Here is a 50869-nt window from a genome sequence, read left to right as displayed (position 1 = left end):
AGTGGATTGTCCGACATGCGGAGAGATTTCCAGGACACTGGGCGGCGTTTCTCCATCATCCAAAGGGATTTGTCCGACACCTAGCGGAATTTCTCGATAACGGGACACAATTCAAGGGAGGGAGGGACTGATTGGGGGCGCTTCGCTTGTTTTAGTGCAGTGCTGACACGCTGGATGACGGCTTAGCCCGTTGTCCGACAGTACTAGTGGATTGTCCGACATGCGGCGGGATTACCCGGACACTGGGCGGCGTTTCTCCATCATCCAAAGGAATTTGTCCGACACCTGGCGGAATTTCTCGATAACGGGACACAATTCAAGAGAGGGAAGGGACTGATTGGTGGCGCTTCGCTTGTTTGGGGAAGGGCTAACGCGCTGAATGACGGCTTAGCCTGTTGTCCGACAGAACTAGTGGATTGTCCGACACGCGGAGAGATTCCCCGGACACATAGCCGAGTTTCCCCATCACCCAGAGGGATTTCCCCGACACCTGGCGGAATTTCTCGATAACGGGACACAATTCAAGGGAGGGAAGGGACTGATTGGTGGCGCTTCGCTTGTTTTAGGGAGGGCTAACACGCTGAAAGACGACTTAGCCCGTTGTCCGACAGAACTAGTGGATTGTCCGACACGCGGAGAGATTACCCGGACACTGGGCAGCGTTTCTCCATCACCCAGAGAAATTTGTCCGACACCTAGCGAAATTTCTCGATAACGGGACACAATTTAAGGGAGGGAAGGGACTGATTGGTGGCGCTTCGCTTGTTTTAGGGCAGTGCTAACAAGCTGGATGCCCCCTAATCCCGTTGTCCGACAGATCGGATGGATTGTCCGACACGCGGAGAGATTCCCCGGACACATAGCCGAGTTTCCCCATCACCCAGAGGGATTTCCCCGACATCTAGCGAAATTTCTCGATAACGGGACACAATTCAAGAGAGGGAAGGGACTGATTGGTGGCGCTTCGCTTGTTTGGGGAAGGGGTGTAAACCCGTGCCTGGCGTGTCACGAGCTGCTCCCATTTTGCATTGTCGGCAGGTGTGAACCGCCCTCGACGTCGGCGTTGGAACGAAGTCATTTGTATGAAAAATACGATAGACATCCAGACAATCCTGACAATCCGATATAAGGCAAGCTGCTTCATGCGCACGCCACCTTTATAAACTAGTATACTGTGATTGACGAGTAAGCAGAGGATATTGCATTGATCGTACAATGTGGGTTATACGGAGCTACAATGGGGTAGAGCAACATAGTATGACTGTAGAAAAAGAGGTGTAAATATGGCGGAACATGAATTCCATTTAACGGCGGTTTGGCCAGGTGGTCGCAACAGCGCAGGGTATATAGAAGCTGGCAATCTGCAAACCAAAATTTCGATACCTTCTGCGATGGAGGGCCCCAACATCGGGACGAATCCGGATGAAATGCTGCTGGGGGCAGCGGCTACGTGCTATATCATTACATTGGCAGCGATGATTGAACGGGCTCATTTACCTCTGGAGAACATGTCACTCGAATCCATCGGGTTTGTCGATGTGACCAGGGGAGTCTTCACATATAAAAAGATTGTTCATAAGCCGACAGTTTCATTGAAACCCGAAGCAAGTGCAGCTGACTTTGAAAAATTGAATGTACTGATAGTCGAAGCGGAGAGGAACTGTATGATTTCCAAGGCGATCAAAGGAAACGTAGAAGTGGAGCTTGAAGCGACAGTATCTAGTGCGGAGTGAAGTGAAAAGAAAGAGACGAGTTCCTATTATGGAATACGTCTCTTTCTTTGATAGGTGACTGGTTGCCTTAAAGGTCAATCGTTGTTCCGAATTTATCACGGACTGCTTTCTTATAGACACCGTTTCCAACAGCTAAGTCGAAATAAGCTGCTCCTACACATTTGAAAAAGGTGATTTCATCATCATTTTTCCGAGATGAAATTTTTCCGGAGGCAACATCCTTAAGTTCGCCGTGGATTGAGTCAAACGACCATGAATTTTGTTCGTTTGCATGAATCAGTTCTCCTGCTTCCTCACGTATTCCCGCAAAATCGTCGACGACAATTTTGCTGCAACGTTCGATAAAGTTGAAATCGACTTCTCTCATGTGAGGAAGATAGGATCCTACTCCATTAACATGGGTGCCTGGTTGAATATCATCTCCATCGAATACAGGGGTTACAGATCGTGTACTGCAGCAAATAATGTCAGCTAGCTGAATGGCAGTAGATTTTTGTTCAAGCGGTTGAATGGAGATCTCCTGTTCAACGTTCATTGAGCGAAGACGTTCTTTAAATGCTTCAGCCTTTTTGAGTGTGGGGTTTACAAGATATATTTTCTGGATTGCACGGACTTCTAGTATTCCAAGTACTTGTTCAAATGCCATAGCACCTGTACCGATTACAGTGAGAACTTTAGAATTTTTTTTAGAGAGTAAGTCAGTCGCTATGGCAGAAAGAGCGCCTGTCCTCAATCTTGTAAGATAGGACGCGTTCATTAGTGCGAGATGACTACCATCAGATGTATCGGTTAGTAACATGGTTCCTTGAGTAGTGGGCTTCCCCTGTGAAGGGTTTTCCGGGAAAATTGATACGATTTTCACAGAAGCGATTTCTTGAACTTTGTCTGCGCTAGGCATATACAAAACCGAGGCGCTGTTTAAAGGGAACTCAATGACTGTGCGATGAGGATTTTCGACTTTTGCAGCAGTCATTGAAGCGAGTATGTGTCGTACATCTTGTATCGCATCCTTCATCACATAGCAATTTTTTATCTCATGTTCATTAATAATTAACATTATATCCTTCCTTTCAAGCTTCATCTAATTCTTGATTATGTCTATCTTTTACAGCTAATATTGCGATTAACGAGATTACAGCTGTAAATATGATATAAAGTGCAACAGGGATATAAGAGTCGTTAAATTTGGCGAGCAAAGCTGTTGCAACGAGAGGAGCAGTTCCACCAGCAAGGGCGGCTCCTACTTGATAGCCAAGGGAAATTCCTGTGTATCGTACCTCGGCGGAAAAGATTTCTGAAAACATCGTGCCAAGGACGGCGGTGATCGGAGCCCAAATAATGCCTAATCCGATAATTGTAGCGATCACAAGTAAGGTTACTGACCCTTGGTGAATCAACCAAAAGTAAGGGAATGCGAATAGGATCATTCCTACCGATCCATAAATATACAATACTTTCCGCCCTACTTTATCAGAAAGGCTACCCATAATTGGAATCAAAATAGTCGTAATAACGGTTGCTATCATCACGGCATTTAAAGTAGCAGTCCGTGAGTAGTCAAGATTTGTTGTTGCATAGGATACAATGAATGTACTGAATATGTAGAAAGGTGCAGTCTCTACTACTTTTGCTCCTATTGCGATTAGTACTTCACGCCAGTGTGTTTTTAGTGTGGTGGCGATTGGCAACTTAGGAATTTCTCCACGCTCTTGTACGGCTTTAAACGATGGCGTCTCATCGATACCTTTTCGTATCCATAGACCAAATACCACAAGAAGAGCACTTAGTAGAAATGGTATTCTCCAACCCCAGGTCATGAAGGAATCATTAGGTAGTAGAGAAATAATAGATAATGCGAGCGTCCCTAGCATCATACCAATTGTAATCCCCATTTGAGGTATGGAACCAAATAGACCGCGTTTGTCTTTTGGTGCGTATTCAACGGCTAACAGCAATGCCCCGCCCCACTCACCGCCAATTCCTAATCCTTGGATCAAACGTAGCGTGATAAGCAGAATCGGTGCCCAAATCCCAATTGCTTGGTAAGTGGGGAGTAATCCCATTCCAATGGTTGCAATTCCCATAAGGCTTAATGTAATTACAAGAGTTTTCTTTCGTCCGATTCGATCACCGATATGACTGAATATAATTCCACCGAATGGACGGATGAAGAATGCTAACGCAAAGGAAGCGTAAGCTAGAAGAAGGCCTACAGTAGGGTCGTCATTCACAAAAAAGACTTGGTTGAAGACGAGAGCTGCCACTGTTCCGTATAGAAAATAGTCGAACCATTCGATTGAACTTCCTACTAAACTTGCAATTAAAACCTTGTTTAGTTGCTTTTTACTTATCTCCATACCTATTCCCCCTTTGAATAAATTGAAGTGACACTTCAATTCCCTTTGCCAATATGATAGAGTTAAGATATTATTCTGTCAATACAAACTATTGGGAGCGTTTTCAAATGACAACAGAAATTGGACAAGAAATTAAAAAAGTTAGAATTGAAAAGGCCATGACATTAAAAAGTGTTTCTGAATTGACAGGATACTCCATCAGTTTCATATCGCAACTGGAAAGAGGGAAATCCTCTGCCACTTTGGAGTCTATTAAAAAAATTGCGATAGCGTTAAAAGTAAGTCCAAGTCGGTTCTTTGAACAATACGAAGAGGCAGAGGGTATGGAGGTTTCTGCTGTCACTAAAAAGAGAAGTAGAAATAATGGGGTTTTCTATGAAGATTTAGGTGCAAACCTATTAAAAAGAGATTTCGTTCCGATGCTTGTCACCCTTCAACCAGGTGAAACTGACGGAAGTCCGATTGTACATAGCGGTCAAGAATTCATCTACGTTCTTGAGGGAAATCTTACAGTCCAATTGGATGGGAGATACCATGAGTTATTGCCGGGGGAGAAAATCATGTACATCTCTGCAAGGCCACATTATTGGTTTAACTATGGAGCAAAAGAAACCCGGTTTTTGTGTATTAGCTCAGATATCTAGCATGATGTAAGGAAGGTTATGAAGTGAATTTGTAGAACTCTTTTGCTAGAATAGATAAAACCTAACGGAAGGATGATGAATCGTGACGGAAACGTTGTCGTGCCAGGATGTCATTTATACATTCAGTAAAACACATCCACCAGTAAAGAGAATCGATGCGGGAACCACCATTGAAATTGAGACGTATGATTGTTTTAAAAACCAGATCCAGACTGCAGAAACGAAACTTAGTGGTATCGATTGGGATGCTATTAATCCGGCTACGGGTCCCGTTTACGTGAATGGCGCAGCTTCCGGGGATGTGCTGAAAGTGACGATCCAAAAGCTGAATATCGGTAACCAAGGAGTGATGTCCACTGGACCTGAACTTGGTGTGATGGGGCATCGGTTGACAGAACTTGAAACGAAAATCATACCGATTGAAAACGGTATGGCTAAATTCAACGATCGATTGTCCATTCCTTTAAATCCGATGATCGGCGTCATTGGTGTCGCACCCAAAGGGGAGCCGATTTCGTGTGGAACGCCAGGTTCTCATGGCGGCAATATGGATACGAAGCTGATTACGGAAGGCGCAGTGTTGTACTTTCCGGTGCATGCGGAAGGCGCACTTTTCGCGTTAGGTGATTTCCATGCAGCAATGGGAGATGGGGAAGTTGGCGTTTCTGGAATAGAGGTCCCAGGCAGTGCGGTCGTAACGTTGGATGTCATTAAAAACACGCCGCTCCATCATCCTTTACTTGAAAATGAAAAAGGATTCACCTTCCTGGTTTCAGCGAGCACGCTGGACGAAGCAGTGAAAATTGCGGTCGAAGAAACTGCAGACCTATTGGCTGAAAGGACAAAACTCAGTTTGGCGGAAGTCACGATGTTATTGAGTGCAGTTGGGCAAGTGCAAGTGAGCCAAGTCGTGGATCCCCTTGTAACGGTTCGTTTCTTCGTTCCGCGTTATGTACTGGAAACGTATGGAGCCCCATTATTAACTAGTTAAGTGGATTACGGGACCAGCTTCTATTGGTAGGAGCTGGTTTTCCTTTTTGGTTAAACGCAATCCAACTGAAACTTTTGGTAACCACGTCACGTATAGCTACTAAAATGCAGTTGGAGAGTGGAGGGGGATGGTCATGAATGTTTTTGACAAAAATATAACTTTTTGTCATCCGTGGCGTTCCTACCAGGCGCGGATTCTTGCGGAATTGAACGAGCATTTGAAAAACAGGCATCTCCATTTAGTCGCACCGCCAGGCTCAGGAAAAACGGTTCTCGGCCTTGAAGTGATGCTGAGGCTAGATGCACCCACACTCATCGTGGCACCGACACTTGCCATCCGCAATCAGTGGATTGAACGGTTTGTTGAGTCGTTTCTGCAAGAACCTGTGAAGCCGGATTGGATTTCGACCGAGTTGCGTAACCCGGCTACAGTAACGGTGACAACCTACCAAACATTACATAGCGTGTTAAAAGGGGAAAATCTAGAAACGTTCTTCACTGCATTCGATGCTATGAACTTCAAAACGATCATTTTGGACGAAGCCCATCATTTGCGCTCGTCCTGGTGGCAAAGTGCGATTACGTTCAGGGACCGGTTGCACGAACCGAACGTCGTCGCACTAACCGCAACACCGCCTTATGATGCGGAGCAACGGGAATGGAACAACTACATACAGCTTTGCGGTCCGATTGATGAAGAGATCTACGTTCCGGAACTCATTCGTGAGGGGGATCTATGTCCGCACCAGGATTATGTGTATGCATCTGTCCCTTCACCGGAAGAAGCAGGGATGATTGCACAATTCCATCGGTCCGTGGATGCAGTTGCTGAGAAGCTCTTCGCCAATCAGGAATTCCTCGGTCTGTTGGAAGGGCACCCCTGGATTCTGACTCCGGAAGAGTGTATGGATGAGTTGCTTAGCAGTCCAGCCTATTACACAAGCATGATGCTGTTTTTGAGGAAAGCAGGAAGTGGGAATTGGCAGCGTGGACTGGAGATTATCGGTGGAAACGAAAAGAATATCCCCGAATTTTCCCTCATATGGCTGGAGGAACTAGTCAATGGACTTCTTTACAAAGATCCACATTACGACGGCGACCATCCGATATTAAAGCCGGTCCGATTGGAATTATCCAGGATTGGAGCGATTGAACGCCGTACGGTCATGCTCCGTTCGAGCCATGCCATCCAGCAAACCCTCGTGAAAAGTGTGACTAAACTAAAAAGCATCGAAGAGATTGTCTCGTTTGAAACAGAACATTTAGAGCATTCACTGCGACAAGTGATTTTAGCGGATTACATTCATAAAGAGGATCTTCCAACAACCGCGGACGATGAAAAATCGCTTGTTCGTTTAGGGGTCGCCCCTATCTTTGAAAGACTGCGCAGAACATCAGGAGATAATACGAGACTAGGTGTCTTGACGGGCTCCCTCATCATAATTCCAGCCACTGCATGGCCGATGCTTTCTGAACTGGCAATGGCAAGAGGAGTCACGCTTTCTTCCATCCCGCACGCACAGGATGAAGGGTATTTACAACTAGTCGTCGATTCGGATCGGCAACTCGTCACCTCCCTCATGACAGAAGTGTTTTCCAGAGGTGAAATCCATGTGCTGATCGGTACCGCAGCGCTGCTCGGAGAAGGTTGGGATGCGCCTGCCATCAATTCCCTTATCATCGCTTCGACGGTTGGAAGTTATATGTTAAGCAATCAAATGAGGGGACGCGCCATTCGAACTCAAGCAGGCAATCCTGAAAAAACGGCTGCCATCTGGCATTTAGTGTGTGTTCAGCCAGTAATGGATGGAGGAGGGCCGGACCAGATTGCACTTGAGCGGCGATTCCATTCGTTAATCGGGCTGGATGCCGAACTCCCCCTCATCCGATCAGGTATCGAGAGACTGCATTTGGAGAAGAACCCGGATGCAGGTAATGTTGTGGAGCAGCAAAATCAGAAGACGCTTCAACGGGCGGCGAACCGTACATCCTTACAGGAAAGATGGCAACATGCTGTGGGAACTGCTGAACGTGGCGAAAGGAAAGAAGAAGTGGCGGTGGAACGTTCAAAGATTCCGAAACCTTTTGTCTACGCAACCACTGTCAAATCGTTAGTTATTGTAGGAGCAGCAGTGTTTTTTGAAACTGCAAGAGAAGTGATGGGACCCAATCCATTTACTATATCGAAAGAACGCTTGCTGATCGCATTGCTCGTTGGAATCGTAATCGCTTCTCCGTACCTTTGGAAGGCAGGAAAAGCGGGGGTAAGGCATCGATCGTTGGAACGCAGTATGATTCAGGCAGCAACTGCAGTCTATGAGTCACTGTTTCATGCTGGATTGCTATCCATTCCTTTGTCAGAAAACCGCTTCCGTATAGAGGAAGGGGAGTCGGTGTTTTGCAGTTTGGATCAGGGGACGACTCATGAACAGACGATTTTCCTAAGGGCGATGCAAGAGTTGCTTGACCCAATTGAAAATCCGAGATATCTGATCGTGAGAACGTCCAAACTTCTCTTCGTTCAACGACGTGACTTCCATTCAGTTCCTGAGGAGATTGGACGAAAAAAAGAGTATGCAGAGTACTTCCTGAAACAATGGAATCGTCATGTGGATCACGCTACCTTGACGTATACACGAACACCTGATGGAAGAGAAGAATTGCTTGTTGCGAGGCTTGCTGCAATGTCAGCTATATTCCAGGACAAATCCGAGCGATTGAGCGTATGGAGATAGACGGTCACTTGAAAAAACTGGTGAGCAACAGGACTTGAATGACGGAGAGGAGAAACTATGATTGAGTACATACTTGTATTTTTAGGAGCAGCCGTACCCGCACTTGAAATTGCGATTGTCATCCCAGTGGGAATTGTTAGGGGGCTGTCTCCGTTTTGGGTAATTCTCTTAGCATTTGCAGGGAATATGCTGACGGTTCTCTTGCTGATCTTCTTGTACCAGCGCATTGAGGAATGGTACAGAAGCCGCAAAGGTGAAAATTTAAAAGGGGAATCGAAGCGGCAACTCCGTGGAAGAAAGATCATGGACAAATACGGGGTTGCAGGACTCTCACTTGCAGGACCCATCTTGATTGGCACACACATCGCAGCCTTTTTCGCTTTGCTTTTCGGAGCATCCAAACGAAAAACAGTAGTTTGGATGACCATCAGTATTGCACTTTGGTCGCTTGTTTTTGGCGTGGCTACAGCTATGGGCTTTTCTTTTTTTGTTAAAGATTAAACAACTTAGAAAGGAACGTAAGAACCGGAGCGACGATAACGCCATACACAAGGAAAATAGCTCCGAACGTTCCGAGAATGTATTGGATCCTGTGTTTCTGATAGGCGATCGCTTCCGGCGTAGCAATCATATGGAAGTAGCGTTTTTTGCCGCATGCGTCACAATGGAGGCGGTAGGTGATATCCTTCCATATTTCACTTTTGTTGATAATCACTTTCTTCATCCGCTTTTCTTTTCGTTTGAACGAAATCCCGAACGTTTCGGTATAGGGAATCGCTTTTGTATGCGCACAATCCACAGATTCAAACTCCAGCCGAAGGCCTTCAAACCAGCTTTTCTGGCGGAGTGTTTTCTTATACAGGAGGTTGCCGGAAATCCCTACTATGACAATTGTCAGAGGGAATGCAGAAATCATGAGAATCAGTTTCAGCGTACATCCAGCAACTTTCAGAATGATTTGACTTCCATGGTTTACAGTCTACCAACATTCGTTTGTTGAATCCACAACTAACAAAAAGAGTCTTTCCCTGTCGAAAGTGTAGTTCGGATAGATTAATTGTTTGGAGCGGAAAGCGTCCGCCGGAAGCGGAAAACAACGGCGACAAACCATATTTTTATCTAGTCTGTATAAATTCATAACACTATTTAACCATTTTAATTTTCATTCAATTAATTTGCGGAAATATATTGACATGAAAAACACAATCCTATACTATTGTTTTCAGCATGAATAAAGTCATTCTTATTAGTAGCCGCGGAGACGAGGGGTCGACGATGCGGTGGCAAACCCATTCGAAGTAATTATTGAATAGGGCGCCCAACCTGAGCGCAGTTTCGCTATGAAACTGTGAACAATAAGAGGATAAGCAGCTGATGCAGATCGAAGCTTTCCTTAGGTTGTAGGAGAGCTTTTTTTGTGCTCCAAAAAACATTTTTTGTAAGGAGCGGATTTAATTGGTTGAAAAGATTTTATTTACTTCAGAGTCGGTTTCAGAAGGGCATCCAGACAAAATTGCAGACCAGATTTCGGATGCAGTATTGGATGCAGCGCTCGCGCAGGATCCATTTTCACGGGTTGCTTGTGAAGTGTTTACGACAACGAACACTGTAATTGTTGGTGGAGAGATCACAACAGGAGCAGTGTTGGACATTGAAAAAATCGCTCGACAAACGCTTCTTGAAATCGGATATACGAACGATGAACTTGGGATCGATGGCTCATCATGCAACGTGCAAGTACTCGTTCACACCCAGTCTCCAGATATCGCAATGGGAGTGGATACTTCTAGTGATACGAAGGAAATCGGAGCAGGAGACCAAGGCCTCATGTTCGGTTATGCAACGGATGAAACAGCAGGATTCATGCCTTTGCCGATTGAATTGGCGCATGCACTTGTGAAAAAAGCGTCGGTCCTTCGGAAAAATGGACAGTTCCGCTGGGCCCGCCCAGATATGAAATCACAAGTGACGATTGACTATACAGCAAAAGAAACACCGAAGATCGATACGATTCTGATGTCGATCCAGCATGATGGGGATTTTGATAAAGAAGCGTTCGAAACGTATGTGAAAGAGGAAATCATCTTCAGCACCGTCGAGGAATTCAATTTACAAGGGCAATTCCGCGTACTCATTAATCCTACAGGGCGTTTTGTCACTGGCGGTCCTCATGGAGATGCAGGGTTAACAGGACGAAAAATCATTGTCGACACGTATGGCGGGGCAGCCCGTCATGGAGGCGGTGCATTTTCCGGTAAGGATTGCACAAAAGTCGATCGTTCTGCGGCATATGCTGCGCGATACGTCGCAAAAAACATGGTCGCAGCAGGACTTGCGAAGCAATGTGAAATTCAGCTGTCCTACGCAATCGGTGTGAGTGAACCGATCAGCATTGCAATCGATACGTTCGGAACAGGAAACGCTGCGGATGAGCAATTGCTTCGTGCAGTGCGTGAAGTATTTGACCTGACACCTGCGGGCATTATCGACATGCTTGAACTACGGATTCCCCGCTACCAGGCGACAGCTGCGTACGGACATTTCGGGCGGACGGAACTCGATCTGCCATGGGAGCGTACGAACAAAGTCGATGCGTTAAAACAATCTGTATATAACACTGTCGGAGCCGGGTGCTGATGAGCATCGTCAAAGAGACGACAGTTCCAACTAGAACCCTTCTCCAAACGGACGCACCGCTATTTGACGCGCTCGTCGGATATGCAAACTCCGAAACGGTTTCGTTCGATGTACCAGGACACAAGATGGGCGCAATGAAAACTCCCTTCCAGGATGCAATAGGCGTGCAAGCGCTGAAAATGGACGTCAATTCGATGGCGGAGCTGGATTTGCTGAGTCATCCGAAATCAGTCATTAAAGATGCACAAGATTTGGCTGCTCAAGGTTATGGAGCAGATCATGCTTTTTTCTTGGTCAATGGATCATCAGTCGGGATACACGCGATGATTCTAGCTTCATGTAAACCTGGTGAGACACTTCTAGTCCCACGCAATTGCCATAAATCGGTGATTGACGGAATGATTTTAAGTGGAGTTGTACCAGCTTTCATACAACCGGATGTGGATGACCATTTTGGAATTTCACACGGGGTCTCAGTTGAGCAGGTCACACAAGCATTGCAAGAAAATCCGACTGCGAAAGCATTGCTCATTACGTATCCGACGTATTTCGGAACGATGACGGATCTTGAGAAGATCTGTGTCCTCGCCCATGCTGCAGGGGTCACCGTATTGGTCGACGCAGCACATGGTGCGCATTTAAAAGTGATGGATGGAATGACTGACCCAATTCTAGCAGGAGCAGATCTTGTTACAACGAGCATGCACAAAACAGGCGGCTCGCTTACGCAAAGTTCACTCCTTCTCCTTCAAGGCACTCGCCTATCTGCAGATAAAGTTAGAAAAGTGACTGGAATGCTGCAAACGACGAGCGCCAACTACTTACTCATGAGCTCACTGGATGCGGCTAGAAGAGAACTCGTTCTCCACGGAGCGGAGGAGTTCCAACGTCTGAAACCGATTGTCGAAGAAGCAGTCCAAGCAATCGAATCAGGTGCACATTATGAGGTATTGAAAACCGGATATGTGAACCGTCGCTTTCAGCAGTCTCATGACTGGACGAAATTAGTGATCCGGGTGAACGGACTCGGGTTGACTGGTTTTGAAGTCTATTCACTATTGAAGCAACGCTATGGTATCCAGATGGAACTTGCGGAAGGATACGTCGTCATGGCCGTGATCACACCGGCAGATACGGAAATTTCGATTGGACGCTTGAAAGATGCGTTATTAGATATAGAAAGAACTTGTACGAAACCGAATGTTCTCCACTCGGCCTGGACGGTTGTGGATTCTGTGAACGAACTCGTCATGACACCGCGCGAAGCGTTTTACGCAGAACAAGAGTCGGTGGTGATCGACGATGCGATTGGGCGGATCAGTGCGGATACATTAATGATTTACCCTCCTGGAATTCCTTTGGTGATTCCTGGTGAACGGATCACATGTGAAGTGATTCAGCATTATACCTACTATGAACGTGCATTCGGTACAGTTTTATCTGAGTCAAAACGAACTGGCAGCGTGACTGTCGTAAAAGGGGGATATTAAGGATGAGTTTAGAATTATCGGCGCTAGGACGCCACGTGTTGATTGAATATTATGGGTGCCCGAGTGAAATTATCGAGAACAACAAAGTGATTGAGCAGTTCATGAAAGAGGCTGCAGATTATTCTGGAGCAACCATCGTTGAATCCGTGTTTCATCATTTCAATCCATACGGGGTATCGGGTGCTGTCATTATCGCTGAGTCCCACCTTACGATTCACACGTGGCCAGAGTACGGATTCGCTTCTGTAGATGTCTACACATGCGGTGATTCGGTCAGCCCTTGGAAAGCGGCGGATTATTTGGCTGAAAAGCTGCAAGCAAAAAAAGTGGAGTCCTTTGAAGTACCGCGCGGAATGGTGGAGAAGATCCGTCAGTTTGCAGAAAAAGAGATTGAAGAAGTGACGGTGAAACCTGTACTGGCAGGTGTGAACGGATGAGTTGGTATACAGAACAGTGGAGCGAAGACTGCAAGTTTTCCATCGGATACGAAAAACATTTGCACAGCGAGAAATCACCTTTCCAGCAAATCGATTTTTATGAAGGCAAGGAGTTCGGGACATTCTTCACATTGGACGGCTTGATGATGGTCAACGAAAAAGACGAATTCATTTACCATGACATGATTGTCCACCCGGCTTTTGCAACGAACCCGGATATTAAAAAAGTGCTCGTGATTGGCGGGGGAGATGGAGGTACGGCACGTGAAGTGCTGCGCTATCCCGGTGTGGAACACGTCGTACTTGCTGAAATCGATGAGCAAGTATTCCGCCTGTGCCAACAGTATTTGCCGATTACAGCTGCAGGTGTAGAAGAAGACACGCGTATGGAACTCGCTTTTGGAGACGGACTTGCTTACGTGCAAAACGCTCCGGATGCTTCTTTTGACTTGATCCTCGTCGATTCCACAGATCCGGTATCCGTAGGGGAAGGGTTATTCACAACAGCCTTTTACAAAGAATGTTACCGAGTACTGAATGACAAAGGGATTTTGATCAACCAGCATGAGTCTCCTTATTTCCCTGAGTATGCGGAGAACATGAAGAAAGCACGTACGAAAATCAAAAAAATCTTCCCGATTGCACACGTCTATCAATACCATATGCCAACGTATCCATCGGGTCACTGGCTTTTCGGATTCGCTTCGAAGTCACTCGATCCGTTGAAGGACGCAGATGCAGCCGTGTGGAACGCCATCGGTTTGCAGACGAAGTATTACAATACAGACCTTCATTACGGAGCATTCGCATTGCCGAGTTATGTGCGGGAGGCGCTTGATAGTGAAGAATAATGCATTGAGTTCGAACGCATTCATCGGCTGTGAAACCTCATATGAAGAAGCTGAAATCGTATTATTCGGTTCTCCATTTGACGGGACGACAAGCTTCCGGCCTGGCACCCGTTTTGCCGGCCAAGCGATCCGTCCTGACTCCTATGGATTGGAGACGTATTCCCCTTATCTGGACAAAGACCTGGAAGATGCATCGGTTTTTGACGGGGGAGATTTGGAATTACCTTTCGGGAATACGGAACGTGTTCTTCAGCAAATCGGAACGTTCAGCACTGAAGTTTTGGCGGACGGCAAGAAGTTTCTCATGATTGGCGGGGAGCATTTAGTAAGCTTACCTTCAATACGGGCAGCTTATGACAAATTCCCGGATCTCCACGTGATCCATATCGATGCGCATACCGATTTGCGTGAAGACTATATGGGGGAACCGTTATCGCACGCATCTGTCATCCGGCGCTGCCATGATTTCCTTGGAGATGGCCGTATCTACCAGTTCGGAATCCGTTCCGGTTTGAAAAGTGAGTTTGAGTGGGCAAAGACACACACGCATTTGGAGAAGTTCACACTGGATACACTTGCAGATGTGGTTCAATCGCTGAAAGACGTTCCGGTCTATGTGACAATCGACTTGGACGTATTGGACCCGGGGACATTCCCTGGAACGGGAACTCCGGAACCAGGCGGCATCACTTATCGTGAACTGCTTACGGCAATCGGACAGCTGCAAACACTCAGAAATATCGTCGCAGCGGACGTGGTGGAATTATCTCCACAATACGATCCGTCAGGTGCTTCGACAGCAGTCGCATGTAAAACGATCCGCGAGATGCTCTTAACCCTGTCAAAGTGAAGTATATATAATAGAAGAAAGCCGTCCTCCATTATTGATGAGGGACGGCTTTTGTTCTGGGATTAATTCACGTCAACTGCAGGTGTACTCATTGTAGAGGGAGTTTCCTTCTTTGTATGGGAAAGTGTCAACATGAATAGGAAGGACACACAGAACAGGATGGCCAGGTAGATCATTGCGGCAGTCATATCATAGTGTTGCAAGATATACCCGACTAGTATCGGTGAGAATCCACCGACCGCACGTCCGAAGTTGAAGATCGTGTTCGTCGCCGTGCTGCGGATTTCCACGGGATAGAAACTGCTGATCAATGCGCCATATCCTGCGAACATTCCGTTAGAGAAGAAACCAACAATTGCTCCACCGATTAGAACCCCAGCACTACCTGTGGCATAGCTATACAGGAACACGGCTACTGCTGAAGCGAGCAGGAACAGACCATACGCTTTTTTGGCACCCAGTCTGTCCATGATTTGTCCAAAGACGAGCATGCCTGCAATCATTCCGACTGCTGTACTGATCGTCCAGAGAGCTGAGCTAGAAACTGAAAGTCCTTGTGACTGTTGCAGCATGGAAGGCAGCCAGATCATCAGGCCATTGTACCCTGCGATTTGGACAGTTGCCATGACTGCGAGTGTAATGGTTGTAAATGCAATCCGTGGGGAAGCGACGAGCAAACGAAGTTTCCCGGCATTCTCTTTTTTCTTCTGTGCTTTTTTTGTTCTCTGAGACTCGAGCCATTCGGGTGATTCATCCAGGTTACGACGCACAAAGAATGCGAAGATGACTGGAAGGATGCCGACGAAGAATAGTGCTCTCCATCCGAAAGCCGGTAAAATGAGTGCGCTCAGCAATGCAGCTAAGATGACACCGTATTGAGCACCGACACTTACATAAGAGGAGGCACGGCCTTGTTTGTTTTTTGGCCACGCTTCAGCGACGAGCGCCATTCCGATTCCGTATTCTCCACCAGCACCAAGACCTGCGATGAAGCGGTAGATGTAAACTTGCTCAATATTTGTGGCAAGTCCAGTAAGCGCTGTTCCTAATGCGAAGAGCAAGATCGTATAGGTGAACACTCTGACGCGTCCGAATTTGTCTGCCAAAATCCCGAAGAGGACTCCTCCTACAAGCATTCCGATATTGGTGACAGATGAGATCAGTCCGCCTGTTGCAAAATCGATTCCGAAGTCCGCGATGATCATAGTCATGGCGAAGGAAATGAACATGATATCCATGCCTTCCAGAGTAAGCCCGGCGACCGAAGCCACCACTGTTTTCTTTTGATAGTTCATCCTGAGTTCCGCCTTCCTATTGTAGGGTGTTGCTTAACGTAAGAAGAATGGAACCGGTTTTCACAGCGATTGCCATCCTCTTTTTGCGTCTCACAGAACGCTGATTAAAAGAGTGCGCAGTAGTCGAATGAGCACAAAAATGCCCCCACCGTCTGAGAGGACAGTAAGGGCATAGTACGACAAATCACGTGAGCACAGGCAGAAGCCGATCTCACAATCCGGTACCCTTTCCGGCCTCTCTGGACCGTGTTAAAGGAGCAATTTAATTGTTTTTATCCTACCAGAAGAAATTTAGTTGTACAAGATTTTTTTGCAGGATCCGATAATGTTGGAGTTTTCCATTAATATCTTTTGAAGCAGGGGGATTCCATTAGTGATATAATTATTCAGTTGTTCATTTTTAAGATGGAGGTTATATCGTGAATAAGCCGGAAATACATCACCAAGCTCAGTCTAAACGAGTTCTTCTATATAGCTTAACGTTTTTAGCAATTGCAATCATTGGTCTTACTTACGTCAAATGGCTGCCGTATGTGGACAAAAGCATCACCGCAATCACTACACATTCCATCGGGGATTCGATTTTAGGATCCGATCCGGATAAAACGGAGCCGGCCTCTTTTGCAGGGGCATGGGACTATGCAGTGACGTACTTTACTGCTGTGTGGAAAGCTGCAGTACTCGGAATTCTATTAGGCTCCTTATTGCAAGTGCTTCTTCCGGCGAATTGGCTCATCCGTGTACTTGGTAAAACATCATTCGCCAGCACCGCTGCTGGCGGACTCGCCGCAGTGCCAGGGATGATGTGTACGTGTTGTGCAGCGCCTGTAGCAGTTGGTCTGCGCAAAAAGAATGTTTCAGTAGGAGCGGCGCTAGCTTTTTGGATTGGGAATCCGACGTTGAATCCAGCAGCGCTCGTGTTCATGACATTCGTATTGTCTTGGAAGTTCACTGCGCTTCGATTAGTGTTTGGACTGATTTTAACATTTGGCGTGAGTTACTTAGCGAACCGGTTTGTACCTGCTGTTCAACCTGTAGACACGGAGAAGTTATTGCAGCAAGCTGCTGAGGAAGAACAAGGTTCGTTTCTTACGCGCTGGCTGAAAAGTCTCGGTAAAATGACATTGTACATTCTACCTGCGTATTTCCTTTCCGTTTTGTTGATGGGTGCAGTAAAAGGGTGGTTATTCCCGCAATTAGGTGAAGCGACTGGAAGTTCAATTATCCTGTTGGTACTAGTTGCGATTGGCGGCATGCTATTCGTCATTCCGACAGCCGCAGAAATCCCGATTATCCAGACATTCATGGCATACGGTATGGGCGGCGGCCCGGCAGCGGTGTTGTTGCTTACTCTCCCTGCAGTCAGTCTGCCATCGTTATTGCTCGTTTCAAAATCATTCCCGAAACGCGTACTTGTCTTTGTCAGTGCATCTGTCGTTGTGCTAGGCGTTGCCGCGGGAATTGTAGGGAATTATCTATTATAAGCGTAGAAAACCGTTTCCTAAGTGGAAGCGGTTTTCATTTTGTTGATCAATGGAAAACCCTCTATCAAGCTCTCACTCGGACGGTATGATACACTCTCTTCAATAACTACTTAGGAGGGGCTTGGATGAAACACTTATCAGGAAAAACGGCAATCGTTACAGGAGCAAGCAGTGGAATCGGGTCTGGAATTGCAAAAGAACTTGCGGAACAGGGAGCAAATGTCGTTCTAGCTGCACGGAGCGCCGAAAAACTGAACGATTTAGCTAAACAACTTCAAGAAGCCGGTGGTTCTGTACTCGTGGTCCCTACTGATGTATCAAGCCAGTCAGATGTGGAAGCACTCGCGGAAAAAGCGAAAGATACTTTTGGTGGTGTGGACATTTACGTCAATAATGCAGGGCAAGTACTGACAGCAGAAGTACGTTCAGGTAAAACGGAAGAGTGGGAGGAGATGATCGACGTCAATATTAAAGGTGTGCTGTTCGGCATCAACGCCGTGCTTCCATCGATGCTCGAAAAAGGGTCAGGTCATCTCATTAACATCGCTTCCGTTTCTGCTACGGAAGTGACGAAAACAAGTACCGTTTACAGCGCAACCAAATTCGCAGTCCGCGCTATTTCCATGGGACTCGAAAAGGAACTTGCAAAAACAGGTGTCCGTGTCACCAATATCTCTCCTGGAATGGTCGATACCCGTTTAGGCGAACAATATGATTGGGGCGAGCGCAAGAAACTTCAAACTGCAGACATCGCAAGAGCGGTTGTGTATGCTGTGACTCAGCCGGACTATGTGAATGTCAATGAGATTACAATCCGTCCAGTGTAAACGAAAAAGTCGACTTCGCAACTAGCGGAGTCGACTTTTTCGTTTTATGATGCAACAGGTTTCTTCAAGATTCCAAGTAAAATCGCAGAGACGATTGAACCGATGATCACGGCAAGTAAGTAAAGCATCCAACTGCCATCCACAAGCGGGAAAACAAATAGTCCGCCATGTGGAGCGCGCAGTCCGATATTGAATGCCATCGACAGACCGCCAGCAATACCCGCTCCAGCCATTACAGACGGGATGACACGCAGTGGATCCGCTGCAGCGAATGGGATGGCTCCTTCTGTAATGAATGAGAGACCCATGATGTAATTCACTTTACCTGCTTCACGCTGCTGCAGGGAATATTTGCTTCTGAAAACAGTCGTTGAAATGGCAATTGCGAGTGGCGGGACCATACCCGCCGCCATAATCGCAGCCATCGGTTCGTACACGCCGCTAGCAAGCAATCCTGTACCAAACAAGTAGGCCGCTTTGTTAATGGGACCGCCCATGTCGATTGCCATCATTAATCCGAGAACGATTCCAAGAAATACTGCGTTCCCTGTACCAAGCCCCGTCAGCCAGTTGGAAATGCCGGTATTGAGTGCGCTGAACGGTGTATTGACAATATAATGCATGATCAGTCCTGTACCAGCAATTCCGAGCAGCGGATACAGTAGAATCGTTTTAATGCCGTCAAGGGAAGGTGGCATTGCAGAGAGCCCTTTCTTCAGCCCGACTACCAAATAACCTCCAAGGAAACCTGCAATAATTCCACCAAGGAATCCAGCACCGCTTGTCGCGGCCATCAAGCCACCCACCATACCAGGTGCGAAACCTGGTCGATCCGCAATACTCATAGCGATGAAGCCAGCTAGAACAGGGATCATGAGAGCAAATGCATTCCCGCCGCCAATCGTATTCAAAGCAGCCGCAAAGGAATTATACGTCGGGTCTTCCGGATCGAACGAATTCGGACCGAATAAGAACCCGAGTGCAATGAGAATACCGCCCCCAATTACAAACGGAAGCATATTGGAAACACCACTCATCAAATGCTTATAAATGGTGGAGCCGATTCCTTTGGACGTTGCGGATTCACCGCCGGATTCTGAAGAAGTGGATGACCCCCCTTTATATACAGGTGCATCTTGTTTCACTGCGCGGTCAAGCAATTCTTTCGGTTTTCGAATCCCTTCTGCAACAGGCACTTCAATCACATGTTTTCCAGCAAAACGTCCCATTGAGACATTGGTGTCAGCAGCGACAATGACAGCTGTCGCGCGTTCAATATCTTCATTAGTCAAGACGTTTTGTGCGCCACCCGATCCGTTCGTTTCGACTTTGAAGGGAATCCCGAGTTCCGCCGCTTTGTTTTTCAACGAATCCGCAGACATATACGTATGCGCAATTCCTGTCGGACATGCAGTGACAGCGACTATATAGGGTTTAGAAGAATCGACGGACGGAGGCGGCGCAGCAGACGAAGGTTCTTCATCGGGCTGATCGTGTGCGTCAATCAGAGACAATATCTCTTCCTTAGAAGAAGCTGCGAGCAGCTGTTTACGGACGTCTTCATTCATAAGAACAGTCGACAACCGTGCGAGCGCTTTCAAATGCATGCGATTGGCACCATCTTCAGCGGCAATCATGAAGAACAAGTGGGCAGGTTGACCGTCGAGAGATTCATACTCTGCGCCGACTTCCGAGCGACCGAATGCAATCGCGGGTACTTTGACGGCACTCGTTTTCGCATGGGGAATTGCAACACCATCGCCAATACCCGTCGTACTTTGTGATTCCCGATTCAAGATGGCTTCTTTAAACGCACGTGGATCATTCAGTTTTCCTGCGCGATCGAGCACATCGACAAGTTCGTCGATGACCGTTGGCTTGTCGGTTCCTTGCAGTCCCAGTAAAATTGTATCCGCCGTTAATAATTCTGTGATTCTCATGATTTGTTCCCTCCTTTGAATGATGTCACTACAACCTGAGATAGCAAGGCGTCAACTTGTTGCTGCGTACACAATCGATCGGAAAATGCCGTTGCACTTCCGGAAGCGATGCTCATTCTAAATGCGTGTTCAATCGGTTCGTCCTGTTCAAGGGCGGCGAGGAATCCTGCCACCATCGAGTCTCCAGCTCCGACAGACCCGCGAACTACCCCTTTTGGTGCATTTGCAATAAGGGAAAGTGATTCGTTTACATACACGGCACCTTCACCAGCAAGGGACACAATGACTTGTTCTGCACCAAGCTCAACAAGTGATGTTGCGTGTTCAACTGCATCCTGCAACGACCGAACTTCTGCACCAACCATTTCGCCCAACTCATGATGATTCGGCTTCACTAAAAACGGACGGTAGGGCAAAGTCTTCAACAAAGAAGTCCCTTCAGCGTCCACGACAAAACGGATTCCTGATTTTCTGCATAACCGGGCAAATTGTTCGTAGGTGTCTTCAGGAAGCGAAGAGGGGATGCTGCCGGACAGTACAAGTACATCATGCTTCCCTAAATTTTTGACTTGTGCTTTCAATTTTTCAAACCCCAGTGAGTCAATGATGGGTCCTGCTGCGTTCACTTCGGTTTCTTCAGCAGCACGTAATTTCACATTCACCCGTGTTTCTCCCTCGACAGATATGAAATCCGTGGAAATACCCGCCTTTTGCAGCAAACGTTCCACTTCGCGCCCAGTAAATCCTCCAGTGAATCCAAGTGCGCTGCTAGGCACTCCCAGAGTCGTCAGTACTTGTGAGACATTAATCCCTTTGCCTCCAGCTAGAAAATGATCAGAAGTCGAACGATTCAACGCACCGAGGGATAGGGAATCGAGAGTCAGTAAATAATCCAATGATGGATTTAATGTCACTGTATAGATCATAGGCCGATCACCTCCATTTTTGTGTTTTTCGGAAATGTTTGTAAGGATTCCGAACTCTCGCTAGTCGTCATTACAACTGCTTGGGACAAATCTGCAAATTTTGCGAATGCCACTTCCTGGAACTTGGAGTGGTCCGCCAAAATATAGGATTCTCTTGATAATTGGATTGCGAGTTCTTTTACTTGAGCTTCTTCTTCATCAGGTGTGGTAAACCCATAATCCGGATGGATACCATTCACTCCAAGAAAGCATTTATCGAACCGATAATGCTGCAGGCTATGAATTGCACCTCTGCCAATAAGAGCTTTTGTAGAAGGTTTTGCAATCCCGCCTGTGAGTATCGTTTTGCAACCCCGTGTTAGAAGGGCATCCGTATGAGAGATTCCGTTTGTCACTACAATAATCGATGGGGGAAGAAATGGAATCATTTCAAATACGGTAGAACCGGCATCTAAATAGATCGTATCGCCTTCTTCAATATAAGAAGCTGCTAATTTGCCGATGTTTTGTTTTGTTTGAAGGTTTTTAGACGTTTTTTCAGACATCGTGGACTCCTGCAACTTCCCTTGTAGCTTTGCTGCACCGCCATGAATCCGTTTCAGTTTCTTTTGGCGCTCCAACTCTATTAAATCCCGTCGTATGGTGGACTCCGAAGAACCGGTTTCATTCGTGATGTCTTGTAACCGTACAGTTTGGCTGTGTTGCAACATCTGTAAAATAAGATGATGACGTTCAGTTTCTAACATCGGATTCACTCCTAAGCAATCTTGTTCCTTATATCATATACCTAGACTATTCGGAATTCAATCAAAAGCGTTCAAAAGCATTCAAAAACATTCAATGACATTCGCGTGGATCTATATGTCCATTATTATTATTTCTGAAACCGAAATGATTATTGACCTCTCAATTTTGCTCTGTTAGAATGGAGTCTCTTACGACATGGTTCGACAGGATTTTGAGTGTGCCGCACTGTATTATTCAGTCAGCTCTAAATAGACCATGGATAGGTCCAGCTTCCAAATAGGCAAACCATTTTATTCGGAGAAAAATTCGATTATCGATTATTTATAATGAAGTTGGGCATAACTGAAGCTGCGAGCTGTTTTTTAGTAGATCGCTGGGACAAACTCCAAGCCTCCGTAAAGATGCGTTTAGAAACTTCTTTGCATAAAGGGAGTTCGTATCCCTGTGAAATCGGTTATTCAAAGAGAACCTATCTATTTTGGCATTTAGAAGTACATGAATTCTCATTGGTGCTTGGTAACCTGTATTAAAGGGTGACCATTTGCCTGTTGTGTTCCTGCAGGTATACCTTGGTTCTGTCAACTAGACACCAGTTTTTCAAATCGGAAAGGGGAGAAAAAAATGAATTTAGCAGCTATCGGAGTACCAGGACTTATTATCATTCTTGTGATTGTACTTATTTTGTTCGGACCTCGTAAATTACCGGAAGTTGGTTCAGCAGTAGGGAAAACACTAGCGGAATTCAAAAAATCTGCAAAAGACATTATGGATGATGACGAAGAAAAGCCTGCAGTTAAGAAAACTTCAGATACCGAGAAGTAGGTGAGAAGATGGATTCTAATAGCGAGCGCGATCGTGAAAATTTAAGTCCATTGGATAATACAAATAAAGAAGAAGCTGAGAAGTCTATACTAGCCAAATCCGAGGCAACTCACGAAGAAGGGCTAAAGGTACCGAAACAAGCCCTCTATACCGATGAGAACGGCTATCCTACCAATATTCCTCCAGGCAAACGAAAAGATGACCCGGCAGATGGTGAAGATGAAAAAGTAGAAGAGTCCAACCTCGTTGAACACTTAAGTGAGTTACGGAAACAATTGATCAAAAGTATCGCGGTTTTCTTGCTATTTTTCATCGTTGCGTTCAGTACCATCAATGTATGGTTCCCTTATATTACTCGGGGGTACACGCTGATTGTCTTGAGTCCGATGGAAGTCATTTCGTTTTATACAACGATTTCAGCAGCACTCGCTTTCGGACTTTCCATACCATTTCTATGTCACTTTCTGTGGCAGTTTGTAAAACCCGGTTTAAACGAGAAGGAAAGTCGCTTCTTAAGCCTTTACTCTCCTGCCATTCTCATTTTGTTCGTAGTGGGGTTAGCATTTGGTTACTATATTGTGAATCCGCTTAGTTACAAATTCTTAATTTCACTCGGAGAGATGAATTTTGACGTAATGGTTTCAGCACAAGAGTATGCACGTTTCCTCTTGCTGACAACGATGCCGATCGGCTTGCTGTTTGAATTACCAGTTGTCGCTTTGTTTCTTTCGGCAATCGGGATTCTGACATCCGGTTCTATGAAAAAAGTAAGAAAATGGTCATATGTAGTGCTAGGAGTTGTATCGGCACTCATTACACCTCCTGATTTCTTCAGCCAGCTCATTATTCTTATCCCAATGATTGGTCTGTATGAAGCCAGTATATACCTCGTTATGAGAACTGAAAAACGCCTCCAAACTGCTGATGCAGCTTAAAAAACCCGCTAATGCATAATTTGCATTGGCGGGTTTTTCAGCAACTTTCCGACGATTTTCTACGTCTCCTTGATAGGTAGAGCACCTCCTGATTGGGTATGCTGCTTGATATTGCAGACGAGTTTGACCAGTTTCGGACAGAAGACGAAAAAGTGAAACTTGATTTTGGAATCTGACGTCTTTATAGAGAGGGCGAACATTCGCATCGATACTTGGTGCAGTTCAACAGAAAGGGTTGAAAAGTCGTGAATCTTGAAATTCATGACGTAACGGCAACAAACTATCGGGATATTCTCGAATTGAAAGTTGCCCAGTCACAAAAAGATTATATTGAAACACCTTATGAATGCTTGGAAGACTCTGTGGAATGGAAGCAATTTAAACCTGTCGGCCTCTATGCCAATAATGAACTTGTTGGATTTTCCATGTATGGATTTTTCGAAGAGGAAGGCCTACAAGGAAGATTATGGATTGACCGCCTGCTCATTGATGAAAGATTTCAAGGTCGGGGTCTGGGCACGGAATTCATGAAAAAACTGATTGAAACCGTGTCAAAAGAATATGGAGAGCAACCGATCTTTTTAAGTGTATATCCTGAAAATGAGGGGGCGGTCCGACTATATGAAAGGCTCGATTTTGAATTCATCGGAGAACGTGATGTGAACGGTGAGTATATTATGAGGAGACCATAAAAAAGGAAGGAACCTGTCTAATCAGGATCCTTCCTTTTTGGATTTTTTTCTAATTCGATTTCCAACTCTTCCTTTGCGATATCTTCTGCCGTATCTTTGAGATCCTCTTGTATGCGTTCTCCCATAACCTGTTTTTCAGGAGTGGATCTATCCTCTTTTTCTAATTTTCCTGATTTCAATTGCTCAATTTTTTCCTGCATCTTTTCAACTTTTTTCATTTCTTGGTCATAGTCTTCATCGACTTGTGTAGTGGAGGGGATGATATCATCATCATTATAATCTACCCGCTTACCATAACGGATGAGTTCGTAAATAATCATTCCATTATTCGGCTTTCCATGCGTTGTCAGCATCGGGATGGAGTCAAATAATACGTAGAAGAACACATAAAATATGAACCGATTCCAAAACCTCGCCTGTTCTTGCAGGAATCCATTTGCTAATAGACTATTGAGAGTCAAGGCGACAATGATATTAGTAACAATTGGAGCTGCGTAGATTATTATATATGTGAAGTTGCTCTTTCGCTTAACATCATCAAACGAAAACCAGCTATAAACATGATAGTATTTTCGAATATCGAGGATCCAGAACTTAATCAGTCGGGGACCGGAGCCAATAGTAAATCTTGGATTCTTCACACCAAACAACATTGAGACAGTAAAGTATCCTAATTCCCGTATGAACATAACGACAGGCAATATGATAAAAGCTGAAATAACTAGCGCTAATAAATCTGAAATCCCAAACAAAAATGTGTCACTTCCTTATCGAATCTATTCTTTATGGATACCCGATGTACTTGAATGCAAATCTCGTCATTAGGACATAGTCGAGCGGTATAGGTGAATAGATAGAGGGGTATGAATATCATTACGTTTAGTTTGAAGCAAGAAGGGAAACCTAGCTGTATCAAGGGTATTAGGAAAATAGGAATAGGAGGATGAATAAAAATGGCTAAAATCGCAGTTGAAAGACCATTCGATGATGTGAAACAAGCACTTGAAGAAAAAGGACATGTAGTGAAAATGTTTGAATCAGACGAAAAAGTTAGCGGTTATGATTTTGGTGTCGTACGTGCATTGAGTGACGTCAATATAGACCAATACGATTTTCCAGTAGTAAGTATAGAAGGGAACTCCGTACAAGAAATTGTCGATGATGTTGAAAAGAGACTAGTACGGTAGAAAGGGGATAGGACTCGGATCATCATGGGTCCGAGCTTCTTTTTGCGTTATATGTAAACTCTTTAGACTGAAAAGATTCCTTGAAAACACGGAGAGTGTAGGAGAGAGAGTTTTTTTGTATACTAGGAAAGAACCTATTTTCTGAAATGAGGGATTGGATTGTCAGAACTGAAAAAGACATTAATGGCTGATATGAAAACAGCGATGAAAGAGAAGGACACGGTGAAAAAAGGCGTTATCAACTTGCTGCGTGCAGGAATTCAAAACCAAGAACTTGATTTGAAACGCGAATTGACTGAAGAGGAAGAGTTGAAAGTGGTTCAACGTGAGCTGAAACAAACTAAACAATCTCTGGAAGAAGGGCAAAAAGCGAATCGTGAAGATATTGTTGCTGCAGAAAAAGAAAAGATTACAATTATCGAGCACTATCTACCTAAACAGCTTTCTGTCGATGAAGTCAAAGAGCTCATCGTTAACCTCGGAATAAGTAAAGACAGCCCGATGGGACAAGTTGTCGGCCAAGTGATGAAAGAAACAGCAGGCAGCGCTGAAGGCAAAGTCGTATCACAGGCAGTTAAAGAATATTTGAATAATTGATAGGTAAAAAAAGACGACCCGAAGAATCCAATCGACTCTTCGGGTCGTCTCTTTTGCAATCTTCAAATGGCGGAACGATGATTACTATCCAATTCTTCATACTAGCAGTTTGCACGGATTAACAACATCGACATTCAGACAGTGTAATTCAATTTGGAGAGTAAAAGGCGTTTGGCCGATTCACTTGCCGACAACCCATGTTTTCAAAAGAGCGAGCCGTTCGCGGAATCGAACTTTAGCTTCGACAACCTTTGGAGTTTTAGCCGGAATTCCATCCCATTCATACCCCGCTTTTTCCGCAAGGTAACCGGCACGCGCTAAGTGATAATCACTAGTGATTAACGTGATACCCGTCACTCCTTGAGGAATCAGTTTCTTTGTGTTGACCAAGTTTTCGTAAGTAGAAGTGGAACGATCCTCGACGATCATACGACTTTCAGGAAATCCTTGTGCTGATAAAAAATTCACCATGGCTTGAGCTTCGCTGATACCTTCATCCTCACCTTGACCTCCAGAGAGAACGAGCGTGACATCCGGATGACTCTCGGCATAGGAGAGCGCGGACTCCAATCGATACCGTAGTGCAAGTGAAGGAGTTGTTCCGTTTACTTTTGCACCAAGAACGACTGCAATTGAATAACTTCCATCCGCACGGTTAAGCTGTGCATCTTTCATCGCGTGACCAGTGGCAAACCACCAAAGGAAAACCATGAACGTTCCAACTAGTATCACAACCATTAGACGCTTCCCCTTTTTCATCCAAGTCGCTCCATTTCCTAGTACCTGCTCTTTACATTCCTTCGTTAGTATCAAGACGGAAATGGGACAAACAAGTTGCCTAATAAGACATTCGTTTTGTATAGCTGATACGATAAGTGTATTATTACACTATTACATAAGGGAGGGTTTTGCGTGAATCCAGAACAACTTATAGAACAAATTTCACAACGCACCATCCTCATTCGAACGGAAGCAGGGTATTCCCAAGAAACGATGGCCTCCATTTTAGGCATCTCCAAGAAAACACTCGTTCAGATAGAAAAAAATCGGACTACCGCTAGTTGGACTGTAGTAGTCGCGATTGTCTCTCTATTTCCTGATAGTGAAATCATTCAATCCCTAATAGGTGATGCGCCTTTGGAAGTTATCCGTACAATTGCCCACAATGGACTGGATCGCCCTAAGGGAAAGACGCTCGGAGGAAAAGTTTGGTGGAGGGAAGTGGACAAAGAAAAGGAGTTTAGAATGCAGCAAAACCTGATTAGCCAGCACTTCCGGATATTGGATAGAGAAGACTATGTATGGTTCAGTTCCTTTGACGAACTGGAAGCTGTCGAGCGGTTTCGCGAGCTGAGTCAAAAACCCGATAACTCAACAAAAAACTGCCGGAAGTAAGGCAGCTTTTATAGGGAAATAATAGTATATGTACACAAACTTTTACGTAGAAGCAAACATCACATCTTCAGTAATCTGGTCCAGCTTCGTCTGAGCGTCGATTGCAAATTCGCGCTGTCGGTCAATTGGTGCATCTGGATCTTGCGGAGCCTGGAATTGTTCCAGTCCGGTAACGGTCATGGCAGGACTATCTTCTTCATCCAATCCGATATTCATGACATGCTTGATGACAAATGGGGTTTGGAAGCGAATAACGGTATTGGAGGAATCCAACTCGCCTTTTACTACTTGAAAAGGAACCCTTAAATAGATAGTTGTTTCCTCACGCTGATACAAGATCGTATCAAACATACCATGATCGTATTCCCAGCCACCACCCAAATCCAGCCCTGCTTCTTTGAATAGCTTCAATGCATTCCCGAAAATGACTGTCTTTCCTTCAATCTTACTCTTTAAAGCAATCATGGGAGTCCCTCCTTATTTCAGCTCAATTAACCTATAGTTACCCCTATTAAACTATTGCAAAACCTGGAGAAGGTGTGAGGAATTATAGGTTACTGGATTGCCAATCGGAAGGCTCCTATCGTTCAGTTGAACGTCTGCGATAGGATTCCTCATATACCTTGGATCTGTAATGGAGTACTGGATCATCTGAACAGCTAAAACCGGTCGTTTCAACGGTTGGATCGAATAAGAAGTCTTCTGCAAGATCTGCCCGTTTCTCATTCAATTCCAAATCACCGACATCGATAACAAGACGGTCATCAGGCCATTGGATGGAAGGGTCATTTATGGGATCTTCAGGAGCTGCAAGTGTCATCAGCAGCCTGAAACGAACTGGGGCATCCACCATTCGTTCCAATAATTCCAGTTCCATATCTTTTGTGGTAAAGGGGAACTTGCCCTCCTGCGATACGGGTTCAAATGAGAAGCGGACTGCTTGACGTTCACCTGAGGCAGTGTCGAGAACATAAGCATGCATTGCCCAGAAACGGGTGGTTGCAAAGCTTGCAGGTGTCTTCAATTGCTTTAGTAATGCGGGTAGAGTTTTGAGTTCAGGGTCCTTGCTAAGTGTTGCAAGTTTTTCTTTTAACGATTGCTGATTCCCTGCAAATACTTGGACGAGCCGCATGAATGCTTCCGGGGTTTTAGTCGGAAACACAGGCGCATTGGCCATTACAAGCGAGATAGACTTTTTATCAGGAAATGGAAATTGGACCGCCATGCCTTTAATAGGAATCAGCTGCTCAGAAGTATCGGGCGATGGAGAACTATGGGAGAAACGGACGATGACATTTTGTGAGCTCCCTTGTAAAAATGAAGCTTGAGTAAAAGGTTCGGCATTCTGGTTTGGTGTGAACGTAGCATCGAATCCGATTCCTTTTGCATGGGCTCTCCGATATCCCTTATGGGTCCCGGCAACTTGTTCAATGACATCCACTGCTTCAATAGGCGAAAACGATTTTTTCTGTAGTGAAAAGTTCATAGACTCACTCCTTTGTAGCAGTATACCCATACCCTCTGAAGTCAATCTTCCTTATTTGTTCCTTCAAGTTCCGTAAAGACGACTAATCGTTCTTCATGCGTCTTCGCTTTTCTGTCGAATTCCCCAGTACATGTGATCAGATTTAATCGGCTGCCATAAGAGAAACCGAAAATCTCTTCAATGGGTGCAGCGTTGCGAGGGTACCTTTCACTTCTTGTTACGATGAATGTCAATGACTCCCCGTCTGCATCCCTGACAACGACTTCATCCCCCTTTTTTAATTGATCCAGCTTATAAAAAACAGCAGCGCCGGTTAGTGAATCGATATGTCCAGCCATCACTGAGCTCCCCCGATTACCTGGTAATGTACCTGGTTCGAACCAACCCACGTTATCCACGCCTTCCGGAACTCCCATTTGACCGTTATTTAATTCACCAACGTTTTCAACATCGGATTTAACACCGATAACAGGGATCTCGAGTGTTACCGGAGTAATGCCTTTTTGTTCCGAGTTCAGCGGGAGACCATCTGAAGAGGGGATCTTTTTTGCAGATGGTGGGGTGGGGGGATCTGCAGCTGCTTCAGGTTGTGACGGACTATCCTGTGAACCACTGCATCCTGCTATTGTAAGTGCTAGAAGACTTGCTATGAGTAAAGTAGGGGATTTCATGCTGAACACCTCCATGAATTCTAGTGTAAAGAAAAAGAAGGGGAACGAGCCCCCTCCCAATTAGTTGTTCTCTGTACGTGTCTTGCGGATCATCACGGCTCCGGCTGCCGCTGCGAGTATCAAACTGATAACCACCCACATGACTGTAGAATCATTCGATTCTTGACTCAATCCGCCTAGACCTGTTTTCGGCATGTCGACAGGCATTGTCCCTGCAAATTTATCGGGGTACTGATCAACGATTGCCCCTGCCATCATGGTACCGACACCGAACATATGGCTGTATGCTTCGTGGATGTCGTCATAGGCTCCCGCGTAATCACCATCATGGTACTTGTTGAATGCTGCGAGTAACTGATCCACATGAACTTTCAAACCTTCTTCAAGGTCAGCGGCTTTCAAGCGTCCCTCTGTTGCAGTTTCGAGGAATGCGGCTTGTTTTACACGATACTCATCAAGATTTGCCATTGCTGCTTTCTGACCTTCTGCGTCATCTCCTGCAGTCGCTTTAACATAATCGACGAAATAGCCGATATGGCTGCTCCAGATTTCGTTAAACTGTTTCGCGCCTTCTGCTCCATAAACGGATTCGATCGATTTTGTGAGGTCTTCTGTGTTGCTGTTTAGTTCTGCAGCAGATACATCAAAATCTTTCGCCCCGTCAATACCTTTTTGCATCGCTAGGATTGCCAGTGCTGCGTGAGTAGAGAACTGATTGTTCAGCTGTTCGCGTAAATCCGCTGCAGGAGTATCAACGGACATTTTATCGAACTTGTCCGGGAATTGGTCTGTGATTGCCCAAGAAATACCTTTACCAGTACCAAACATGTGCATCATCGACTCAGTAATGCCTTCGTATGCTTTTTCATATTCTCCAGCATTGTAATTGTCGAACGCCCAGATTAACTGATCCACGTGCATTTTTAAACCTTCTTCTAAGTCTTTCGCTTTAAGACGGCCTTCAGTCGCGGTGTCCAAAAATTCCGCTTGGGTTACTCGATAACCGTCCAATTCGGAAATGGCTTTCTTTCGTCCTTCTTCATCATTAGCAGCAGTAGCTTTTACATAGTCCACAAAATATCCAATGTGGCTGCCCCATATTTCTTTAAACTGATTTGCTGCATCGTCTCCGTAAACGGATCCGATGGCTGCGGATAATTCGTCCGTGTTTTCTCCTAATTGTGCTGCAGCTGCATCAAAATCTTTTGAACCGTCTATTCCTTTTTGCATGGCGACGATTGCTAAGTATGCATGCTCGGAAAGGATGGAATCCAGAGTCGCTCTCAAATCTGTAGCTGGGTTGGATACTGTCATTGAAGTTGTTCCGTGACCTGAGTGATCCGCTGCATTCGCGATCACACCCATTGGGAAGAGCAGGGAAACACTTAATGGAATGGCTGCGAATTTTTTGTAGTTCATCATGAATCTCTCCTTTTCGGTTTAGTAATAAGCTAACGGAGAGGAAAACCAAATGGATCACTTTTTATCGGAAAACGTTTCTTATCTTCTTTTTCACATAAAAAAGAACCGCCACAATCGGCGGTCCTGCTCGGTTTCTGAGTTATTAAATACTGCCAGCAAGAACTAAATCCCCTTTGGGCGCAGGAAGGTCTGGCTCGGTTTCAATTGTAATTGCAACCGTATCCCAGTCGCCTTTTAGCTGATCCATAGGATGCGTAACAGATCCGCTGCCTTCGGTGTTTGTTTTAAATGAGCCCGCTGGTCGAGGTGTCTCCTTGTCAATTACCCAAACTTGGTACAATTCGTTGTCTTTCAACTTTGGCAAGTTGCTGGCATCGACTAACAGCACCGTCTCATTTTTGTCCTGGATCATCATGGCGACGGCTGTAGCGTTGTCTGCACCAGGTTGCGGTTCCAGCAATGCTTTACCGATAAGTTGGAGATCGCTTTCTGCAACTTCGGTGGGCGCAGAATGATCCAATGTAGCGAGATAAGCATTGGTCATGAGTGAAGCGAATAGAGCAGCTGCCAGTACAGGGATCAGGAAACCTTTTCTTTTCCTAGGCTCCGCAGCTGCTTTCGGTTGGTGCAATCCTTTTACTTGGTTGCTCACCGTGGAACTATCATTTGCAATAGTAGAGGGTTGTTCATCGATTGCTGCGAAAACTTTGGCTTTTAAACCATGCGGGACTTCAATTTCTTCCGCCAAGTAGGGGAGGTCTTCTGTTAACAGATTGAGTTCCTCGAGCTCGGCGCAACAAGAAGGGCATTCTTCGAGATGGTGTTCGAAGGCCAATGCTTCTTCCTCATTCATAGAACGGTTGAAATAATCCAGCAGATTCACACATTGTTCAGTCATTCGAGAAGCCTCCTTCCATGGCGATGAACCCTTTTAAATGTTTGAGTGCTAATCGGATTCTACCTTTTACCGTTCCGAGTGGCAGTTCGCACTGATCTGCGATTTTTTGCTGACTGAGGTCTTTGAAGTAAAACAGATCAATAATTTCTTGCTGCTCCTGCTTGAGTTCAAGAACGGCATTCCGTATCGCATTTCTCTGTTCGCTCCATTCTACCGTTTTTTCTACATCTCCAAGCTGTTCAACCAGTGCATCTTTTTCAAGCATCGGTTCATGATCATGTCGTTTTAAGCGACGTATTTCGTCAATAGCTTTGTTTCGAGTTACGGTTAACAACCATGAAGAAAAGGAGCCTTTCTGTTCTTGGTAGGTAGTTGTTCCGTTCCATAGTTTTACAAATACATCTTGCACTACTTCTTCCGCAATTTCGCGATCTTGAGTTATCCGATAAGCAAAGGAGAAGATTAGTTTTTCGTATCGATCATATAGGATTTCAAAGGCCGATCGATCTTTGGCGGCGGCAAGGGCATATAAGGTTCCGTCGTCTGTATGTTTCATCGGAGTCTCCTTTACGTAAGCTTTTCACTTAGAATACCATAAGTCCTACTAGCTGTATTCCTGAAAGCAGACTCTTAGTAAGCTAACGTAACGACTGGAGAAAACGATCACTATTTCAGCAAAAGAGGGGAGCCGCTTAGGAGAGTGTAAGATTAGGTCGGTGAAGGAGCTTATCCATGCGCTTTCGGGGGTATAGGAGTGTAAATGACGTGAGTGGGTGAATGATTTTATGGAGTTGAAACGAAAAAAACCATTTCAAAAGTTGACAGTATGGATAAAAGTATCTTTGGCGTATTTAGCCGTCAAGCTGTTGCCGCAGAAACCGTCCCTTCCGATTATCCTGGTAGGCGGCAATTTAGGTGAAAAATATGAAGACAACGCCTCCGCTTTCCATGAGTATCTCATGAAAAATTTTCAAGAAGACTATAGAATCCATTGGATGTATGATCCGGAAACATCCTACGTTCAAGAAAAAGGGATTGAGCATGCGGTACCGCTTGGCAGTTTTAAGAACTATTTGCTGTTCTTCCGGGCGGCTTACACTGTACATGGCCATTCCCTCATGTATGACATCGCTCCAGGCATCGATAAGTTCATTTTTTGGAACAAAAAAACGATGATGATCCATATTAGTCATGGAATCGAGTGTTTTAAGAAGATATTGATCAATACCGAAGATGTCCCGTTACTGGAGCGCTGTGATGTTTTCAATTGTGCGTCCCAATATGAAAAAAGCATCAAGAAAGAGGAATGGGGGATGCCTGAAGAAAAGTTAGCCGTTACTGGAATGGCGAGATTTGATCGTCTTCCTTATAACCATCCGGTGACAGAGGTGAAAACGATTTTGGTGATGATGACATGGCGGGAAACATTGTTCGGTTTATCGGAAGCTGAATTCTTGGAGAGTGAGTATTTTCAAGCTACTGAAAAGTTGCTTAACCATGGTGTTCTTAATCGTCTGGTCACCGAACACGATGTCACACTTAAAGTCGTATTGCATCCTTTCATGAAGCCATTTGAATCTTATTTCACTTCATTTGGCTCTTCGCATCAGCACATCGAATTTCAAACATACGATGAAATATCCATACAGGAAGAGATCTTGCACACAGATATGCTGATCACGGATTACTCCAGCATTTTCTGGGATTTTGTTTATATGAATCGGCCTGTCATCTTTTATACATTCGACCAAGAATCGTTCTTGAAGATGCGGGGTTCCTATTTGGATTTGGATGAGGATCTCCTCGGATGGAAGGCAAATACTGCAGAAGAAGTCATTGATTCGTTAATCCGGATTCTTGAACAAGGTCAAACGGAAAACCCACGTTTCAATGAATTATCTTCCTACATCGATTATACTGATGGGAAAAACTGTGAACGGCTTGCGAATTACATATTTTCCCTTGCACCTGGGGAAAGAGTGCAGTCAGCCATCCGTTGAAACGATTGTTTGTTGTGAGTTACTGATTTGTTTGATATAGTAAAGGAAATAATGATCGATGAAGTGGCTAAGTAGACTGGAATCGTGAAACAGAAAATAGGGCAACCCGCTGAGAGTCCTATCACCTCTTCCAGTTCGAAACCCTACCACCGAGATGTCGTGTAAACACGACCGGTTCGTCCCGTTACGAAACGATAGAGGGCTAATCTGCGCATTACGCTAATTAGCCGAACTAAGGTGGTACCGCGTCCCCAACACAAAGACGTCCTTTCATAGAGGACAGCTTTGTGTTTTTTTTTGCGGACAAAGACTTCTTTCGCAATCATTGAACAGGAGGAATGGACATGTCAAACACGCAACAGAATGATTTTTCAAAGTGGTACATTGATACGATCCAAAAAGCGGATTTGATGGATTACACACCGGTACGTGGATGTATCGCGTTCAAACCGGACGGCTTTGAAATTTGGGAGCACATCCAGGATGAAATGAACCGCAGATTCAAGGAGACAGGGCACCGCAACGCATATTTCCCGATGCTGATACCTGAATCTTTCTTCCAAAAAGAAAAAGATCATATCGAAGGGTTTGCGCCTGAGCTGCCTTGGGTTACAGAAGCTGCAGGGGAACCGCTTGAAGAAAGACTTGCACTGCGACCCACTTCAGAAACAATGATCGGTCACTTATACTCTGATTGGATTAAGAGCTATCGCGATCTTCCTGTGCTCATTAACCAATGGGCAAACGTGTTCCGTTGGGAAAAGAAAACATTGCCATTCATCCGTACGTCTGAATTCCTCTGGCAAGAAGGTCATACAGCACACTCCAATGAGGAAGAAGCGCGCCATGAAACGATGCAAATGTTGAACATTTATAAAGAAGTCGTTGAAGAGCTGTTAGCCATTCCGGTATACGATGGGCAAAAAACACCTTCAGAGCGTTTCGCAGGAGCGGTCGATACGTTTTCAATCGAAGCGATGATGAAAGACGGAAAAGCGGTACAAGCAGGGACATCCCACTATCTTGGCACAAAATTCGCAGAAGCATTTGATATTAAATATCTGACTAAAGAAAATAAACATGAATTCGTCCATACGACCTCTTGGGGGACGTCCACTCGTCTGATCGGGTCTGTCATTATGGTTCACGGTGATGAGCAAGGTCTTGTATTGCCGCCACGCGTCGCACCTACTCAAGTTGTCTTAATACCAGTTGGTCCTTGGAAAAAGAACCCTGCGATTATGGAGAAGCTTGATGAAGTCTATGCGGAGTTGAAAGCGAAGGGAATCCGTGTACGTCTGGATGATTCCGATCAGTCCCCAGGTTATAAATTCAACGAGTGGGAACTGAAAGGTGTACCGGTACGTATTGAACTCGGACCGCGTGATTTGGAGAATTCACAAGCCATGTTGAAATTACGTGACGAAGAAGGTAAAGAAGCGTACCCATTGGAAGGTTTGGTTGCGGAAATTGAAAACCAATTAACAGCGATGCAAAGCCGCTTGTTGGAAAAAGCGCGAGCGTTCCGTGATGAGCACTCTCATACGGATATTGAAACGCTAGAGCAACTCACTTCTCATATTGCAACGTCTCAGGAAAACCAAGAAATTCCTGGCTGGATCTTAGCAGGATGGTGTGGAGACGATGCGTGTGAAGAACACGTGAAACAAGAAACGAAGTTCACAACACGTAACATCCCATTCAACCCGCCAGTTGAAAAACATACATGCATCAACTGTGGTAAAGACGCAAAGCATACAGTCTGGTTTGCCCGCGCTTATTAATTTGATGAAACCCCGCCAAAGTCGTTTAAAACTTTGGTGGGTTTTTTTTGTGAGGAACTATGTTGAACCGGAAATTACAAACTACGGGATGCCATCAGTTCATGAGTGGCAAGTTTTGAAATTTCCAAGCCTTTCATAGGTGTCCCGATGCCTTTAGATAACTTTGCGATCAATTCATAATTTTTGTAGTCGGCAGTAGCTTGAACAATCGCACGGGCGAATGCTTCAGGATTGTCCGATTTGAAAATACCGGATCCGACAAATACGCCGTCAGCTCCTAATTCCATCATCAAAGCAGCATCTGCAGGAGTAGCGACTCCGCCTGCTGAGTAGTTCAAGACAGGCAATCTTCCCGCTTTCTTAATAGCCTGCAAGATCTCGTACGGAGCCCCAAGCTCGCGTGCTTCTGTCATGAGCTCTTCATTGTTCATGTGCACAATTTTCGTCACTTGTGCATTGATCATCCGGAGATGGCGCACGGCTTCCACGATGTTGCCTGTACCGGGTTCACCTTTCGTACGGAGCATCTTAGCTCCTTCTCCTAGACGACGGGCAGCTTCCCCTAAATTACGTGCACCGCATACAAAGGGTACGCGGAAATCACTTTTCAACAAATGGAATCCTTCATCAGCCGGAGTCAGCACTTCACTCTCATCGATGCAATCCACGTCCAGTGCTTCCAGTACTCGTGCTTCAGAAATATGACCGATTCGTGCTTTTGCCATGACTGGGATTGAAACTGCTCCTTGAACTTCTTCAACAATACGAGGGTCTGCCATCCTTGCAACGCCGCCCTCTGCACGGATATCCGAAGGGACCCGTTCCAATGCCATGATTGCCACCGCTCCAGCAGCTTCTGCGATTTTCGCTTGCTCTGCGTTAATTACATCCATAATAACGCCGCCATATGAAAGATTCATAATTATTCCTCCTTTTGATACATTCAGTATACCGAACAATGACCACTTTAAAATGGTCAGATGAAGATGAAATGATAGGGTCAGAATGAGTGGTTAACATGATGAGTTTCACGACTCAACTCTGTATGGAAGAAATTGCAGCAGCTTCTGAAACACTATCCCAGATGGCGGAAGGTCTTCAAGAGTCCATTCGCAAATTCAATAGATAACTGATAATAAATGGAAAAAAGCTGTCTGGGAAGTTCCTGATATAGGACTTCTTCAGACAGCTTTTTTCATTTTTGTGTGCCGTAAAAGTGACACCAGGCCTCCTGGATACCACCTGCAAAATGCCGTTCAGCTCTGTACAAATTAGGGCGATCAGGAATATTCTTCAACTCTTCATGAGCATTGCCGACGATGACGGAGGGCCAGGCACGATTCAACATATCGATGTCATTGCCTGAATCGCCTGCTACTAAAATACGGACAGAAGGGCTGGAGAATTTTTGTATTACGTAATCGAGCGCATTCCCTTTGCCCGCACCTTCAGGAAGAATATCCACATCCTGGTTCGAGCTGTAGATGAACTGATGGGCGATATTTTGCTCTTCAAGAGAGTGCTTGAATCGACGAACAGTTTCTGGGTCTTGCTTCACGGTAAAAGAAACCCGGCATTCATCGGGGAGGTTCTGGAGTGTTAACCGTGGAAAACGGGATGCCAGTTCTTTCACACGTTCCGGATCCCATCTTGCTTCCATGAGATTTCTCCAAGTTATATCTTCTTTCCAATCTGGCATGTGCCAGATTTTTGTACCAACATCTGAAATGACGAGGTCTGGGATGGGCAGATGCTCCTCTGAAATGAGGTGCTGAATAGAGCTTGCATGTCGTCCAGTTACGTAAACTAGCGCTATGTCATCGGGTGAAGACTGGAATAATTCCGTGAGGCCTTTCAGATCTTGCGGATTACCTACCAAAGTATTGTCTAAATCAGTTGCTAACATATGGCTTTTGTACTGTATGACTGACGCCTTCATATAATTTATCCACCTTTTTCGCGATCACTTTCCAGTTGAAGTTCTGTTGGGCGAATTGGGCAGCTTTTTTACCGAGCTGTGCTGCGATATCAGGTCGTTTTGTAAGAAGACCCATTGCTGAGGCAAGTTCACTCGTATTGTTCGGTTTTACTTGAAGCCCGGTTTCCTTATTGATCACAATATCCCCAAGTCCACCTACATTTGAAGCGATGACGGGGCTTCCGCACGCTTGAGCTTCAGCAGCTACCATACCGAAGGATTCATAATAGGATGGGACGATGACAGCTAAACTGCTATTGAAGTGTGAGGCAAGCTGCTCTGGTGGAAGACAGCCGAGAAACTCCACATGATTCTCAATTCCTTTTACAGCCATCTGAAGTTCTTCTGAAAGTGCGCGTTTCGTATGGGGGTCCACTTGGTCCGGTTCGCCGCCTATGATCCGTAACCGGATGGGCACTTCAAGAAGGCCTGAAAGGGACAGAAGTTTAAACGCGCGAAGCAAGGTGTAAATCCCTTTTGTTTTTTCGAGTCTTCCTGCAAACGTGAAAGTGAGGGGCGAGTGAATGGAATGAGTATCAGGAGTAAAGACTGGACTTACGCCAATGGGCAGTACGCGAATTGGAGATGGGTGTTTCACGGTGGCTTTGATAAGTGCTTTTTCATCCAATGTAGTGGCGATGACTGCATCTGCCGACGAAAGGATCATTCGCTCAGCTTTAAGCCTTTGTGGTTGTTTTATGCCTGTAGCCCGTTGTTTTGCAATAGCTAAGGAATGAGATGTATGGATCCAAGGGATAGTAAACTCTTTACTCATTTTTGCGCCAAGTAATCCGGAAAGCCAATAGTGAGTATGCAATATGTCATAATCTGAGAAATTTTCAAGCTTCTTCATTTCGGTGAAAAAGTCGGGCAGAAGATGAAACATCTCTGTTTTGTCGACAAATTTCTTTTTTCCTGCTCCCACACGTACAACACGACACCTATTTCCAAACGTTTCGTATTGAGGAGATTCGGCATCATTCCAGTGAGTGAAAATATCTACAGAATGACCGCGAGCATCCAATGCCAACGCAAGTTGCTTCACATAATTGTTCTGGCCTCCTGCTTGGCTTGTCCCCAGTGGAGCTAAGGGATCACCATGGTCTGAAATGAAACAAATATTCTTTCCCATTTAAACACTCCTCTGAAGTTGTTGATTTCATCTTATTTTTGCGGAATAGTAATTGTTTGCGTGATAAGTTTTTACCCATGATTGGTAGATTGTAAACTTTAATTTAAGAGTATGGACAGGAGCTGCAAGGTGTATCCGCATATATATAACGTAATAGTTAAATATGGTTGAAGGATGTAAGTTTTGGGGAACCAAAGGTATCCATGGGGGATTTTGATGGTTTGCAAGTGGAGTGAGCAGATTATTAAACGTTAAAAGACGGAAATGGTATTCTTATTTAGGTATTAGCAATAGAAGACCAACTAGAAGGAGCTACTTAACATGACAATACGAGTAAAAGCGGTTATTGGAAGTACAAGTTCGACTTCCTACAATAAGAGACTGGTGAACTTCATGAAGAAACGATACGCGGATCGTTTGGAGATAACATTAGTTTCCATCAACGACGTGGAAATGTTCTCAGTTGACCACGAAAGCGAACCACCTGCGAATGTGCGCGCATTCAAAGAGAATGTGAAAGATTCGGATGCTGTATTATTTGCAGTTCCTGAATATAACTTCTCCATCCCAGGCGCTATGAAAAATGCGCTGGATTGGTTATCGCGCGGAGGCGAAGCAACACTGCGTGATAAGCCTGCGTTCATCGTCGGATCATCGATGGGCGTGTTCGGAAGTGTGCGTGCTCAAATCCATTTACGCGAAATTCTATCCAACCCGGGTCTTTCTCCACTCATTTTACCGAATAATGAAGTGTACATCGGATCGATTCATCAGAAATTGAACGAACAAGACGAGTTAACGGACGAACCGACAGTAGCCTTCTTGGACTCTGTGGTGGACAACTTCGTCGATTTTTACGAACGCATGACGGAAATGCATGCATCGAAAAAAGCATAATATAAACAAGCATTCTGTGTACGTGCAGAATGCTTGTTTTCGTTAAGGCAGGATTGCGGAAGAGCGTACGGGGAATCCGGCTGCTTTTTCAGGTTTTGGGACAACTAAAGACGACAGCCCCTTTTGCAGGAAGTTTGTTACGAGTTCGATTGGATACGTATCCTGTTCGATCACGTGAAGTCACGATCCGCCTCTGCATTTTCTGGTAATAGCACGTCTTTAATCGAATGCAATAGACGTTAGATGATTTCTTTCTTTTAGGAATTTGATATACTTGTCTATAGTTTGGAAATTCTTAAGAAGGTGCCAGCAATTGTTTAGATTAAGGATGGGGAAAAAGGGTAATTAAAGTTGTAAGCGGTCTACATAACCTATTGGAAGAGGCGAATTAGTATGAGCTCAAACTATACAGATGATAGCTTTGCATTACATACAGATTTATATCAAATCAATATGATGGAAACGTACTGGTCTGAGGGTATACATAACAAGAAAGCGGTTTTCGAGCTGTACTTCAGAAAGCTGCCATTTGGAAACGGATATGCAATTTTTGCAGGGCTTGAACGTGTGCTCGACTATTTACGGGATCTGAAATTCACGGACACGGATATCGCGTATTTAAAAGATGAATTGCACTACAAAGAAGATTTTCTCGATTATCTGAAAGACGTCCGATTTACCGGAGACCTCTATTCCATGAAAGAAGGGGAAACTGTATTTGGAAACGAACCGATCATCCGAGTGGAAACTACATTGGCTGAAGCGCAGCTTATTGAAACAGCACTTTTGAACATCGTCAACTATCAAACATTGATCGCCACAAAGGCGAGTCGCATAAAACAAGTCGTAAAAGATGAAATGGTGATGGAATTCGGAAGCAGACGTGCCCATGAAATGGATGCGGCAGTCTGGGGAGCACGGGCTGCAGTAATTGGCGGAGTGGAAGCGACTAGTAATGTTAGGGCTGGAAAACTGTTCGGAATTCAAGCGAGCGGGACTCATGCCCATTCTCTTGTGCAAGCCTATAAGAGTGAATACAAAGCGTTTCACTCATACGCAAAACGCCATCGTGATTGTGTCTTCCTTGTAGACACCTATAACACCTTGAAAATCGGCGTCCCGACTGCCATTAAAGTGGCGAAGGAATTGGGGGACAAGATTAACTTCATAGGCATTCGCCTAGACAGCGGGGATATCTCGTTCCTGTCGAAGGAAGCAAGACGTATGTTGGATGAGGCAGGATTTGTGGACGCGAAAATCGTCGTATCCAATGATTTGGATGAATACACCATCCTCAATCTGAAAGCTCAAGGTGCTCAAGTGGATGTATGGGGAATCGGGACGAAACTCATCACTGCATATGATCAGCCGGCGCTCGGTGCTGTCTACAAAATCGTTGCAATTGAAGGTGAAAACGGTGAATTGGTGGACACGATCAAGATTTCTTCCAATGCAGAGAAAGTGACGACACCTGGACGCAAGAAGTTATATCGGATTATCGATAAAGAAAATGGCAAAGCTGAAGGGGACTACATCACGATGTATGATGAAGATCCGAATTCTGAAAAACGGATCAAAATGTTTCATCCGGTACACACCTTCATCTCTAAATTTGTAACGAATTTTGAAGCCAGAGACCTCCATGAAAAAGTCATCGATAACGGACAAATCGTTTATGAGTTGCCGCCAACTATGGAAATCCAACAGTATGCGAAAGATAACTTGAACCTATTATGGGATGAATACAAGCGTTCCCTCAATCCCGAAGAGTATCCTGTCGATCTGAGCCAGAAATGTTGGGATAATAAGATGAGAAATATTCAAGAAGTCCAAGAAATGGTAAGTGACTTCATACACGAATAGGAGTGACTCATAGTGAATGAATTACAGCAGCGAATCATTAAAGAATTGCATGTGCAGCCGGAAGTCGATCCTCAGAAAGAGGTTCGGATATCGGTGGATTTCCTGAAAGCGTATTTGAAGAAGAACACGTTTCTGGAAGGCTATGTACTAGGGATTTCCGGAGGTCAAGATTCAACGTTGGCTGGAAAGCTTGCGCAAATGGCAGTAGATGAATTGAATGAGGAACTTGCAGTGGATCGCTATAAGTTTGTCGCAATCCGGCTGCCCTATGGCACACAATTTGACGAAGAGGATTGTCAAGATGCCTTGCGCTTCATTCAACCTACCATTACGTATACCGTGAACATTAAAGCGGCGGTAGATGCGAGTCGTCATGCGCTTGATGAGGCGGGGATCTCTTTGACGGATTTCGAAAAAGGCAACGAAAAAGCAAGAGAACGGATGAAAGTCCAGTTTTCAATGGCGGCTTTCCATCATTGCGCGGTAATCGGAACTGATCATGCAGCAGAAGCAATCACCGGTTTCTTTACGAAGTTTGGCGATGGGGCAGCAGACGTTACCCCGTTATCCCGTTTGAACAAAAGGCAAGGGAAGGAAATGCTCCGGATTCTTGGCTGCCCTGAGCATTTGTATAACAAAGTTCCAACCGCGGATTTGGAGGAGGACAAACCTGCCTTGCCTGATGAGGTCGCTCTCGGTGTGACCTATACACAAATCGACGATTATTTGGAGGGGAAAGCAGTCCCCGACGATGCGCGCCAAACCATCGAACGTCACTACCTCCGTTCCGAACACAAGCGGCATCTTCCGGTAACTGTATTTGATGATTTTTGGAAATAGTTGTGAAAAACCTCTCGTAACATCGGGAGGTTTTTTCATTGCCTTCGAATTCTGTTTGTTTTGTAAATTAGTTTGTCCGCCCATACAAATTCCGGTATGATGGAAAGAACTGTAGAGTCATCCAGTAAATGAGCAAGGGGGAACAGGGATGTCACATAAAGAGAATATCGATGCCATATTGACGAGCATCGAACGAACCATTGTTGGGAAACGTGAAATTAGTGAGCTCAGTCTTACAGCACTTTTAGCAGGAGGACATGTCCTCCTTGAAGATGTGCCCGGTGTCGGGAAAACGGTAATGGTAAAATCATTGGCTGCTGCCATAGGTGCTGACTTCAAAAGAATTCAGTTCACGCCTGACTTATTGCCTTCCGACGTCCTCGGGGTTTCGATTTATAACCCAAAGCAGATGGAGTTTGAATTCAGACCCGGTCCTATAGTCGGCAATATCATTTTGGCAGATGAAATCAATCGGACTTCACCTAAAACACAAAGTGCCCTATTGGAGGGAATGGAAGAAGCATCTATTACAATTGATGGTAAAACGCTGCAGCTTCCGAAACCATTCTTTGTCATGGCTACTCAAAACCCAATAGAATATGAAGGGACATATCCATTGCCGGAAGCACAAATGGACCGATTCCTATTTAAATTGAAAATGGGGTATCCGACAAAGAAGGAGGAGATTGAAGTGCTTTCGCGTTCGGAATCCCAACTTCCGCTTGAACTGACAGCTCCTGCTATTACGTTGGAGGATTTGCGCGAACTGCAAAATGTTGTCACTGATGTCATTGTGGATACAACGGTCAAATCATATATAGTCGATTGCGCGAATGCTACACGTGACCATGCATCCGTTTACCTAGGAGTGAGCCCGCGCGGATCGCTCGGTCTCATGAAGGCATGCCAAGCGTTTGCACTTATTAAAGGGCGTAATTATGTGACGCCGGATGACGTACAGTACTTACTCCCATATGTATTTAGTCACCGGATCATTTTGCATCCTGACGCTGAGTATAGCGGCCAATCCATTGATAACGTGCTGATTGATATCTTAACGAAAGTCCGTGTACCGGTTTTAAGGACGAACTCTATATGACACGAAAGCGTGCATCACTCACCATTCAAACATTATTTGTTTTGATTGTTCTAGGTGGATCCTATTCATTTGCCATGTTTCAAGGTGGAATGGGGAGCTGGACGATTTTTTACTTCATCGTTCCGTTTTCTTTGTACGCGCTGTCGATTGTGTTGTATCCGTTGAAACGAATGACGGTGTCCCGTGTGATTCAACATCCATTACTTGGAATTGGTGATACCACGACAGTGACAATTCGTGTGAACCGTACAAACCGTTTTCCATTGCTCTATCTAGCTGTCCGAGAACCGCAGTGTGCAGGAGGTGCCTCCGTCACGAAACAAGGGACTTCCAAGTTGTTCATCATCGGATTCCAAAAGCAGGTTTTCCTGCAGTACGAATTGAAAGGCCAACAAAGAGGGGAGCATCACTTTTCTCCTGTGCAGCTGGAAATAGCGGATTTTTTAGGTTGGATTAGAAAACGTGAAACGATTGTGGCAGAAGGAGAGTCATCGCTCCTCATTTTTCCTGAGACAAAGGCCGTTCAATACGTTCCAATCGGCTCGTATCATGACAAAGGGACGACCAGGTCACCCTTTTCTTTGATAAAAGAAACGACCGTAGCGACAGGTGTCAGAGACTATCAGCCAGGAGACCGGATGTCATGGATCCACTGGAAATCCTTCGCGCGGACACAGAATCTCATGACGAAGGAATTTGAGAACAAACGAGGAGAGCATGTCACATTATTGCTCGATGCCAAATCCTCTGAAACGTTTGAAGAACAAATTCGATTTGCTGCCTCCATATTAAAAGAAGCTGCTGCACGTAAAGCTGATTTGACATTTTTAACGAATGATGCGGATTATGCCGCTATTGGAACCATTGCAGGAGAGGGGCAGCTTAGAAAAGCACTGACACAACTAGCTCGCTTGCAACCAATGGAAGAAGGGCGCGCAAAACAACCGAATTACGCAGTTGCGCTTCAAGGTGCCGGGGCTATTGTCATCATTTCAGGTAATCCGGATGCTTTGTTTTTAAGAGCTGTTCTTAGTGCATCTCGTGCACAACCAGTATTTTGTTTTGTTGTGAGAAACGGAACGGAGCCGATTCCGAATGATGTGGAGCAGAATGTAAGGGCGGCGAAATCGCTAGGTGTGACAGTCCAAGTGCTGTCAGATAACCAGTTCGAACGCTCGTTTCAGGAGGTGGCTAAAGCGTGAAAAACGGTCTGATGGACAAGTGGATCATACTAGTGCTGTATACGCTTGCCTTCCTTATGATAATCGAGTGGCTCAAGCCGGTATCGGAATTGACAGATACGGGGCATATTAGCCACTTTTACGGATTTATCGCACTGTCTCTGTTATTTGGTTTATTGCGTGTTCCGGGTTGGATCGGGGTTCCGGTTAAGGTGGTTTACATAATTCTCTCGCTGCAGTATGTCTTCCATGGAAAGGAATGGCTGACCGGGGAAGCTCTTAAAATCACCTTATCTGATATTAGCAGAAGTTTCACATTCATAGGGACCGGTCAGTGGATGGAAATCTCTTATCCGTTCCGTACAGTATTATTCTTCATCTTACTTTGGATGCTTGCATATTTGATCCGCTTTTGGATCGAATACCGCAAGTCAATCCTATTGTTCTTTGGAATGACGGTGATTTTCCTCTCAGTGGTGGATACGTTCACAACGTTTGACGCCTCATTTGCGATTTTACGGGTAATGGTGATCGGACTGTTATTACTAGGCTTACTCTTTCCGCTTCGGTTAGCAGCTAAAAATAATACCCGGCTGCCGGTTGGGAGTTATTTTAAAGCGATTGCCCCTTTAGGCGGAGTGTTACTACTCATCGCGGTGGTTGCCGTTCTCCTCCCTATTAAAGAACCGGCATGGCCCGACCCGGTTCCGTTTATCCGCTCGGCGACGGGGGCAGGTGATGGCGGAAACGGTCAGGGCATTTCAAAAGTAGGATACGATCCTGACGATACGCAATTAGGAGGACCGTTTCAACAAGATGACACGGTTGTATTTGAAGCCTTTGTAGACTCACGTCAATATTGGAAAATGGAAACGAAAAATACCTATACATCCAAAGGGTGGATTCAGGATTCAGACGAGCCGTATCCGGAGGTCCAGGGGAGTTTTTCAGGTCTGATTGGCGGACAAGTCTTAGTGCCGCCAAGGAAACGTGCCGATGTGGATATGTATGAACCCCTTCCAATCTTGCCTTATCCATATGGGTTTGAAGAATTGCAAACTACTGAAGGGTTTGTCTATGAGCAGGAAGTGGACACAGGCAAGTTGACACTGAATTCCGGTGAGCCGCTAAACATGACCTACCGAACGGAATTCGTCCCACCCGAATACAGCTTGAAAGAACTCCGTGCAACGCAAATGGAGTCACTGGATTCCATAAAATTCGAAATGGATGAGTATTTGAGTTTGCCGGAAGAAGTCCCTTCCAGGGTAAAGGACCTGGCTCAAGAATTGACGGCAGATGCACCGAGTGTTTATCAGAAAACGCAAGCGATTGAACGGTATTTCGGAAGAAGTGGTTTTGTCTACTCCCGGGAAGAGGTTGCGGTACCGAAAGAGGACGATGATTATGTCGATCAATTCCTCTTTGAAACGAAACGGGGTTATTGTGATAACTTCAGCTCATCCATGGTCGTGATGCTGCGGTCTGTAGGGATACCGGCGAGATGGGTGAAGGGATTCGCACCAGGTGAGTTGAACCGTGATGACAATCAGGAGAAATTCTATACAGTAACAAATAACCAGGCTCACTCATGGGTTGAAGCGTATATGCCTGGTGTTGGTTGGATGCCATTCGAGCCGACGATCGGCTTTAATGGCATCTCCAATATCAACTTCGATATTGAAGTGGCGGAAGATGATGCGAAAGAACCTGAACCTATTAAACGTCCTGAGAACAAGAAGAAGCAAGAGCAGGATCAGCAACCGGCTAAACGTAAAAATACAGGGGACTCCTGGTTGCTTCAAATTATTCCGGATTGGTTACGTTCATGGGTGGCGGTGAGTATACTTGCTGGAGTCTCGATTACAATGATTGGAGGCGGATTATATACAACCCGGAAGAAATGGATGCCTCGCCTTGCTGTTCGTAACAGCCGCAATAAGCCCGAAGGATGGGAAACATTTGCTTTACATTACGAACAATTACTAAAGCATTTGACCCGTGTTGGAATCCGCAAACCTGTGGGGACCACGTTAATGACCTACGCCAAAGAAGTGGATAGAATGCGCGGTGATGAAAAAATGAGCACGCTGACCGCTGTATATGAAAAAGGCTTATATGGACAAAATGAGATTAATCAAGATTGGACGGAATTACGCAAAATATGGGAAGATTTAATCATTGAGACAACTGGTTGATTTTTAAACTGAATGGAAGTAGAATGATGCCAGGAATGAAAATACTTGAATGCTCTCATATAGGTCCGATAATATGGTTCGGATGTTTCTACCAGGTCACCACAAACGACCTGTCTATGATGGCGAAGGCAGCTACGGGGAAACCGTGGTCTGTTTTCGTTATTTCATAGATATCGATAGAAACAGAAGACGCGCAGAAAGAGTTCACTTTCTAACGCGTCTTTCTCTATTTTAAGGGCATACTTGAAATAAAAATAAGAAGAGGTGGATTTCATGTCAGCAGCTCCATTATTGTCTGAACAAGAGAAAATCGTAGTTTTAGATTTAGGCAGCAAGTACAACCAACTTATTACACGCGTAATACGTGACCTAGGCGTCTACAGTGAGCTTTACCCGCACACTGTGACAGCAGAAGAAATCCGTAATATGCATGCAGCTGGAATTGTCTTGTCTGGTGGAGATACTAAAATGGACGCGGACATCGATCCTGAAATCTTTACATTGGGGGTTCCGGTTCTTGGACTTGGCTCAGGACTGGAAATCATCTCAGAACAATTCGGTGGAAAGACAGCACCTATGGAAGAGCATGGTGCAACGTCTTCAGTGACTGCTGAAGGAACATCTGAATTATTTGCAGGAATCAGCGGATCATTTGCAGCCCACATTGGCGGTGCTGAAAAAATAGTGGAACTTCCTGAAGGTTTTACAGCTGCGGCGAAAGACGAGCATGGACATATTACAGCAATCGAAAATGCTGATAAAGGAGTATTCGGCGTTCAGTTCCACCCAGAAGTGGAGAGCACTGAAAACGGGCAAGAAATCCTCCGTACATTCCTTCGCTCCATTTGCAATCCGACTGGTGAATGGTCGATGGAACGCTTCATTGAAGTGGAAATGGAAAAGATCCGTGAGCAAGTAGGAAATCGGAATGTTCTTTGTGCATTGAGCGGCGGTGTTGACTCTTCAGTAGTCGCAACACTTATCCACCGTGCGATCGGTGATCAGTTGACTTGTATTTTTGTAGACCACGGTTTGTTGCGTAAAGGTGAAGTCGAAAGTGTTGTCGATACATTCAGCACAAAGTTCAATATGAATTTCATCAAAGTGGACGCAGCGAAACGTTTCTTGGACAAGCTTGCCGGAGTAACTGATCCTGAACAAAAGCGTAAAATCATCGGTAACGAATTCATCCGTGTATTTGATGAAGAAGCAGCGAAGCTCAAAGGGATCGATTTCCTCGCACAAGGTACTATTTATGCGGATATCATTGAAAGTGGTACAGCAACTGCTGAAGTCATCAAATCACACCATAACGTTGGCGGCTTACCGGAAGACATGGACTTTGAATTGATCGAGCCATTGAAGGCGTTGTTCAAAGACGAAGTTCGTAATGTAGGTAAAGAACTTGGACTGCCTGAAGATATCTACAACCGTCAGCCATTCCCAGGACCAGGCCTTGGTGTCCGTGTACTTGGTGAAGTGACGGAAGAGAAGTTGAACATTGTCCGTGATGCGGACTATATCCTTCGTGAAGAAATTGCTTTAGCGGGTCTTGACCGTTCAATCTGGCAGTACTTCGCAGTCCTCCCGGGTATCAAGAGTGTTGGTGTGAGAAACGGTAAGCGTTCATATGACCATGCAATCGGCCTGCGTGCCGTTCACTCGTCTGACGGTATGAGTGCTGATTGGGCTCGTATCCCTTGGGATGTTTTAGAGAAAATCAGTTCGCGTATTACAGCGGAAGTCGATCACGTCAACCGTGTAGTCTATGATATTACTGCAAAACCACCTGGAACAATCGAGTGGGAATAAAACTGAATAACTGAAAGTCGTATATCCTTGGGAATAAGGCCCGAAAGTTTCTACCAGAGCACCGTAAATGCTTTGACTACGATGAATGGAACGCTTCTTGTATAAGATTCACAGGAAGGGTCCCCATTTTGAAGAGTTTGGAAGAGCATGCGACGGTAGATGTCGCATGCTCTTTTTAAATCAAAACAGATGAGGACGGTTGACGATGAAAAAGTATTTCGAGTTTGACAAGTTAGGAACGAATTACCGCAGGGAAATCATTGGAGGAGTCACTACATTCCTTGCAATGGCATACATATTGGCCGTAAATCCTCTTGTGTTGTCTCTTGACGGGGTAACGGACATTCCGGATTCGATGCGGATGGACAAAGGCGCAGTCTTTGTAGCTACTGCATTGGCAGCAGCAGTCGGATCATTATTCATGGGACTCATCGCACGATATCCAATCGGACTGGCGCCAGGGATGGGGCTGAATGCGTTCTTCGCATTTTCTGTCGTACTGGGTTACGGGATCCCTTGGCAAACGGCGTTAACAGGTGTGCTATTCTCAGGACTCATTTTTATTGTTCTTTCATTAACTGGACTCCGTGAAATGATCATTAACGCCATTCCTGCGCAACTGAAATATGCTGTAGGCGCAGGTATCGGCTTGTTCATTACTTTCTTAGGGCTTCAAAACGCAAATATTATTGTAGGTGACCCGAATACACTGGTTACGTTAGGTGATTTATCTCAAGGGCCAGTATTGCTTGCCATCTTCGGATTAGTAATTACTGTAGTCATGATGGTGAGAGGGATTAAGGGAGCCATCTTCTACGGAATGATTTTAACAACGATTGCAGGGATGATTTTCAGTCTGATTGCGGTACCGGATAAGGTTGTTTCAAGTGTACCAAGTGTCGCTCCGACTTTTGGTGCTGCGTTTGAAGCAATCTTCAACAACCCAGGTGAGTTATTTACCACTCAATTCCTTGTCATCATCATCACATTCTTGTTTGTAGACTTCTTTGACACTGCAGGTACACTTGTTGCAGTTGCAACTCAAGCCGGTTTAATGAAGGAAGGCAAATTGCCGCGCGCAGGAAAAGCATTGCTGGCGGATTCCATGGCGACTGTGACAGGTGCGATTTTCGGTACGTCCACTACAACTTCCTACATTGAATCGACTGCGGGCGTTGCCGCTGGCGCGAAAACAGGATTTGCTTCAGTGGTCACTGGCCTTCTGTTCTTACTGGCACTATTCTTTTCACCTTTATTGTTTGTTATAACACCTGAAGTAACAGCTCCTGCATTGATCATAGTCGGAGTGTTGATGGTTTCTAACTTGGGCAATATCGAGTGGACACGATTTGAAATGGCGGTTCCCGCATTCTTCACCGTCATAGCAATGCCGTTGACGTATAGTATCGCAACAGGAATCGCGATCGGTTTTATCTTCTATCCGATTACGATGCTGCTTAGCGGACGTAAGAAGGAAATTCATCCTATAATGTACGTGCTGATGATTCTCTTCATTTTGTATTTCGTTTTCGTTAAATAACATAATCCTTACAGCTGCTGGCATTCCGTCTTAGGAAGCTAGCAGCTGTTTTTCAATTAAGGTTTCAAATTAAGCCACCTATAACCCTATATGAACTGAGTAAGATAAGAACTCGTTATTCGATGTTTAGAGATTGGTTTTTGGGGTAAATTAAGGATTAGTAATTTAATTGACGAAAAGTGTTGACATATGTTGATGCGCTTGGTATAGTAATAAAGCAGTCGGGAGCGAGACTTACTAGAAACGCTTCAGACAATATGAACCTTGAAAACTGAACAGCAAAATGTCAACGAATTATCGTTTGGGAAACCGGCTCTGCCGGCGGAACAAACAAAACAGATCTTAATCGATCTGATAGACATCAGAAATGATGCCAGTACGAATTGAGCAATCAATTCTCTTTTATGGAGAGTTTGATCCTGGCTCAGGACGAACGCTGGCGGCATGCCTAATACATGCAAGTCGAGCGAATCGATAGGAGCTTGCTCCTTGAGATT

General features: G+C 45.1%; 46 protein-coding genes, 1 rRNA gene and 2 riboswitches. Of the genes, 29 read left to right on the top strand and 18 right to left on the bottom strand.

The features are described from left to right. Positions 1 to 1283: 1283 nt before the first annotated feature. Positions 1284 to 1733 carry an OsmC family protein gene (locus tag ABE021_RS01210; RefSeq protein WP_430286338.1) on the top strand — a complete coding sequence of 150 codons (450 nt, stop codon included), beginning with the start codon at positions 1284 to 1286 and terminating at the stop codon, positions 1731 to 1733. A 67-nt stretch (positions 1734 to 1800) separates the two neighbouring features. Here the strand turns inward: ABE021_RS01210 and ABE021_RS01205 are convergent, their stop codons facing one another. After that, positions 1801 to 2790 (bottom strand): ornithine cyclodeaminase family protein, encoded by a 990-nt coding sequence (locus ABE021_RS01205; protein WP_430286337.1) that lies wholly within the window; start codon positions 2788 to 2790, stop codon positions 1801 to 1803. Positions 2791 to 2803: 13 nt separating this feature from the next. Next, entirely contained in the window at positions 2804 to 4084 is a 1281-nt protein-coding gene (locus ABE021_RS01200) for an MFS transporter (RefSeq protein ID WP_430286340.1), read from the bottom strand. Between the two features lie 113 nt (positions 4085 to 4197). Between ABE021_RS01200 and ABE021_RS01195 the strand changes: the two genes are divergently transcribed. The 4 genes from ABE021_RS01195 to ABE021_RS01180 all read left to right on the top strand — a co-directional run bounded on the left by ABE021_RS01195 (position 4198) and on the right by ABE021_RS01180 (position 8960). After that, positions 4198 to 4734, top strand: coding sequence for a helix-turn-helix domain-containing protein (locus ABE021_RS01195; protein ID WP_430286336.1), 537 nt, complete (start codon positions 4198 to 4200; stop codon positions 4732 to 4734). An 82-nt stretch (positions 4735 to 4816) separates the two neighbouring features. Next, positions 4817 to 5725 (top strand): acetamidase/formamidase family protein, encoded by a 909-nt coding sequence (locus ABE021_RS01190; RefSeq protein ID WP_430286335.1) that lies wholly within the window; start codon positions 4817 to 4819, stop codon positions 5723 to 5725. Positions 5726 to 5858: 133 nt separating this feature from the next. Then, positions 5859 to 8459, top strand: coding sequence for a DEAD/DEAH box helicase family protein (locus tag ABE021_RS01185; RefSeq protein WP_430286334.1), 2601 nt, complete (start codon positions 5859 to 5861; stop codon positions 8457 to 8459). A 57-nt stretch (positions 8460 to 8516) separates the two neighbouring features. Beyond that, entirely contained in the window at positions 8517 to 8960 is a 444-nt protein-coding gene (locus ABE021_RS01180) for a small multi-drug export protein (protein ID WP_430286333.1), read from the top strand. Here ABE021_RS01180 and ABE021_RS01175 read toward each other — a convergent pair. Beyond that, positions 8950 to 9258, bottom strand: coding sequence for a hypothetical protein (locus tag ABE021_RS01175; protein ID WP_430286332.1), 309 nt, complete (start codon positions 9256 to 9258; stop codon positions 8950 to 8952). The genes ABE021_RS01180 and ABE021_RS01175 overlap by 11 nt on opposite strands. A 656-nt stretch (positions 9259 to 9914) precedes the next feature. On the opposite strand from ABE021_RS01175, the gene metK reads away from it, so the two are divergent. From metK to speB, 5 genes are read left to right on the top strand one after another with little or no spacing between them, the layout of a single operon-like run. Further along, positions 9915 to 11096: a methionine adenosyltransferase gene (metK, locus tag ABE021_RS01170; RefSeq protein ID WP_430286331.1), complete on the top strand. Its 1182-nt coding sequence runs from the start codon at positions 9915 to 9917 to the stop codon at positions 11094 to 11096. Beyond that, positions 11096 to 12586, top strand: coding sequence for an aminotransferase class I/II-fold pyridoxal phosphate-dependent enzyme (locus tag ABE021_RS01165; RefSeq protein WP_430286330.1), 1491 nt, complete (start codon positions 11096 to 11098; stop codon positions 12584 to 12586). The genes metK and ABE021_RS01165 overlap by 1 nt, the downstream gene beginning before the upstream one ends. Positions 12587 to 12588: 2 nt before the next feature. Beyond that, a complete protein-coding gene (gene speD / locus ABE021_RS01160) occupies positions 12589 to 13023 on the top strand; it encodes an adenosylmethionine decarboxylase (RefSeq protein WP_430286329.1) in 435 nt (144 codons plus the stop codon). Continuing rightward, positions 13020 to 13874, top strand: a complete 855-nt coding sequence (gene speE, locus ABE021_RS01155; RefSeq protein ID WP_430286328.1) for a polyamine aminopropyltransferase — start codon at positions 13020 to 13022, stop codon at positions 13872 to 13874. Before speD ends, speE begins: the two co-directional genes overlap by 4 nt. Next, the gene (speB, locus tag ABE021_RS01150) at positions 13843 to 14724 is read left to right on the top strand and encodes an agmatinase (RefSeq protein ID WP_430286327.1); all 882 of its coding nucleotides are present in this window, start codon (positions 13843 to 13845) and stop codon (positions 14722 to 14724) included. The genes speE and speB overlap by 32 nt, the downstream gene beginning before the upstream one ends. Before the next feature lie 62 nt (positions 14725 to 14786). On the opposite strand, the gene ABE021_RS01145 is transcribed toward speB, so the two are convergent. Beyond that, positions 14787 to 16019 carry an MFS transporter gene (locus ABE021_RS01145; protein ID WP_430286326.1) on the bottom strand — a complete coding sequence of 411 codons (1233 nt, stop codon included), beginning with the start codon at positions 16017 to 16019 and terminating at the stop codon, positions 14787 to 14789. A 416-nt stretch (positions 16020 to 16435) separates the two neighbouring features. On the opposite strand from ABE021_RS01145, the gene ABE021_RS01140 reads away from it, so the two are divergent. Both ABE021_RS01140 and ABE021_RS01135 read left to right on the top strand, forming a co-directional pair. Then, positions 16436 to 17503: a permease gene (locus tag ABE021_RS01140; RefSeq protein ID WP_430286339.1), complete on the top strand. Its 1068-nt coding sequence runs from the start codon at positions 16436 to 16438 to the stop codon at positions 17501 to 17503. A 125-nt stretch (positions 17504 to 17628) separates the two neighbouring features. Further along, a complete protein-coding gene (locus tag ABE021_RS01135; protein ID WP_430286325.1) occupies positions 17629 to 18330 on the top strand; it encodes an SDR family oxidoreductase in 702 nt (233 codons plus the stop codon). 44 nt (positions 18331 to 18374) lie between these two features. Here ABE021_RS01135 and ABE021_RS01130 read toward each other — a convergent pair whose 3' ends face one another. Genes ABE021_RS01130 through ABE021_RS01120 form a run of 3 tightly spaced genes read right to left on the bottom strand, consistent with a single transcriptional unit; the run spans position 18375 to position 21942 of the window. Next, positions 18375 to 20270, bottom strand: a complete 1896-nt coding sequence (locus tag ABE021_RS01130; RefSeq protein ID WP_430286324.1) for a PTS fructose transporter subunit IIABC — start codon at positions 20268 to 20270, stop codon at positions 18375 to 18377. After that, positions 20267 to 21196, bottom strand: a complete 930-nt coding sequence (pfkB, locus tag ABE021_RS01125) for a 1-phosphofructokinase (protein ID WP_430286323.1) — start codon at positions 21194 to 21196, stop codon at positions 20267 to 20269. The genes ABE021_RS01130 and pfkB overlap by 4 nt, the downstream gene beginning before the upstream one ends. Then, on the bottom strand, positions 21193 to 21942 hold the full coding sequence (locus tag ABE021_RS01120) for a DeoR/GlpR family DNA-binding transcription regulator (protein WP_430286322.1): 750 nt from the start codon (positions 21940 to 21942) through the stop codon (positions 21193 to 21195). The genes pfkB and ABE021_RS01120 overlap by 4 nt, the downstream gene beginning before the upstream one ends. A gap of 622 nt (positions 21943 to 22564) precedes the next feature. Between ABE021_RS01120 and tatA the strand changes: the two genes are divergently transcribed. The 3 genes from tatA to ABE021_RS01105 all read left to right on the top strand — a co-directional run bounded on the left by tatA (position 22565) and on the right by ABE021_RS01105 (position 24392). Continuing rightward, positions 22565 to 22765 (top strand): twin-arginine translocase TatA/TatE family subunit, encoded by a 201-nt coding sequence (gene tatA, locus ABE021_RS01115; protein WP_430286321.1) that lies wholly within the window; start codon positions 22565 to 22567, stop codon positions 22763 to 22765. An 8-nt stretch (positions 22766 to 22773) separates the two neighbouring features. Continuing rightward, positions 22774 to 23700 carry a twin-arginine translocase subunit TatC gene (gene tatC / locus ABE021_RS01110; protein WP_430286320.1) on the top strand — a complete coding sequence of 309 codons (927 nt, stop codon included), beginning with the start codon at positions 22774 to 22776 and terminating at the stop codon, positions 23698 to 23700. Positions 23701 to 23945: 245 nt separating this feature from the next. Beyond that, entirely contained in the window at positions 23946 to 24392 is a 447-nt protein-coding gene (locus ABE021_RS01105; RefSeq protein ID WP_430286319.1) for a GNAT family N-acetyltransferase, read from the top strand. Positions 24393 to 24409: 17 nt separating this feature from the next. Here the strand turns inward: ABE021_RS01105 and ABE021_RS01100 are convergent, their stop codons facing one another. Further along, positions 24410 to 25144, bottom strand: coding sequence for a site-2 protease family protein (locus ABE021_RS01100; protein WP_430286318.1), 735 nt, complete (start codon positions 25142 to 25144; stop codon positions 24410 to 24412). Positions 25145 to 25345: 201 nt separating this feature from the next. On the opposite strand from ABE021_RS01100, the gene ABE021_RS01095 reads away from it, so the two are divergent. Both ABE021_RS01095 and ABE021_RS01090 read left to right on the top strand, forming a co-directional pair. Continuing rightward, positions 25346 to 25579, top strand: a complete 234-nt coding sequence (locus ABE021_RS01095; protein ID WP_430286317.1) for a YkuS family protein — start codon at positions 25346 to 25348, stop codon at positions 25577 to 25579. A 159-nt stretch (positions 25580 to 25738) separates the two neighbouring features. Further along, on the top strand, positions 25739 to 26176 hold the full coding sequence (locus ABE021_RS01090; protein WP_430286316.1) for a GatB/YqeY domain-containing protein: 438 nt from the start codon (positions 25739 to 25741) through the stop codon (positions 26174 to 26176). Between the two features lie 180 nt (positions 26177 to 26356). Here the strand turns inward: ABE021_RS01090 and ABE021_RS01085 are convergent, their stop codons facing one another. After that, on the bottom strand, positions 26357 to 26914 hold the full coding sequence (locus tag ABE021_RS01085; RefSeq protein WP_430286315.1) for a YdcF family protein: 558 nt from the start codon (positions 26912 to 26914) through the stop codon (positions 26357 to 26359). Between the two features lie 174 nt (positions 26915 to 27088). On the opposite strand from ABE021_RS01085, the gene ABE021_RS01080 reads away from it, so the two are divergent. Next, the gene (locus ABE021_RS01080) at positions 27089 to 27571 is read left to right on the top strand and encodes a helix-turn-helix transcriptional regulator (RefSeq protein WP_430286314.1); all 483 of its coding nucleotides are present in this window, start codon (positions 27089 to 27091) and stop codon (positions 27569 to 27571) included. 42 nt (positions 27572 to 27613) lie between these two features. Here ABE021_RS01080 and ABE021_RS01075 read toward each other — a convergent pair whose 3' ends face one another. The 6 genes from ABE021_RS01075 to ABE021_RS01050 all read right to left on the bottom strand — a co-directional run bounded on the left by ABE021_RS01075 (position 27614) and on the right by ABE021_RS01050 (position 32604). Next, the gene (locus ABE021_RS01075) at positions 27614 to 28036 is read right to left on the bottom strand and encodes a YugN family protein (RefSeq protein WP_430286313.1); all 423 of its coding nucleotides are present in this window, start codon (positions 28034 to 28036) and stop codon (positions 27614 to 27616) included. Between the two features lie 115 nt (positions 28037 to 28151). After that, on the bottom strand, positions 28152 to 29057 hold the full coding sequence (locus ABE021_RS01070; RefSeq protein ID WP_430286312.1) for a catalase: 906 nt from the start codon (positions 29055 to 29057) through the stop codon (positions 28152 to 28154). Between the two features lie 41 nt (positions 29058 to 29098). After that, positions 29099 to 29728 (bottom strand): class F sortase, encoded by a 630-nt coding sequence (locus ABE021_RS01065; protein WP_430286311.1) that lies wholly within the window; start codon positions 29726 to 29728, stop codon positions 29099 to 29101. A 60-nt stretch (positions 29729 to 29788) separates the two neighbouring features. Next, positions 29789 to 31150: a copper amine oxidase gene (locus ABE021_RS01060; RefSeq protein WP_430286310.1), complete on the bottom strand. Its 1362-nt coding sequence runs from the start codon at positions 31148 to 31150 to the stop codon at positions 29789 to 29791. A 142-nt stretch (positions 31151 to 31292) separates the two neighbouring features. After that, on the bottom strand, positions 31293 to 32048 hold the full coding sequence (locus tag ABE021_RS01055) for an anti-sigma factor (RefSeq protein WP_430286309.1): 756 nt from the start codon (positions 32046 to 32048) through the stop codon (positions 31293 to 31295). Further along, positions 32041 to 32604, bottom strand: a complete 564-nt coding sequence (locus ABE021_RS01050) for an RNA polymerase sigma factor (protein WP_430286308.1) — start codon at positions 32602 to 32604, stop codon at positions 32041 to 32043. Before ABE021_RS01050 ends, ABE021_RS01055 begins: the two co-directional genes overlap by 8 nt. 229 nt (positions 32605 to 32833) lie before the next feature. Here ABE021_RS01050 and ABE021_RS01045 point away from each other — a divergent pair, with 229 nt between their 5' ends. After that, positions 32834 to 34048, top strand: coding sequence for a CDP-glycerol glycerophosphotransferase family protein (locus tag ABE021_RS01045; protein WP_430286307.1), 1215 nt, complete (start codon positions 32834 to 32836; stop codon positions 34046 to 34048). A gap of 344 nt (positions 34049 to 34392) precedes the next feature. Continuing rightward, complete coding sequence (proS, locus tag ABE021_RS01040) at positions 34393 to 35832, top strand: proline--tRNA ligase (RefSeq protein WP_430286306.1); 1440 nt, start codon at positions 34393 to 34395, stop codon at positions 35830 to 35832. Between the two features lie 74 nt (positions 35833 to 35906). On the opposite strand, the gene pdxS is transcribed toward proS, so the two are convergent. The 3 genes from pdxS to ABE021_RS01025 all read right to left on the bottom strand — a co-directional run bounded on the left by pdxS (position 35907) and on the right by ABE021_RS01025 (position 38942). Continuing rightward, positions 35907 to 36752: a pyridoxal 5'-phosphate synthase lyase subunit PdxS gene (pdxS, locus tag ABE021_RS01035; RefSeq protein ID WP_430286305.1), complete on the bottom strand. Its 846-nt coding sequence runs from the start codon at positions 36750 to 36752 to the stop codon at positions 35907 to 35909. Positions 36753 to 37027: 275 nt separating this feature from the next. Beyond that, positions 37028 to 37771, bottom strand: a complete 744-nt coding sequence (locus ABE021_RS01030) for an HAD-IIB family hydrolase (protein ID WP_430286304.1) — start codon at positions 37769 to 37771, stop codon at positions 37028 to 37030. Further along, positions 37725 to 38942 (bottom strand): glycosyltransferase, encoded by a 1218-nt coding sequence (locus ABE021_RS01025; protein ID WP_430286303.1) that lies wholly within the window; start codon positions 38940 to 38942, stop codon positions 37725 to 37727. The genes ABE021_RS01030 and ABE021_RS01025 overlap by 47 nt, the downstream gene beginning before the upstream one ends. 321 nt (positions 38943 to 39263) lie before the next feature. On the opposite strand from ABE021_RS01025, the gene ABE021_RS01020 reads away from it, so the two are divergent. From ABE021_RS01020 to ABE021_RS00980, 9 genes are all read left to right on the top strand, one after another. Further along, a complete protein-coding gene (locus ABE021_RS01020; RefSeq protein WP_430286302.1) occupies positions 39264 to 39839 on the top strand; it encodes an NADPH-dependent FMN reductase in 576 nt (191 codons plus the stop codon). 393 nt (positions 39840 to 40232) lie between these two features. After that, positions 40233 to 41702, top strand: coding sequence for a nicotinate phosphoribosyltransferase (locus tag ABE021_RS01015; protein ID WP_430286301.1), 1470 nt, complete (start codon positions 40233 to 40235; stop codon positions 41700 to 41702). 12 nt (positions 41703 to 41714) lie between these two features. Then, positions 41715 to 42542 carry an ammonia-dependent NAD(+) synthetase gene (gene nadE, locus ABE021_RS01010; protein ID WP_430286300.1) on the top strand — a complete coding sequence of 276 codons (828 nt, stop codon included), beginning with the start codon at positions 41715 to 41717 and terminating at the stop codon, positions 42540 to 42542. Between the two features lie 148 nt (positions 42543 to 42690). Continuing rightward, positions 42691 to 43641 carry an AAA family ATPase gene (locus ABE021_RS01005; RefSeq protein ID WP_430286299.1) on the top strand — a complete coding sequence of 317 codons (951 nt, stop codon included), beginning with the start codon at positions 42691 to 42693 and terminating at the stop codon, positions 43639 to 43641. Continuing rightward, a complete protein-coding gene (locus ABE021_RS01000; RefSeq protein ID WP_430286298.1) occupies positions 43638 to 44843 on the top strand; it encodes a DUF58 domain-containing protein in 1206 nt (401 codons plus the stop codon). Before ABE021_RS01005 ends, ABE021_RS01000 begins: the two co-directional genes overlap by 4 nt. Beyond that, positions 44840 to 47020, top strand: a complete 2181-nt coding sequence (locus ABE021_RS00995) for a DUF4129 domain-containing transglutaminase family protein (protein WP_430286297.1) — start codon at positions 44840 to 44842, stop codon at positions 47018 to 47020. The genes ABE021_RS01000 and ABE021_RS00995 overlap by 4 nt, the downstream gene beginning before the upstream one ends. Positions 47021 to 47055: 35 nt before the next feature. Further along, positions 47056 to 47157, top strand: a riboswitch (purine riboswitch). Between the two features lie 136 nt (positions 47158 to 47293). Continuing rightward, positions 47294 to 48832 (top strand): glutamine-hydrolyzing GMP synthase, encoded by a 1539-nt coding sequence (gene guaA / locus ABE021_RS00990; protein ID WP_430286296.1) that lies wholly within the window; start codon positions 47294 to 47296, stop codon positions 48830 to 48832. Beyond that, positions 48830 to 48931: riboswitch (purine riboswitch) on the top strand. Its footprint overlaps the gene before it by 3 nt. A gap of 106 nt (positions 48932 to 49037) precedes the next feature. Next, positions 49038 to 50372 carry an NCS2 family permease gene (locus ABE021_RS00985; RefSeq protein WP_430286295.1) on the top strand — a complete coding sequence of 445 codons (1335 nt, stop codon included), beginning with the start codon at positions 49038 to 49040 and terminating at the stop codon, positions 50370 to 50372. A gap of 401 nt (positions 50373 to 50773) precedes the next feature. After that, a 16S ribosomal RNA gene (locus ABE021_RS00980) occupies positions 50774 to 50869 on the top strand; the annotation flags it as partial.

It is taken from the genome of Sporosarcina gallistercoris, assembly GCF_050459885.1.
In the GTDB taxonomy this organism is placed as follows: Bacteria; Bacillota; Bacilli; order Bacillales_A; family Planococcaceae; genus Sporosarcina; species Sporosarcina gallistercoris_A.
The sequence above is the reverse complement of the archived record's forward strand: the minus strand, read 5'-3'. Positions and strand labels throughout refer to the sequence as shown.

Bases quoted from the DNA above. Each gene is read 5' to 3' on its own strand.
- ABE021_RS01075 (WP_430286313.1), bottom strand. From the start codon at position 28,036: ATGATTGCTTTAAAGAGTAAGATTGAAGGAAAGACAGTCATTTTCGGG.
- ABE021_RS00985 (WP_430286295.1), top strand. From the start codon at position 49,038: ATGAAAAAGTATTTCGAGTTTGACAAGTTAGGAACGAATTACCGCAGG.
- ABE021_RS01025 (WP_430286303.1), bottom strand. From the start codon at position 38,942: ATGGGAAAGAATATTTGTTTCATTTCAGACCATGGTGATCCCTTAGCT.
- ABE021_RS01055 (WP_430286309.1), bottom strand. From the start codon at position 32,048: ATGACTGAACAATGTGTGAATCTGCTGGATTATTTCAACCGTTCTATG.
- proS (WP_430286306.1), top strand. From the start codon at position 34,393: ATGTCAAACACGCAACAGAATGATTTTTCAAAGTGGTACATTGATACG.
- ABE021_RS01165 (WP_430286330.1), top strand. From the start codon at position 11,096: ATGAGCATCGTCAAAGAGACGACAGTTCCAACTAGAACCCTTCTCCAA.
- ABE021_RS01065 (WP_430286311.1), bottom strand. From the start codon at position 29,728: ATGAAATCCCCTACTTTACTCATAGCAAGTCTTCTAGCACTTACAATA.
- ABE021_RS01070 (WP_430286312.1), bottom strand. From the start codon at position 29,057: ATGAACTTTTCACTACAGAAAAAATCGTTTTCGCCTATTGAAGCAGTG.
- ABE021_RS01045 (WP_430286307.1), top strand. From the start codon at position 32,834: ATGGAGTTGAAACGAAAAAAACCATTTCAAAAGTTGACAGTATGGATA.
- ABE021_RS01145 (WP_430286326.1), bottom strand. From the start codon at position 16,019: ATGAACTATCAAAAGAAAACAGTGGTGGCTTCGGTCGCCGGGCTTACT.
- speE (WP_430286328.1), top strand. From the start codon at position 13,020: ATGAGTTGGTATACAGAACAGTGGAGCGAAGACTGCAAGTTTTCCATC.
- ABE021_RS01015 (WP_430286301.1), top strand. From the start codon at position 40,233: ATGAGCTCAAACTATACAGATGATAGCTTTGCATTACATACAGATTTA.
- speB (WP_430286327.1), top strand. From the start codon at position 13,843: ATGTGCGGGAGGCGCTTGATAGTGAAGAATAATGCATTGAGTTCGAAC.
- guaA (WP_430286296.1), top strand. From the start codon at position 47,294: ATGTCAGCAGCTCCATTATTGTCTGAACAAGAGAAAATCGTAGTTTTA.
- ABE021_RS01085 (WP_430286315.1), bottom strand. From the start codon at position 26,914: ATGGTTGTGATACTAGTTGGAACGTTCATGGTTTTCCTTTGGTGGTTT.
- ABE021_RS01135 (WP_430286325.1), top strand. From the start codon at position 17,629: ATGAAACACTTATCAGGAAAAACGGCAATCGTTACAGGAGCAAGCAGT.
- tatC (WP_430286320.1), top strand. From the start codon at position 22,774: ATGGATTCTAATAGCGAGCGCGATCGTGAAAATTTAAGTCCATTGGAT.
- pfkB (WP_430286323.1), bottom strand. From the start codon at position 21,196: ATGATCTATACAGTGACATTAAATCCATCATTGGATTATTTACTGACT.
- speD (WP_430286329.1), top strand. From the start codon at position 12,589: ATGAGTTTAGAATTATCGGCGCTAGGACGCCACGTGTTGATTGAATAT.
- tatA (WP_430286321.1), top strand. From the start codon at position 22,565: ATGAATTTAGCAGCTATCGGAGTACCAGGACTTATTATCATTCTTGTG.
- ABE021_RS01130 (WP_430286324.1), bottom strand. From the start codon at position 20,270: ATGAGAATCACAGAATTATTAACGGCGGATACAATTTTACTGGGACTG.
- ABE021_RS01120 (WP_430286322.1), bottom strand. From the start codon at position 21,942: ATGTTAGAAACTGAACGTCATCATCTTATTTTACAGATGTTGCAACAC.
- ABE021_RS01060 (WP_430286310.1), bottom strand. From the start codon at position 31,150: ATGATGAACTACAAAAAATTCGCAGCCATTCCATTAAGTGTTTCCCTG.
- ABE021_RS01185 (WP_430286334.1), top strand. From the start codon at position 5,859: ATGAATGTTTTTGACAAAAATATAACTTTTTGTCATCCGTGGCGTTCC.
- ABE021_RS01050 (WP_430286308.1), bottom strand. From the start codon at position 32,604: ATGAAACATACAGACGACGGAACCTTATATGCCCTTGCCGCCGCCAAA.
- ABE021_RS01020 (WP_430286302.1), top strand. From the start codon at position 39,264: ATGACAATACGAGTAAAAGCGGTTATTGGAAGTACAAGTTCGACTTCC.
- ABE021_RS01180 (WP_430286333.1), top strand. From the start codon at position 8,517: ATGATTGAGTACATACTTGTATTTTTAGGAGCAGCCGTACCCGCACTT.
- ABE021_RS01030 (WP_430286304.1), bottom strand. From the start codon at position 37,771: ATGAAGGCGTCAGTCATACAGTACAAAAGCCATATGTTAGCAACTGAT.
- ABE021_RS01095 (WP_430286317.1), top strand. From the start codon at position 25,346: ATGGCTAAAATCGCAGTTGAAAGACCATTCGATGATGTGAAACAAGCA.
- ABE021_RS01210 (WP_430286338.1), top strand. From the start codon at position 1,284: ATGGCGGAACATGAATTCCATTTAACGGCGGTTTGGCCAGGTGGTCGC.
- pdxS (WP_430286305.1), bottom strand. From the start codon at position 36,752: ATGAATCTTTCATATGGCGGCGTTATTATGGATGTAATTAACGCAGAG.
- ABE021_RS01195 (WP_430286336.1), top strand. From the start codon at position 4,198: ATGACAACAGAAATTGGACAAGAAATTAAAAAAGTTAGAATTGAAAAG.
- ABE021_RS01205 (WP_430286337.1), bottom strand. From the start codon at position 2,790: ATGTTAATTATTAATGAACATGAGATAAAAAATTGCTATGTGATGAAG.
- ABE021_RS01000 (WP_430286298.1), top strand. From the start codon at position 43,638: ATGACACGAAAGCGTGCATCACTCACCATTCAAACATTATTTGTTTTG.
- ABE021_RS01005 (WP_430286299.1), top strand. From the start codon at position 42,691: ATGTCACATAAAGAGAATATCGATGCCATATTGACGAGCATCGAACGA.